Here is a 57,671-nt window from a genome sequence, read left to right on the forward strand (position 1 = left end):
GGGATCGGCACCCGGCACCCGTCACGGCCCTTCTCGGCGCCCTTGGAGCGGAAGTACGCCGGGTCCTGCAGGTTCGCGGCCGGCAGCTCGCCGACCTCCTGCAGACCGAGCTCCTCACCTTGATAGAGGTACGCCGATCCCGGCAAGGCCAGCATGAGCAGTACGGCGGCGCGGGCCCGGCGCAACCCGAGGGCGACGTCGTTCGTCGGCTCGGTGCCGTTGCTCAGCAGCCAGTCCTTGCCGTCCTGCCAGCCGCCCTTCGGGTTCTTCGGCAGGCCGTAGCGGGTCGCGTGCCGGACTACGTCGTGGTTGGAGAAGACCCAGGTCGACGACGACCCGTTCTGCTCGGCCAGCGCGAGGTTCTCGTCGATCACCTGACGGAACCGGTCGTACTCCCAGTCGGCCTGCAACAGGTCGAAGTTGAACGCTTGCCCGAGCCCGTCCGCACTCGCATACCGGGCGCGCCGAGCAGCCGGTACGAACGCCTCCGCCACGGCCGACCGGGGTGGGTCGTACTCGTTCAGGACCTTGCGCCAGTCACGGTAGATCTCGTGAACGCCGTCCTGGTCCCAGAGCGGGTGCTTGCCGTTGGACTCCGACTGCCGAGGCAGCGCGGTCTTCGACGGGAACGGCTCGGCGAGGTCCTTCACCAGCGCGTGCGCGACATCGACACGGAACCCGTCGACCCCGCGGTCCGACCAGAACCGCAGTGTCTGAACGAAGTCCGCGCGTACCTCTGGATGCGCCCAGTTCAGGTCGGGCTGCTCGGCCGCGAACAGGTGCAGGTACCACTGGCCGTCGTCGGTCTGCGCCCAGGCCGAGCCACCGAAGACCGAGTCCCAGTCGGACGGCGGCTGCTCTCCCCCGCCCTCGCCGTCGCGGAAGATGTAGCGGTCCCGGGCCGGCGAACCCTTGGCGGCCGCGAGCGCCTCGGTGAACCACTCGTGCCGGTTGGAGGTGTGGTTCGGGACGATGTCGACGATCAGCTTGATGTTCTCCGCATGCAGCGCCTCGACCAGCTGATCGAAGTCGTCCAGTGTGCCCAGGCGCGGGTCCACGTTGCGGTAGTCGTCCACGTCGTACCCGCCGTCGGCCAGCGCGGACGGGTAGAACGGGCTCAGCCAGACAGCGTCGATGCCCAGCGCCACCAGGTACGGGACTCGGCTGATGATGCCCGGCAGGTCTCCGACGCCGTCGCCGTTGGAGTCGGCGAAGCTGCGCGGGTAGATCTGGTAGACGACAGCCTGCCGCCACCAGTCGGGGTCGGTCGTCTGCGGAGTGGTCACGGTCGCCTCACTCGAAGGTCTCTGCTTGCCCGGATGTTTATATAGGCTCTAAATTTAGAATCTGCAGTATTCTGCGCACGGAACCACGACCAGGTCAAGAGCACTTCTCGAGGAGCAGTCCATGGCGAAACCACCGGCCACACCGCCGACGGCGACGCCGCCGATGTTGCGGCGGGTCAACGCGGGGAAGCTACTCGGCGTGCTCTCGACCACGGGCGTGATGACCGGAACAGGCCTGATCGAGGCGACCGGGATGACGCGCGCGACCGTGCACGCGGTCTGCAACGACCTGATCTCGATGGGCTGGGTGGTCGAGCTCGACGCGGGCCGCAACGACAGCTCGGTCGGTCGACCGTCGCGGCGGTTCGAGTTCAACAGCCGCGCTGGGTATGTGCTCGGCATCGACATCGGTGCGGCGAAGACCACGGTCCTGGTCAGCGATCTGCGCGGGGAGACGATCGCGAAGACGATGCGTTCGGTCTCGGACGTGAAGGGGCCCGCGGAGCGGACCGAGGTCGTGCACCAGACGGTCGTCGAGGCGCTCGCGGCCGCGGGCGTGTCCGATGCGCAGGTGCTCGCGGCCGGCGCCGGGATCGCCGCGCCGGTGGACCGTGAGGGCAACATCCTGGTCGACGACGAGTTCTGGCGACTCTTCGATTCCGGACTCTCCGACCGCCTGACCGAGCTGCACGGCTGGCCGGTGCTCCTCGAGAACGACGCCAACCTCGCCGCCTTGGGCGAGCATTGGCACGGCGAAGGCCGCGGCATCGGTGACCTCGCCGTACTGCTGGCCGGCGAGCGCTTCGGGTCCGGATTGATGGACTCGGGTCGCCTCATCCACGGCAGCCGCGGCGGCGCCGGCGAGATGGTCTACCTGAAGCTGGTCGAAGGCGTCGGCGACACCCACGGCATCGCCCGCATCGCCCGCGAACAAGGCGCCGCGGCCGTCGCCGACCCCTCCGTCGACACCACTCTGCGCAACGCCACCGGCCCGGTCACCGCCGAGCTCGTCTTCACCGCCGCCGCCGAGGGCGATGAAGTTGCCCTAGGCATCCTCCAGCACATCGCCGCCCGCACCGCCCGCGTCATCGCGACCCTGGGAATCCTCTTCAACCCCGAACTGGTGATCCTCGGCGGCGCCGTAGCCGAAGCCGCCGACGCCCTGATCCCCGACATCAACAAACACCTGGCCGGCTACACCACGACCCCACCCCGCGTCACGATCTCCTCCCTGGGCGACACCATCGTCTCCGTAGGCGCAGTCCGCCACGCCCTCAACTACGTAGAACAACACGCCCTCGACCTACAACTAGGCTCCCGCCCCACCTAGATCCCCGCCCCCGCCTTTCCGGAACTTCCCGGTCGCCATCCGCAAATTTCCTTCCGAAGAACCAACCGCGACCGTAGACACACGGCGACCACGCACCTCCAGCAGGCATCCGTCAGGCCTGCCCCTTGGCCGCCATCTCGAGGGTTGTCCCATGAGCTGGCCGGTTCTCCCGTGAAATCCCGGCGGGAGAACGGTCAATCTCATGGGATAACCCCGTGAGTGTTGGGTTCGCCCCTCTAACACCAGCAGAGAACCCACAAGTCGCGGGGATAACCCACCGCCGCGATCCCCCCGGACCCCGACCGTCAGCCTCACCACGGTCCACTGCCGGGATCACACCCGGCCGGCGACCACTCGGGTGAGCGGCTCCGGGATAGGTGCCGTCCACCCCGACCAGCACCATCGAGCAGCCCGGAGACCGCGCCACCACAGTTCTCGCGCACACCAGATGAGCGGCGGGACACCAGTTCGCGCCCCGCCGGAGGCGGCACGACTTCCGACTCGATCACGTTGTGGCCGCACGTGTTCCCGGTGTCCGATCGTGCGGCGCTCTAGGGCTCTCGGGTCAGGGCTTGGGCTACGGCTTCCAGGACTATGACGTTGCGGCCGGAGGTGGTGGCTTTCGGGAGGGTGGGCGGGACGATGGCTTGGTCTTCGGGGATGCCGGTGCAGAGGACGAAGACGTCAGTGCGGCCTTCGGTGAGGTAGGTGAGAGCGTCGCGCATCCAGGGTGTACGTACGGCGTCTTGGATGGCAACCACCAGTGGGCGGCCTGCGGCGGCTTGGGCTGCTTCGGCGATGGTGTTCTCGGACTGGTCGTCTTCGCCCTTCAGATGGTGCCGGCCCCGGATCACCACCCCGTCGGAGCCAGGTGCGACCCGGGCGAAGATCTCGGGAAGCCCACTGAAGTAGGGGTTCCAGGCCGGGTGCAGGCCCTGAGTCAGATCGACGACGTACGGCGAAGCACCCAGCGCCGGGAACGTCTGGCCGGCCACGACCCGGGCGGCGACCTCCCGGATCGGCGCGCCGTCCAGACCCGGCTGCCGAGCGCGCCCAGCAAGCGAGCCCGCGAGCGCACGGACTCGGGCAGCCGCATCCGTGATGCGCTCGGCAGGAAGAGTCCCGTTGGCTACCGCATCGACGACACGCGCCGTCAGCGTGTGCGGGTCGGCAGATCCGACCGCAATCATCGCCAGATCGGCGCCGGCCTTGATCGACGCGACCGTGGCGTCCTCGATCGAGCGGGTGTTGGTGATCGCCTGCATCTCCAGTGCGTCCGTGGTGATGACACCGGTGAAGCCGAGTTCCTCCCGCAGCAGCCCGGTCAGGAGGCGATGCGAGAGCGTGGCCGGCTGATCGTCGTACGCGGAGAAGATGACATGGGCGCTCATCACGACGTCGGCTCCGGCGGCGATCGTCGCCTTGAACGGCGCCAACTCGACCGCCGTCACCTCCTCGACCGAACGGTCGACGCGCGGCAGGTCGAGGTGCGAGTCGACCGCGACGTCGCCGTGCCCGGGGAAGTGCTTCGGGCAGGCGGCGATGCCGGCCTCGTGCACACCCTCGACGAACGCGACGCCGTGCCGCGAGACAACGTCGGCGGTGGTACCGAACGAGCGGGTGGAGATGACCGGGTTCGCCGGGTTGCTGTTCACGTCGACGGACGGCGCGAGCATCAGGTCGATGCCGAGGCTCGCCAGCGTCGCGGCGGCGTCCCGGGCCGAGGCACGGGTCAGGTCGACGTCGTCGAGGTCGCCGAGTACGCGCGGCGACGCGAGCGGCCACTGGTTGGCGGGCGCGAGATGGCTGAACTCACCACCCTCGTGATCGATCGCGATGATCAGGTCCGGCCGCTCGGCCCGCAGCGAGGCGGTCAGCGCGGCGACCTGGTCGGCGCCGGCGACGTTGCGGGTGAACAGGATGACCGCACCGAGACCGCCCGCGACGGCTCGGCGCAGGTCGTCCGGGGCGGTGGTCCCGGTGAAGCCGACGATCAGGGCGCCGGCGGCCTCGCTGTGAAGATCACTCATTCCCCCACCCTCTCGTGCGGCGAGGTCGCGGCGCCACCCCCTCACGCTGAGCTAATGATTAGCAGCCTGCGAGCCGTACCAGGGCGATCGTTGTCAGGACTTAATCCGGCGCCGGACCTGCGGGTTTTCCAGGGATCCTTGGCATTACCCCTGTCTGTTGGGGCCGACTACGGATAACGTTGTCTCTCGACCTTGACCGCCCTGACGGGGGGACGATGAGCGACGAAGCAGCGATGGCGCAGGGAACCGTACTCGGGATCGACATCGGCGGCACGAAGATGGCCGCCGCTTTGGTGTCGGCGGACGGCACGATCCGCACCGGTGACCGGATCCTCACGCCGACCGGTGACGCCGACGACGTGTTCGCCGCGCTCGGCGAGCTGATCGATCGCGTCCGCGGCGACGCCACCCCGCTGGCCGTCGGCATCGGTTCGGCCGGACCGCTGGACCAGCGGCACGGCCTGGTCTCCCCCGTCAACATCATCGGCTGGCGCAACTTCCCCCTGGTCGATCGGGTCCGGGCGTTGACCGGAGACGTGCCGGTGACACTCGGAGTCGACGGGCACTGCTTCGCGCTCGGTGAGTTCTGGACCGGTGCCGGGAGGGATGTCGACACGCTGCTCGGCATCGTCGTGTCGACCGGGGTCGGCGGCGGCCTGGTCGTCGACGGCAAGCCATTGATCGGTCAGTCCGGCAACGCGGCGCACATCGGCCACGTGGTGGTCGATCAGGACGGCGAGGCCTGCGCCTGCGGGTCGTACGGCTGCGTCGAGGCGTACGCGAGCGGCCCGCGGATGGTTGCCCGGGCCAAGCGCCGCGGCTGGCGCACGGACGAGGACGCGGACGCCGCCGTACTGGCGACCGACGCAGCCGCTGGGGACGAGTTGGCGCTCGCGGTCTTCGACGACGGTGCGCAGGCGCTTGCCGCGGGCATCGTCGCGACCGCGGTCACAGTCGACCTCACGACGGTCGTGATCGGCGGCGGCGTGGCGAAGGCGGGTCCAGTTCTGTTCGATCCTGTCCAGGCGTGGGTGAAGCGGCTGGCACAGCTGCCGTTCGTCGCCGACCTCACCGTCGAGCCGGCCCAACTGGACAACGCCGGCCTGCTCGGCGCCGCACACCAGGCCTGGTCCGCGCTCGCCTGACGCCGTCCCCTTGCCCTTTCGGGCATTCGCACAAGACGGCCCGTTCGGAAAGGGTTCTCTCGCGCACCTTTGCGCAATTTTTACCCAATCCACGAATCTGTGTAACGAACACCCCACTCCACCCGATTCACTGGATGGATGGGGTGGGGGCACGTCATCCACGGTTGGTCAAGGGGGGTCTTGGACCGGCCGGAAGCGGTGGATCGAGGGGGGCCTTGGATCCACCGGAACGCGTGAGCGGCGGGTGAGGAGACTTACCCGCCGCCCCGCGACCGAAAGACAGGAGTACGACCAGACGTAGTGAAGCACCACAGTCCACCAGCGTTGTCCGGGGCAACGCTCGACCAGAGAGACAACGGTCCAGATGGCTGTCGCGGTGCTCCTACTCCCCCGTGGGAACTCAAAGGATCCGGCTGGCGTCACAGACGCTTGCGGACGTATTGGCTGCTCCCTGTTCGCCGACCATGCGCACGGTGCCTCAATCACCGGTGCGCGGACGGCGGGCGCGGAGTGCGATCGATCCTCAGGAGGGTGAGGATCGAACGCGGGTTCTGCACCGTGGACGGAGGACGGTGGCTGCGGGGAGGGCAGCTTCCGAACCTGACCCCCCGTCCACGATGCAGAACCACTACTGCACGACGCAGCTCCACGACACCGTCGTGGATCAGGGCCTGAGCCACTCCGGTTCGGGCAGGCGGCCGCGGTCGAGGCGGCCGTTGTCGTCCAGCGGGAGCTCCTCGATCGGGATCAGGTCCGCCGGGACGAGGTACAGCGGGAGTTCCTTGCCCAGGTCAAGCATCAGCCGGGCCAGGACCGCGGGATCGCTGTCCTCGAGAACGACGTACCCGATCAGGCAGGTTTCGCCGGCAGGATCCGCGCACGCGACGACCACGGCGTCGACGACGCCGGGCTGGTCGGCCAGGACGTGTTCGGTCTCGCCCGGCTCGACCCGGTGGCCGCGGATCTTGACCTGGTCGTCGGCGCGGCCGAGGTACTCCAACGTCGCGTCCACACGCCAGCGACCGAGATCGCGGCTGCGGTACAGCCTGCCGCCCGGGTGGCCCGGGTCCGGCACGAACGCGCGCTCGGTCTCCTCCGGCCGCCCGATGTAGCCCTGCGCGACCGCTGCGCCACCGAGGTGGATCTCCCCGACCGCACCGACCGGCACAGGCCGCAACGCTTCGTCCAGCAGCCGTACGACGACGCCCTCGACCGGACGCCCGATCGACGGCCGGTCCTCGGTCGGATCGACGGCGTGGATCGTGGTCACGATCGACGCCTCGGCCGGTCCGTACTCGTTGAAGAGCCGGCACTCCGGATGAGCATCGAGGAAGTCACGCACCTTGTGCGTCAGCACCATCGCCTCACCGCCGGCGACGATCTCGCGCAACGCGGGCAGCTCAGGCAGCCGGCGCATCGTGGCCAGCAACGCGGTCAACGGACTGAACGCCATGAAGAGCCGCTCGACCTGGTGATCCCGCAACGCCGCAATCACGGCGTCGGGGTCGTACCGGTCGTCCTCGCCGATCAGTGCGAGCGCCGCACCGGAGGCGAGTGTCGTGAACATCTCCTGCACGTGTACGTCGAACCCGAACGACGTCCACTGCAACGTCCGCAGCGATCGCCGGGTCCGCAGGTAGTGCCGGATCAGGTTGACCGGACCGCGATGAGTGACGACGACGCCCTTCGGACTGCCGTTCGAGCCGGACGTATAGATGCAGTAGGCAACATCATCGGCGGCTGCCCGCACCGGCGGCGCCTGCCGTGCCCGCGGATCCGCATCGCTCGTGCCGATCGGGATGAGCCGCAACCCCAGCCGATCGGCCAGGGCCGCGTCGTCGCCGACCAGCGCGACCGCCGACGCGTCCTGAATCATGAAGGCCCAGCGCGATTCCGGTACGCCGGGATCCAGCGGAAGGTACGCCGCACCGGACTTGAGTACGGCGAGAACCGCGACGACCAACTCGGTGCCTCGGGCAACCCGGACCGCAACCAGCTGTCCGGACCGGACGCCCAGATCCGTTAGCTGCCAGGCGATCGCGTTCGATCGGCGGTCGAGCTCGGCATAGGTGAGTTGACGATCGCCTTGGATCAGTGCGATCGCGTCCGGCGTCCGGGCGACCTGCTGCTCGAACAGAGTGTGGAGGCCGCTGAGTTCACCGGCGACCAGGGCGTCGCGTCGTACCCGACCGAGGAGGCCGGTCGGCTCGATCTCGCCTTCGAGGCCGCGCAGTACCTCCAGGTCGGACTCGATCGGGAGCATCAGCTCGGGCAGTCGCAGGCGCGGTTGGGTCGTTGCCCTGCGCAACACTGCTTCCAGGTACGCGAGCAGGCGGTCGATCGTGCTCTGGTCGAAGAGTCCCGAGCGGTAGTCCGCCGTACACGTGATGCCGGCGCCGTGATGGGTCAGCCGGAGCCGGAGGTCGATGTTCTCGGGGAGGTCGTCGTCGCCGTCCTCGAACTCGACAAGGATCTGGTAGAGCGGATCGCGTTCCAGAATGGCGAGGTCGATGCCGGCGTGGTCGAACGCACCGGTCGTCACGTCGCGGACGCGTTGCGCGAGCTCACCGAGATCGGGTTCGCCGGACAGATCGATCCGGAGCGGCAGCGCACGACGCGTCGCGGTTGACGTGTCGCCTTGCGGGCGGATCAGCGCGGACCCGATCGTCACGTCGTCCTGCGCCGCGAACCGGCCGAGCACGGTGCCGACCGCCGCGAGCATCGTCATCAGCGGGCCGATCTTCCGTTCCCGGCTGAACATGAACACCGCGTCGCCGAGCTCTTCGTCCAGCTCCTGCTTGACGGAAGCCACTCCGGGCTCGGCCGTCGGCCGGACGTGATCGGATGGCAGGACCAACGGTTCCGCGCCGGTCAGAGCGAGATCCCAGTACGACAGGTCCCGTCGTCGCGCGGCTTCGGCCTCGGCGGCCTGTACGGCGGTGTCCTCGCCGTCCGGTCCGTCGGAGGTCGCGTCTTCTTCGGCGGTGGTGTCGTTCAGAAGCGCGAGTTGCTCGCGCATCAGCTGGGTGACACCGTCGACCAGCTGACCGGCGACGCGGAGCTGCTGCGACATCAGCGCAGCCATGCCGTTGCCGGGGAGCTCTGCTGCGCTGGTGGCGGCCGCTGCCTCGTCCACCTTTGCCGCGAGCTCGGCCAGGCCGGAGCCTAGTACGGCGAGAGCCGCCCGCGGGTCGCGGGTTTCCTCTTGTATTACTGGGGTTTCGGCTACGGCGACGGACTCTTCCTCGACCACCGGCTCGATAGCCAGGGGCTCGATGCTCTCGGCAACATCTTCGGTGCGGATGGCAACGGCCGTGGCGAGCTTGTGCGGCGTCGTGTACGGGCCGAACAGTTCGTCCGGGGTGAGCTCGACCGCGAAGCGAGTGTTGATCTCGTCGATCACCGGCGCCATCGAGGCTGGGGTTGCGCCGAGTTCGGCGAAGGTGTGGTCGACGGTCAGGTCGTACGGGTCGAGGTTGAGCTCGGCGCAGGTCAGGTCGAGGACCGCGTCGAGCGACTCGCGATACCGTTCGGCCGACACCTCGTCGCCGGACAATGCACCAGCCTGGGCCAGGTAGTCCGCATCAATCTGATGCGTCTCGGCCGGTAGGGCGAACGGCGAGCGCTCGGCGACCTCCAGCTCCTCCGCTGCGGCCTCGGCTTCGGCCAGCGCAGCCTCATCCGGCGCCGACTCGTCCGGCGGATCCAGCGGGATCCGCTTCACCGCGGCGCTCGACGGCTCGAAGACCACGGCCTGCGCCCGCGCCGCACGCTCGAAGGCATTCGGTTGCACGCGGATCGCCGCGGGCTCACCGGCCGCCACGTTTCCAACCGTCACGGACGGGTCGACCGGGTGGTGGACGCGACGGAACGGGTACGTCTGCAGCGGTACGCGCCCGCCGTCCGGGTAGACCTTCGCCCAGGCAATCTCCGTGCCCTGCTCGTAGAGCTCGACGAGACCGTTCATCGTCGCGAGGACGGGATCCTGCCCCAACCGCTGGGCCGGGATCCACGTGCTGTTCGGCGCGATCCGACGACCGGCCGGGCTCAGCACGGCGTCCGGCCCGAGCTCCAGGAACCGTCGGCAACCGGCCGCGGTCACGGCCTCGACCGCGTCGCCGAACAACACCGGCTGCCGCAGCTGCCCGACCAGGTAGTCGCCGTCCAGCACGGTCCCGGACTCGAGCAGATCACCCGACCAGCTCGACACCATCGGCGTACGCAAGGGCTTGAGCGTGATACCGCGGACGATCTCCGCGAAATCCGCCAGGATGGGGTCGACCAACGAACTGTGGAAGGCCCGATCCACGTCCAGACGCTGCCAGGCTACCTCGAGCTGATCCAGCTTCTCGGCGAGCTGACCGACGATCACCTCGGATCCGGTCAGCACGAACGACTGCGGACCGTTGCCGGCAGCAACTTCCACGCCGGTCGCCCGGGCGAGTTCGCGGACGCGGTCGGCATCCGCGCGTACCGCGACCATCGCGCCCGGCACCGTCCCGCGCTGCATGAGTTGGCCGCGTTTCGCGGTCAGCCGTACGGCATCGGCCGTCGACAACGCGCCCGCGACACAGAGGGCGGCGTACTCCCCCACGCTGTGACCGACCACCAGCGCCGGCTGAACACCGAACGACTGCCACAACCGCGCCAGGGCAAGCTCGAACGCGAACAGCGCAGGCTGTGCGGTCTCGGTCGGCCAGACCCCTTCTTTGCCGGCGGCGGGTGTCAGCAAGAGCTCGAGCAGGCTGCCGCCGGTCTCCTCGGCGTACACGCGGTCGCACTCGTCGAGCGCCGATCGGAACGCCGGGAACCTCGCCGCCAACCCCGCGGCCATACCGCGACGCGCGGCGCCTTGCCCGGTGAACGCATAGCCGAGCGGACCGGGTCCGCCGCGCGGCACTTCGGCGGCCTGGGCGGTGCCGAGCGCGTCGACCAGCTCGGCCTCGGATGCGCCCGCGACCGCGATCCGGTGGCGGTGGGCCGGCCGACCGAGTGCCGCCGTACCAGCGAGGTCGATGAGGCGGTGACCGGTGCCGTGGCCGAGGTCCGTGCGGTACAGCTCGACCAGGTCGGCCAGTGCATCCGGGTCCGGAGCGGAGAGCGCCAGTACGACGGGACCGTCGTCGCCGCGGCGGATCTGCCGTGGGGCCTCCTCGAGGATCACGTGGGCGTTGGTGCCGCCGACGTCGAGGGCGCTGACGCCCGCACGCAACGTGGTGTCGGCCTGCCAGTCGTGCACCTCGGTGCCGATGACGAACGGGCTGCCGTCGAGGGCGAGGTCCGGGTTCGGAGGGGTCGAGTTGATCGTCGGGACCAGCGTGCGGTGCTGCAGCATCAGGATGGTCTTGATCAGGCCGGCCATGCCCGCGGCGCTGTCGAGATGACCGATGTTCGGCTTGACCGAGCCGATCGTGCAGAAGCCGACCTTGTCGGTGTGGCGGCGCAGGGCGGTCGTGAGGGCGTTGATCTCGGCGGAGTCCGTGGTGGCGCTGCCGATCGCGTTCGCCTCGATGTAGCTGAGGGAGTCGGCCGCGAATCCGGCGCGCTCCAGGGCTCGCTCGATCGGGTCGGACTGCGTGTCCGAGTTGCTGACCGCGGTGCCGCGGATGACGGCGTACACCGTGTCTCCATCGGCGACGGCTTGGTCGAGACGCTTCAGGAGTACGGCGGCGACGCCGTTGCCACCGACCGTGCCGTCGGCATCTGCCGCGAACGCGTGCAGGTGACCGGTCGGCGAGAGGATCGACTCCGGGGACGGGTGGTAACTCGTTGCCTGCGGCACCTGTACGGCGGCGGCACCGGCGAGGGCGAGGTCCGCATCGCCCGATCGCAAGGCCTGGCAGGCGAGATGTACGGCGACCAGCGACGACGACCACGCGGATTGGACCCCGATCGCGGGGCCGGTGAGGCCGAGGCGGTAGGCGACGCGGGTGGCGATGGAGTCGCGGGACTGGTGCTGGCGGGTGTACAGGTTCATGCCGGAGCCGGCGAAGACGCCGACGCGGCTGGAGGTTCCGGCGTACCCGCCGTGTTCGAGCGCCTGGTGACACACCTCGAGGAACAACCGCTGCGCCGGGTCCATCAACTCGGCCTCACGATCGCTCAACCCGAAGAACCTCGCGTCGAACGACTCCACATGATCGAGCACCCCACTGGCCGCAACCAGCCCGTCCTCCTCCGCCGAGAACTGGTGGATGCTAGACACCCCACCCACCAGATTGTCCCAGAACTGCTCCAACGTCTCAGCCCCCGGAAACCGCCCAGCCACCCCCACCACAGCCACCGGCTCCACTGTCGCCTTAAGCCCGGCCCCCTCACCCGGCTCCGCCGCGACCGTCGCCTTAAGCCCCGGCTTCACGGTCGCCTTCGGCCCCGACCCCTCACCCGGCTCCGGCGCCCCCTCAACCTTCACCACCGCTTCAGGCCCAAACCCAGCCAAAGCCGCCGCCTGACCCCCCGCAGCCACCCCACCCCGGCCCCCAGCAACCTGCAACTCCGCATCCACCGCACCGGCATCAGCCGCTACCGGCTCCGACTCACCCTCCACCCCCGCGCCATCAGACCCCGCCTCCACCTGCACGCCACCAGCCGCCACGGCCCCCGGCTGTGTCGGCACACCGTCCGCTACAAGAACCTCCGGCGCAGACTCCGCCACCACAGCAGACGCCACCGCCGGCTCCGACTCAACCCCCACCACAACCGGTACGACGTCCTGCACCGCGGACTCCGCCCGCACACCGCCAGACGCCGCCTCCCCCTGCACGCCACCAGCCGCCACGGCCCCCGGCTCTGTCGACACACCGTCCGCTACAAGAACCTCCGGCGCAGACTCCGCCACCACAGCAGACGCCACCGTCGACTCCGACTCAACCTCCACCACAACCGGTACGACGTCTTCAGGCACACGCACACCGCCGGCTGCAGCCTCCACCTGCACAACATCCGCTACAACGGACTCCGGCTCAGCATCTACCTGCACGCCACCGACCGCCGCGCCCCCAGGCTCTGTCGGCACACCGTCCGCTACACCAGCCCCCGGCGCAGACTCCGCCACCACAGCAGACGCCGCCGGCTCCGACGCTTCCTGCGCCACGACCGGCACGACGTCTTCAGGCGCACGCACACCGCCGGCTGCAGCCTCCACCTGCACGCCACCGACCGCCGCGCCCCCAGGCTCTGTCGGCACACCGTCCGCTACACCAGCCTCCGGCGCAGACTCCGCCACCGCCGGCTCCGACTCTGCCTCCACCACGACCGGTAGGACGTCTTGCGACCCGGACTCCGCCTGCACGCCACCGGAAGCGCCCTCGACCTGACCACCGCCAGCCGCCGCACCCTCCGCCTCCGTCGGCACAACATCCGCTAAACCAACCTCCGACGCAGACTCCGCCACCACAGCAGACGCCGCCGGCTCCGACGCTTCCTGCGTCACGACCGGTACGACGTCCTGCCGCGCGGACTCCGCCCGCACGGCAGGTTGCGGCGGGGGCGTCGTCTCCGCGGTAGGTGATGCAGTCGGCTCCGGATCTGGTAGCGCGGCGGTCGTTGCAGTGGCCTGTGGCTCGGTCGGTGCCAGCTCGTCGGTGGAGTCTTCGGAGTCGACGTCGGCAAGTTGCTCGCTCGGGTCGGCGAGTGTGGGGTCGTTTGGCGGTGCGGTGGTCTGCGGGGTTGTGTCTTGGGCAGGAGCCGATTCGTCGGCGGCTGGTTGTGTATCCGGCCCGGGATTGGCGGCTGTCGACTCGGCTCGCGACTGCTCGGGCTCGGCTCGCGACTGCTCGGGCTCGGCTTGCGACTGCTCAGGCGCGGCTTGTGACTGCTCAGGCTCGACGTCTGCCGGGATGCGCGTGAGGAGCTGAGTCTCCTCCCCGGGCGCCTGCTCAAACTCCGGAGCGGCCGGCTCCTGCTCAAACTCCTGAGCCGCCGGCTCCTGCTCAACCGACTCAGGCACCGCAAGCTCAGACGCGCCCTCCGACGCCTCAACCGCCGCAGAATCGGGCTGCTCCCCCGCCCCCTCCTGCCCAGCAGACCCGTCCGGCTGCCCGGCGGACTCCTCGGACACCGCGAGCTCCGCTGACTGCTCCGACGTCTCGGACTCGGCCGAGTGCTCGGACGGTCCGGGCTCCCCAGGCTGCTCCGGCCCCGCGAACTCTGCGGACTGCCCCGAGGACTCGAGCTCCGCGAGTTCGACCACCTGGTCGGCCGGCTCAGGCTCCGCGAGCTCGGCCGCGTCCTCCGTCGCCTCAACCGCCGCAGAGTCCGCGCGCTCCTCCGCCCCCTCCTGCCCAGCAGACCCGTCCGGCTGCCCGGCGGACTCCTCGGACACCGCGAGCTCCGCTGACTGCTCCGACGTCTCGGACTCAGCCGAGTGCTCGGTCTGCTCAGGCTCCGCACGCTGCCCCGGCTTCGCAAGCTCCGCGGACTCGGGCTCCGCGAGTTCGACCACCTGGTCGGCCGCCTCAGGCTCCGCGAGTTCGCCGGGCTCGGGCTTCGCGAGCTCGGCCGCCCCTTCGGACGACTCGGGCTCCGACCGCCGAGTCTTCGCGAGATCCGCAGACTGCTCCAACGGCTCGCGCGCTACGAGACCCGCGGACGACTCCGACGGCTCGGGCTTCGCGGACTGCTCGGCTTTCGCCAGATCCGCGCCCTGCCCCGACGGCTCGCGCGCCACGAGACCCGCGGACGACTCCGACGGCTCGGGCTTCGCGGACTGCTCGGGTTTTGCGGACTGCTCGGGCTTTGCCAGTTGCTTGGTGGGGTCGGTGGCGCTGGGGAAGGTGGTGCTGTTGAGGTGGGCCTCGGGCTCTTCGACGGCTTCCGGGTTCTGGGGCTCGGGCTCGGGGGTGGGGCGGGCGCCGAGGGTGGGGCGTTGGGGTGGGGTGGGGATGGATTGCTGGAGGGAGCGTTGCCAGGCGAGGCGGACGATCGGGAGCTCGGTGGTGCGCTCCATCGGATCCTCGTCCCCGGCACCACCAGCAAACACCTCGTCGCCGGGGCGTCCCGCGAATGCCTGGTCGTCGGCAAGTCCGCCGGGCTCCTGGTTGCCGGGGCGGCCGACGGGGTCCTGGTGGCCGGGGCGGTCGGTGGGGTTCTGGGCTGTGGTGGGTGTGGCGGGGTGCTCGGCTCCGGCTTGGGCGGCGGGGTGCTCGGTGGGGGTGGGGGGTTCGGCGGTGGTGGGGGTTGCGGCGGTGTCGGCGTACGGGCCTTCGCCGGCGGGGCCGGAGTAGGAGCTGGCGCCGGCGGGCTCTACGTGCGGACCCGGTGGGGTCTCGAGGGTGCCGTCCATCCAGCGCTGCTTGAGCAGCGGCCGAAGGATCTTGCCGCCGGGCGTGGTCGGGAAGTCCCGGCGCGGTACGCCGACAACCTCCGCCGCCAACCCGAGTCGTCCCTGGATCAAACTCCGGATCGCCTGGTCCATCCCCGGAATCGACTCCGGCGTGAGGGCGTAGAACACGACCAACCGGTCGGTCCCGGCCTCCACGTCCGCCACCCCACACGCGGCGACCAGTCCGTGCTCGGCGCCGACGACCGTCGCGGCGACGGCTTCGATGTCGTGGGCGTAGTACAGCTTCCCGGCCATGATGATGCGTTCGCTGTCCCGCCCCGTGACAACGACCTGCCCACCAGTGATGAACCCTTGGTCACCCGTCGCCAACCACTTGCGCGCCGGCCAGTTGCCGACCGGGAACGCCTCCCGGTCCGCCTCCAGATTCCCCAGGTATCCAGGCGTGACCCGCGCGGACGCGACCTGCAGCTGACCGATCCGGCCCTCCGGCAGAACAGCGCCGTTCGGGGCGACGATCCGTACGGTCGTCCCCGGCGCGGGCGCACCCACCGACACCAGGCTGAGCACCCCGGGCGCCTCGGCCCGCGGCTTGCCGGGCCGCGCAACGGCGACCTTCCCGCTCGCCGGCCGCTGATCGACCCACTCGACCGCACCGGTCGGAGGAATCCGCACGCGATGCACATTCGGCGTCAGCCCCGGCCGTGCGAACGTGATCCCGGTGACCGTCTCGGTCATCCCCCACGCCGCCACGAACGTCTCCGGTACGACGCCGAACCGGTTCGTCAGCCGCAGGAACTCCGACATCACCGGCACAGTGATCTGCTCGCCACCACTGACCAGGCTGCGCAGGGCGGACAGATCCCAATGCCGATCCGGCTCCCCCGCGATCGCCTGCGTGGCGAGGCGGTATCCGAAGTTGGGCGACCACGAGTGGTTCACGCGGTGCTGGTCCATCAGGTCGAGCCAGCGCAAGGGGTTCGACAGGACCCACTGCGTGTTCACGTGGATGTTCGTGCAGCCGGTGAAGACGGGCAGCAGGTGGTACAGCAGGAACGCGCCGCTCTGGTCCAGCGGCAGCCAGTTCAGCGTGGTCTGACCGGGCCGCACCGGCAGCATCGCCGGAGTACCCGCGGCGAACTCGACCAGACCGCGATGCGTCAGTTGCACGAGCTTCGGCGTACCGGTTGTGCCCGAAGACATCATGAGTACGGCGACGTCGTCGGCGGCCGGTCGGTGGAAGTCGGAGGTCGGCTCGTGGCCGGCCATCGCGTCCGGGTCGAGGACCGGGAGGCCGAGATCGTTCGGCAGGTCGGATGGACGGCCGATCAGGACGGTCCAGCCGAGCAGGTCGGTGACCTTGCGCAGCCGCTCGCGCCCGACCTCGGTCCGATCGCCATCAGGACTCGGCGCCATCAGCAACGGCCGGATGCCACCGAGCGTGCACGCCCAGAACGACGCGAAGAAGCCGACGGGCTCGGTGCAGTGGACGACAGCAGGATCGCCGGCGCGTACGCCGTTCGCCCGCAGGCCGGCCAGGATCCGGGCGGCCAACTCGAGCAGGGTCGGGAAGTCGAGCTTGGTCTCGCGGCCGTCCGGGCCGATCTCGACCACGCCGGCGCCGCCGAAGTCACGCGCCGCCCGCAGCAGAGCACTGGGCAGGTCGCGCGGGTATCCGGCCGGAATCATCAGGGCCGGTCCGGTGGAGATCGCCGGCCGGTCCACGCCGCTCCTCACCACTGCGGTCCCACCACCAACGACCGAACGCCGAACAACGGAACGCGAGAGAGCTGAGCACCAGACAACTGAGCACCCGACAGCTGAACGCGGGACAGCTGAACGCGAGGCAGCGGAGCGCCGAAAAGCGGGGGCGCGAGCAGCCGAAGGACGGGCGTGGGGAGGGCAGGCCCGACGGCCTGCGGGACAGCAGTGGCGCCAGCCAGTTGGCGACCCACGGACACGTGCCTCCCCAACTGGACGGAGCCGGGCTCAGGGCACACCCGTCTCGCTCTCACCGACGACAACGCCCCGTTTTCGCCTGCCGAAACGATCCGGTGACCGGGCATAGTCGTGCACACCCGGTGCGTCATCACGCCGACCGACAGCCGTGAACCCTACCAGCCACAACCGGCCCTGGTGGAGTCCGTTCTCACCAGCCGATGGTTAAGAATTCGCCGACCACCAACCAAGCACCAACACGGTTTCAACGAGTCACCACGCCATCAGATACGCCCACAAGAACAACGAACCCCACAACCGACCCGCAGACGCCCAAGTACAGGCCAGGGAAGGCGGTGGGTGGGCTGGGTGTGGGGCGTGCTGGGCTAGTGGGGGGTTTCTAGGGCTGCGGTTCTGAGGGCGGTGGCTAGGTGGGTTACTGGGGCTGGGATTGGCTGGGGGGTGTGGGCCAGGAGGATTCGGCGTTCTTCGGTGGGGCCGCCTCGGACGGGGAGGGTGCGGACTCCGGGTGGGGCCAGGGAGGCCAGGGCGGCGGGCATGGTGGTGATGCCGGCGCCGGCGGCGACCAGGTGGAGTTTGGCCAGCCAGTCGCGGGCGGTGTGTGCGATGCGGGGGCGCTCGTCGAGGCCCATCCAGACGCCCATCACGCGTTCGTCGCCGAGGCCGGCGATCCACGGCTGGCCGCGGAGGTCCGCGATGTCGATGAACTCACCCCGCGCCAGCGGATGATCCGCGGGCACCGCGATCTGCAGACTGCGCTGCACGAGGACGTCCGCCTCCAGCGCCGGCGTCTCCGCGTCCAATGGCCGGTACGGCGGTGACGACGCCACCAACGCCAGATCCAGCGTCCCGGCCCGCAACGCCCGCACCAGCGCGGGGGTACTGCCCTCCCGGCTCACCACCGTGATCGACGGATGCGTACGACGAAGCGCAGCCAACGCCTGCGGAACCAACCAGGCCCCCGCAGTAGCGAACCACCCCAGCCGAACCGTGGCGGCCTCCTCAGGCAGCCCAGCCAACTCACGAGCAGTCGCGTCGACCTGATCGATCACCGTCGCAGCCCGGCGGAGTACGACGCGACCAGCCGACGTCAACCGGACCCCGTCGTGTCGGCGCTCGAGCAACGTGGTACCGGCGGAACGCTCCAAGGATGCGATCTGCCGGGAGACGGCCGACTGGGTGTACCCGAGGGCCGCGGCAGCGGCGGTGAGCGTGCCGCGCTCGGCCACCTCCCGGAACACCCGCAGGGCAGTCAGCGAGACATCAGCGAAGGCCATGACAGCTACGCATACCACGGTTGACATTCTTTCGCTGGTCGCATAGCCACCAGCGACCTAGCGTGAAGGCATGACCGATACAACCGCGAACGCCCCGAAGGTCGCGCTCGTCACCGGCGCCACCCAGGGGCTCGGCCTGGCGCTCGTCGAGGAGCTCGCCCAGCGCCTGAACCCCGAGGACACCGTCTACCTGACCGGCCGCAGCCTCGACCGGGTCAACGAAGCTGTCGACGCCATGCCCGGCGGAGGAGCCCGGGTCCGCGGCGAGATCCTCGACGTCTCCAGCCCGGACGGTCCCGAGCGCCTCGCCGCCGAGCTGGCCGAGCGGCACGGCGGCATCGACATCGTCGTCAACAACGCCGTGATGCGGGTCGGGCCCGACGACGACCCGCGCGAGATCGTCGACGCGTACGCCGACGTGAACAACTTCGGCACCACTCGGGTACTGCGAGCCTTCGCACCCCGGCTGCCCGACAACGGCCGGCTCATCGTCGTGGCCAGCTCACTGGGGACCCTGCACTACCTGGCTCCGGTCCTGCACTATCACTTCGACGACCTGCCCTCACTCGATGCCGTCGACAACGAAGTCGCCGCCTGGCGTGACGCCGTCCGCGAAGGCACCGCGCGCGGCACCGCCTGGCCAGGCTTCGTCAACATCCCGTCGAAGATCGCCCAGGTCGCGGCCGTCCGAACCCTCGCCTACCAACGCCACGACGAGGACACCGCCCGCGGCATCCTGCTCGCGGCCGTCTGCCCCGGGATGATGAACACCCCGACGTCCGCACTCTGGTGGGACGTCAGCGACGCCCCGAGCCCGGCCCAGGCCGCCGTACCGCTCGTCGACCTGGCTCTGAAGCCGGTGAACCCCGACCACTACGGACAACTGGTCCGCAACGGTGAGGTCCTGTCCTGGCGACCCTGGTGACGCCCTCCCGAAATCCCGTGGCGCTGCCGGCTCGCACCTCACACACTGAGAGACGTCCAGTTCGAGGCGAGGGGTCTGTTGATGACCGGGAGCACTGCGCCAGAGGTTCGTACGACGACTGGAGTGGTTCGGGGCGGGGTTGAGAACGGGGTCGCGGTGTTTCGCGGGATCCCGTTCGCCGCGCCGCTCCCTGGCGACCTGCGGTTCGCGGCGCCGCAGCCCGTCGAACCGTGGGACGGCGTTCGGCCGGCGATCTCTTGGGGACCGCCGCCACCGCAGTCGCAGGTCTTCGGACCGCCGTCGAACCCGGTAACCGGGGACGAGTGGTTGACGGTCAACGTGTGGTCGCCGCACGCCGAGCCCGGCGCCGGGTTGCCGGTGATGGTGTGGATCTACGGCGGCGCGTACGCGTTCGGCCATGCGAGTGATCCGGCGACCGACGGCGCGCGGCTGGCTCGCGAGGGGGACGTCGTACTGGTGACGTTCAACTACCGGGTCGGCGTCGAAGGGTTCGGTTCGTTGCAGGGTGCGCCCGCCAACCGGGGTCTGCTCGATCAGGTCGCGGCACTGGAGTGGGTGCGCGAGAACGTCGCCGCGTTCGGCGGCGATCCGGCGCGCGTGACAGTGTTCGGGGAGTCCGCCGGGGCCGGCTCGATCGCCTCCCTGCTGGCGATGCCGCGAGCCGCTGGATTGTTCAGCCGGGCGATCGCGCAGAGCGTGCCCGGGACGTTCTTCTCGGTGCCGCTGGCCGACGACATCATGGCGACGATCGCCGGGCGACTGGGACGCAAACCGAGCGTCGACGACCTCAGCGGGGTCTCCGCGGCCGAACTCGTTGGGGCCAGCGACGCGTTGGGCGCCGCGATGCTCCCCCACGCAGCGCGGTGGGGTGCCGTTGCCCACACCACGGTCCCGTTCTCACCGGTTGTCGATGGTGACGTCCTGCCGAGAACGCCGTACGACGCTCTCGCCGACGGCACCGGCCGCGAGGTCGAGCTGATCGCCGGTCACAACCGCGACGAGTACCGGCTGATGCTCGCGATCACCGGCCGCCTCGGCAACGTCACGGACGCCGACGCCACCACCGCACTGGAGGTGCTCGGCCCGAGCGGCTTCCGCACGGCCCACCCCGATGCGAACGCCGAGCGCCTGTTCGAGCTCGTCAACTCCGACTGGCTGTTCCGGATGCCGAGCCACCGGCTGGCCGAGACACAGGTCGCCGGTTGCGGCCGTGCGTACTCCTATGAGCTGGTCTGGCCGGACAGCGGACTCGGTGCCTGCCACGGCGTCGACGTACCGCTGGTCTTCGGAAACCTCCAGCAGCAGCACACCGGATTCCTCCTCGGCGCAGAGTCACCCACGGACATCGAGCGGATCTCCCAACGCTTCCGCACCGCCTGGACATCCTTCGCCCACTCCGGTGACCCGGGCTGGCCGCCGTACGACGAGACCGACCGACAGGTCGCACTCATCGGCACCGAGCTGACGGTCGCGCCGTACCCCGAAGAGGTCTCGCGCCGGCTCTGGACCGACTACGCCTTCGGCCCACTGCCACTGCTGAATCCCTAGCGCCGGGAGTTTATGGTCACGAGTCCGGTTTCGTAGGCGATAACCACGAGTCGGGCCCGGTCTCGAGCTGCGAGCTTGGTCATGATGCGGCTCACGTGCGTCTTCACCGTCAGCGGGCTCAGGAACAGGCTGTTGGCGATCTCGTCGTTCGACTGGCCGCGGCCAACCATCGTGAGCACTTCACGTTTGCGGTCGGTTAGGCGGTCGATCGGGTATTCCCTCACCGCACGAACCGCCAGGGTGAGGTGATATCGTCAACCCGCCTGCTCTCAGGAGCGCGACCCCCGGCCCTTCGTTGGCCGGGCTTCGTTTGCTGCGGGCATGGGCTGTTAGCTCAGTTGGTTAGAGCACCTCGTTTACACCGAGGGGGTCGGGGGTTCGAGTCCCTCACAGCCCACATACTTCTGACAACCCTGTCCCAGGCGTTTCTCCCTCGCCTGCGTGACGATGCCCTCGACCGACGTCGAAAGGGTTGCTGCGGGGGTGGGCGGTGCGTACGACTGTTGCTGTTCGCATCCGCCTCCAAAGGAGCAACCTTGTCCAAAAGATTGCGTTCACTCCTGGTCGTTCTCCTGGTTCTGCCGGGACTCGTCCTGCCGGCAGCTCAGGCGTCGGCGGCAGCCGCCGGTGTCGTGTTCGTGTGCTACCAGGGCTACTACCAGAACGTCGGCTGGGATCCGACGATCGCGTGCAACGATCCCAATCACGGCGGCGGTACTTGGCTCGAGCGCGCGGACCATGCGCACCTGGAAGCGATCAACATCAGCATGATCGGCGCCGGTTCGTACGTCGTCCAAGGGCACTCGCAGGACATCGGCTGGGGGCCGCTGGTCAACGGGGACGACAACCACACCGTCACCGTCGGCACGATGGGCCAGAACAAGCGCCTCGAGAAGATCTACATCGAGTCGTCGTCCTACCTGTGCATCCAAACCTCGTGGGAAGGCGGCGGCGACTACACACCGAGCTGCGGCTACTACATCTCCAGCGGCACCACCGGGCAGGGCCGCGGCCTGACGGGCATCGAGATCTTCCAGAGGTAAGCGACGTTCTAGAGGTCCGCGAGTGCCGCCGCGTAGTCGTCGGGGTTGCGGGCCGCCGGGACGGGATTGACGACGGACCAGCGGATGATGCCGGTGCGGTCGACGACGAAGGTGCCGCGGAGGGCGCAGCCGCGGTCACCGTCGAAGACGCCGTACGACGACGCGATGGATCCGTGCGGCCAGAAGTCGCTGAGCAGGCCGAACTCGAGTCGCTGCGCGTCGGCGTAGGCCCGCAGGGTGAACATCGGGTCGCACGAGATCGCCAGGAACTCGGCCGCCGTCAGCAGGTCGGGCCGATCGCGCAGGGCCGCCAGCTCGCTCGTGCAGACCTGGCTGAAGGCATACGGATAGAACACCAGTACGACGTCCCGCCGACCGGTGAAGTCGCTCAGCCGGACAGTCTCGCCGTGCTGGTTGCGGGCGGTGAAATCGGGTGCCCGGCTGCCGACGGCAGCGGTCACCTCACGCTCATCCCCGGCGGCCCGACTTCGGCACCACCAGTTTGGTCGCCGACCAGTCGTCGGTGACGCTCAGCGTGCTCGTGGTGGCCAGGCCCGCGACCGGCGCGGCCTCGGCGATGTCGCTGGTCTCCACGTAGCCCTCGCGACCGACCTTGGGCGTCAGCAGCCACACGACACCGCCGGCCTTCAGGTCGGTGAGGATGTCGAAGAAGGCGTCGACCAGGTCTCCGTCGTCGTCGCGGAACCAGAGCAGTACGACGTCGACCACCTCGTCGGTGTCGTCGCCGACGAATTCCTCGCCGGTGATCGCCTTGATGGCGTCCCGGAAGTTGTCGTCACCGTCGTCGTCGTACCCTATTTCCTGAACGACCCAGCCGGCCTCCAGGCCGAGCCGGGACGCCATGTTCGGCAACCCGCTCTTGCCGTCCGCGTGGTCCGCGGTCGCGCTCACGTGTCCTCCTCCGTGGTCCCCGCTTGCCCGGGGGTAGGTTTCAGTAGCGATAGTCCATCGTGACGTATCGCGTCGCGCAAGTATGCACCAGGGTTCCGTGACGTGTCCGGTATCCGCGTGGCGGGTACTGTCCGTGTCCGCTCAGATCACGCGAGGACGACCGGAATCGGGCCGCCGCGGAAGGCGAAGTAGAACGCATTCCGAACAGGTGACAGGATTGCGGTGAAGACAACCCTGAAAGAGCGGCAGAGAGAACGGCAGGACACCGTGGCTTCCGGACACGAACCACCAGCCATCATCACCGAGGGGATGCCCACCCAGCTCCCCGACATCGACCCCGACGAGACACGCGAGTGGGTCGAATCGCTCGACGCCGTCCTGGACGAACGGGGCAAGGCGCGAGCGCGCTACCTGATGCTCAAGCTGATCGAGCGGGCCCGGGAGCGACAGGTCGGGGTGCCCGCCCTGCGGAGCACCGACTACATCAACTCGATCCCGCCCGAGAAGGAGCCCTGGTTCCCCGGCGACGAGCACATCGAACGCCGGATCCGCGCCTTCATCCGCTGGAACGCCGCGGTGATGGTGAGCAAGGCCAACCGCAAGGGTCTCGAGGTCGGCGGTCACATCGCCACCTACCAGTCCGCGGCCAGCCTGTACGAGGTCGGCTTCAACCACTTCTTCCGCGGCAAGGACCACCCCGGCGGCGGCGACCAGATCTTCATCCAGGGTCACGCCTCCCCCGGGATGTATGCGCGGGCCTTCCTCGAGGGCCGGCTGTCGACCGACCAGCTGGACGGCTTCCGCCAGGAGGTCTCCCGCGGTCCGCACAACGGCCTGTCGTCGTACCCGCACCCTCGGTTGATGCCGGACTTCTGGGAGTTCCCGACCGTCTCGATGGGTCTGGCCGCGCTGAACTCGATCTACCAGGCGCGCTTCAACCGGTACCTGCACCACCGCGAGATCAAGGACACCAGCCAGCAGCACGTCTGGGCCTTCCTCGGCGACGGCGAGATGGGTGAGCCGGAGTCGCTCGGCGCGATCGGCCTGGCCGCCCGCGAGGAGCTCGACAACCTCACCTTCGTGATCAACTGCAACCTGCAGCAGCTGGACGGCCCGGTCCGTGGCAACGGCAAGGTGATCCAGGAGCTGGAGGCGTTCTTCCGCGGAGCCGGCTGGAACGTGATCAAGGTGATCTGGGGCCGCGAGTGGGACAACCTGCTCGCACAGGACCACGACGGCGCGCTGGTGAACAAGATGAACACCACGCCCGACGGCCAGTTCCAGACCTACTCGGTCGAGTCCGGTGAGTACATCCGGAACAACTTCTTCGGCGGCGACCAGCGGCTGCAGCAGATGGTCAGCAACCTGTCCGACGAGGACCTACGCAAGCTGCCCCGCGGCGGTCACGACTACCGCAAGGTGTACGCGGCGTTCAAGAGCGCGACCGAGCACGTCGGTCAGCCGACGGTGATCCTGGCCCAGACCATCAAGGGCTGGACGATCGAGGCGCTGGAGGGCCGCAACGCGACCCACCAGATGAAGAAGCTCACCTCCGACGACCTGAAGGCCTTCCGCGACCGGCTCTACCTGCCGATCGACGACAAGGACCTCGAGGACGCCTACAACCCGCCGTACTTCCACCCGGGCAAGGACTCGCCGGAGTACCAGTACATGATGGACCGGCGCAGCCAGCTCGGCGGTTCGCTGCCGCAGCGGCGGGTGGCGCCGAAGACGTCGCTGAAGCTCCCGGGCGACGACGTCTACAAGCCGCTGTCCAAGGGCAACAACCAGCCGGTCGCCACCACGATGGCGCTGGTCCGGCTGTTCCGCGACCTGATGAAGGACCCGGAGATCGGCCACCGGATCGTCCCGATCGCTCCCGACGAGTACCGCACGTTCGGGATGGACTCGATGTTCCCGACGGCGAAGATCTACAACCCGCACGGCCAGGCCTACGAAGCGGTCGACCGCAACCTGCTGCTGTCGTACAAGGAGTCCGAGAAGGGCCAGCTGCTGCACGAGGGCATCAGCGAGGCCGGCGCGATGGGCTCGATGATCGCGGCTGGTACGGCGTACGCGACGCACGGCGAGCCGATGATCCCGTTCTACATCTTCTACTCGATGTTCGGGTTCCAGCGGACCGGTGACTCGCTCTGGGCCTTCGGCGACCAGCTCGGCCGGGGCTTCCTGGTCGGTGCGACCGCCGGGCGTACGACGCTGACCGGTGAGGGACTGCAGCACGCGGACGGTCACTCGCCGCTGCTCGCCTCGACCAACCCGGCCGCGGTGCACTACGACCCCGGGTTCGCCTACGAGGTCGCGCACATCGTCAAGGACGGTCTGCGCCGGATGTACGGCTACGGGCTGGACGAGAAGAAGCCGTTCGGTGAGGACATCTTCTTCTACCTGACCGTGTACAACGAGCCGGTGCACCAGCCGGCCGAGCCGGAGAACCTCGATGTCGCGGCACTGCTGAAGGGCATGTACCGCTTCAACGAGTACGAGACTGCCGAGGGTGACGACGTACCGCGGGTGCAGCTGCTCGGGTCCGGGGTCGCGCTGCCGTGGGTCCTGAAGGCCCAGCAGATCCTCGCCGAGGAGTACTCGGTCGCCGCCGACATCTGGTCGGTGACCTCGTGGAACGAGCTGCGCCGGGACGCGATCGCGGCCGAGCAGCACAACCTGCTGCACCCGGAGGAGCCGGAGCAGGTCCCGTTCGTCACCGAGCAACTGAGGAATACGGTCGGCCCGGTCGTTGCCGTCAGCGACTACATGCGCGCGGTGCAGGACCAGATCTCCCGCTGGGTGCCGAACGACTACAGCTCGCTCGGGACCGACGGCTGGGGCCTGGCCGACACCCGCGCGGCGGCGCGGCGCCACTTCCACGTCGACGCCGAGTCGATCGTCGTGGCGACCTTGGAGATCCTGGCCAAGCGCGGCGACATCAAGCCGGAGGTCGCCGTCGAGGCGGCCCGCAAGTTCGCCATCGACGACCCGACCGCGGTCGCCGGCGTGAAGCAAGAGGGCGCCGGCGCCTGACGCTGTTCGGCTGAAGGGCCGTCCACTCAGGCGAGTGGGCGGCCCTTTGACTTGCCGGGCGCGAAAAACTCGGTAGGAGTGTTGTCGGCGTCGGCTCTACCCTCGTGGCATGCCTGAACTGATCGAGCCGACGGTGGAGCTGCGGGATTCCTGGCTGGAGTCTGCGCGGGAATGGGGTACCGACTCCCAAGACGGCGCCGGGTTGTGGGAGGCGACCGACCTGACGACGGTCGAGGGATTCGTCGCGTGGTTGGAACGGCTGCGCGCGCAGGGCTCCGTTGCGACCACGCCCGATCGGGTCCCCGCGACGTTCTGGTGGATCGTTGACGACGGCAACTATCAAGGGGCCATCACCCTGCGGCACGCGCTGAATGCCAAGCTGCTCGAGGGCGGCGGGAACATCGGGTACGGCGTTCGCCCGTCGGCTCGCGGCCGTGGGCTCGCAACGTGGGCACTCGGCCAAGTGGTCGACGTGGCGCGCAAGCGCGGGATGGACCGCGTGCTCATCACCTGCGACGACGACAACGTCGCGTCGGCGAAGACGATCGAGCGCAACGGCGGCGTCCTCGAAGACGTCCGCGAGACCTGGCTCGGCACGACCCGGCGCTACTGGATCACCCTCTGAACCACTCTCCGGAGCGAGCCACGCAGACTCCGAGGAGGGAGGCGTTTGACTCATCCAGTTCTCCACCCCCACCGGGAAAACCCTCATGCTCACCGCCTACCTCCCCCTGAACCTCTGGGGCCCCTCCCTCCTAGCCCTCACCTGGTCCTACCACCACCGCCGCGCCACCCCTCAATCACGCCTCATCGCCACCAACTGAGCTCGTGCAGTCGAAGCCGGCCTGCGGTACATCGCCGGCGGCGCCGGGCCACCCGCCAACCCACCGCCACCCGGCAGCAGGCTCGCGGACCGCGCTCGACTCAGTTCGGCGATGTCGCGAAAGCTGGCACCCGCCTGCCCTTGCGCTGCAGCGTCCAGAGGCGTGCCTGCTGTGGCGAGTGGGCGAGCCAGTTCCGCGATCAGGCGGAGCTCAGCGTGCCAGTCAGGGCCGGCCTGCTGGGCGATGCTGTTGAGGTTGGCGCAGAACTTCAGTGACTCGTCGATGGTCCATGGGCGTCGCCGTTCCGCCGCAACAGACTCGGTGAGTAGGTCGGTGCCGTTCCAGACGCCACGGTCGTCGCGATGCGCCGCGGCGACCACGCCTGCTCCTCGCCGGAAGACGACGATGTTGCCGGCGAGACCTTGCGCGTGAATCGCAGCAACCGTCTCCGGCACCCCTCGGTAGCAGGCGTCGTGATTCGACTGAGCGACGAAACGACCATGTCCGTGGAACTCCACCTGCCGTAGGTAGCGCGCGACGATGCCGAGTCGGCTCAGCGCCTCAGGCACCGCAAGAACAGCAACCTCCACTCTGAAACCTGCGGCGTGGAACCGCGCTGCCGACTCGGCGAACTCTCCCGCATCCGCCAACGCGGTCTCGACGACGGTGTGACAGCGCCGGGCGCGGGCCCAGTCCTCCGCGTCCGCATGCCAGAGCCGGGTGTCGAGTCTCGTGTACGCACCGGCGGTCCGGTCGTCGGTGGCCATCAGCCGGTTGTAGTCCGGATGGTAAGGCTTGTAGAAGTCTCCACAGACATGAGCAGCCGGTCCGAGCAAACCCATGGTGTGCTTGATCATGTCTGTCGCCGCCGTCTTTCCCGCGCCCGGTTGGCCGCCGACGAACACCACCACCGGGTACCGCTGCGACACGGCGCTATCCAGTTCGCGCGGAACAATTCGACCGCGGAAGATCTCCTCGTGGAGGGGCGCCGGGAGCTTGAAGCGTTCAAGATCGATTGCCTCAGCCATCGGTGGGTCCGTTGAGCTTGCGGAGGCGGGCGCTGTAGGTCTGCAGGGTGTCGCGGATGGCGGCAGGATCGTCGGAGCGTAAGGCGTGCCGGGCCTTTGATGCGAGCCGGCTCTGCTCGTCCCAGTAGTCCATGACTGACTGGTCTGGGGATTCGCTACGGCGTTCGGTCCAGTATTTGTCGGTGCAGTGGGCGATGAAGAGACTGATCGTGTCTTGGGCGACCTCGAAATCTATGGCTTGGTCATTGTTCCATTCGTACGGCGTGACGTTGCTCAGCGTGGGCGATTCGTCGTTGTCCGTCATGCCCTCCACTGTCGCCGTTGTCGACCCGCGGCGGCAACCGGGTGTCTGGCGGCCTGTGGATAACTGGTCAGCGGGTGCGGGGGCGGGGTTTGAGGGTGGTGGCGGGCAGCGGTGGGGCGGGGAGGGGGGCGCCGTCGTAGCCGGGGACCATGGGGAAGCGGGGGTTGCCGGTGGGGGTGATGGCGGCTTGCCAGGCGTCGCGGGCGGCGACGATCTCTTCGTGGCTGCGGCCGATGAAGTTCCACCACATCACGAGTTGTTCCTCGAACGGTTCGCCACCGAGCAGGAGGAAGCGGACACCGTTGCTGGCGGCAACCAGCTCGACCGCGTCGCGACCGCCGCCGAGGTAGGTCATCTCGCCGAAGCCGGGGGTCAGGTCACCGACCGACAACGAGCCGTCGACGATCAGTACGGCGTACTCGTTGGAAGGTGTCAGCGGCAACGACAGCGTCCGCCCGGCCTCGATGGTGACGTCCGCGCCGACCAGTGGGGTGTACGCCGGAGCAGGTGAGGTGACTCCGGCGACGGTCCCGATCATCACGGTCGCCCGCGCGCCATCGAAGTCGACGGTCGGGAGATCGGCATACGCGTTGAAGGCCGGCGGAACCGTCGTACGCACGGAATCCGGCAGCGCGACCCACAGTTGTGCGCCGTGCAGCATCGGCGGCGCTGTCGGCGTCGAGACCTCGGAGTGCGCGATCCCGTTCCCCGCGGTCATGATGTTGAGCTCGCCCGGCCGCACGAACGCATGCGATCCGACGCTGTCGCGATGCTCGATCTCCCCCTCGAACAACCAGGACACCGTCTGCAGACTCGTATGCGGATGCGGCGGGACCTGCATCCCCCGCTCCCCCGGTACGTCGTAGGAATCGACCCGGGTGGTCAGATCGTCCGGACCGTAGTGGTCCACGAAGCACCACGCTCCGACCATCCGGCGATTCTTGTTCGGCAGCAGGCGCCGTACCTTCGTCGTCCGCCCGAGCAGGACCTCCCGCGGCTCGAGCAGTTCGTACGTCGGACCCTCGCCGTCGGAGCCGTCGCACACGACCTCGACCGGGTCCTTCTCCAGATCGCTCATGACGCTGTCCATTCCCGGAGTTGCTGCTGATCCCACGTGTTGATGACGCGATCCGGCGTGACGCCGCAGTCCTCGGCGCGCTCGCAGCCGTAGACCTGCCAGTCGAGTTGCCCGGGCGCGTGCGCGTCGGTGTCGATGGAGAACATGCAGTCCATCTCGACCGCCATCGACAGCAGGCGTTTGGGTGGGTCGAGCCGTTCGGGCCGGGAGTTGATCTCGACCGCGGTGCCGAACTGGCGGCACGCCTCGAAGACCACCTCGGCGTCGAACTCGGACTCCGGCCGGGTACCGCGACCGCCGGTGATCAGGCGGCCGGTGCAGTGGCCGAGGATGTCGACGTGCGGGTTCGCGATCGCGCGCACCATCCGCTCGGTCATCGGCTCGGCGGCCATCCGCAGTTTGGAGTGCACGCTGGCGACGACCACGTCCAGCCTGGCCAGGATCTCGGTGTCGCAGTCGAGTGCGCCGTCCTCGAGGATGTCGACCTCGATCCCGTTGAGGATCGCGAAGCCGTCCAGCTCGTCGGCCAGCTTTTTGTTGAGCTCGGCAACGACCTCGAGCTGCTGGAGCCGCCGTTCGCGGGACAGGCCGTTCGCGACGGTCAGCCGGGGTGAGTGATCGGTCAGCGCCATGTACTGGTGTCCCAGGCGATGCGCCGTACGGGCCATCTCCTCGATCGGACTGCCGCCGTCGGACCACTCCGAGTGCAGATGCAGGTCGGACGTGAGCTCCGCGCGCATCGCCACACCGGCCGTGGTCAGGGCGCCGGCAGCTTCCTCCAGCTTGACCAGGTACGACGGGGTCGCGCCGTCCATCGCTTCGAGGATGACGGCCTCGGTCTTCGGTCCGATCCCCGGGAGTTCGGTCAGCGTCCCGGCCCGGCGGCGGGCGCGCACCTCGGCGGCCGGCAGACCGGCGATGGTGTCGGCCGCGCGCCGGTACGCCTTCACCCGGTGCGTCGGCTGCCGGTCGCGCTCCAGGTAGTACCCGATCGCTCGCAGCGCCGCGACCGCGGCCTCGACACCCGCCTTGTCACTCATGCGTCCCATGATGGCAGCCCATGATTGAAGCACGGCTAAGGTCGGTCCGTGGGACAGCAGGCAGGCGCGCATCTGGCGCGGGCAGAGCGGTTGCAGAACGCGACCGGCGCGCTCGCCACCGCGGCGATGGCGGCCATGGAGGCGAACCTGCCGTGGTTCGGCAAGCTCTCCGCGCAGGACCGGTCCTGGATCGGGCTGGTCGCGCAGTCCGGCATCTCGGCGTTCGTCGACTGGTTCCGCGACCCCGACGCGCATTCGACGATGCCGACCCGGATCTTCGGCTCGGCACCCCGCGAGTTCACCCGGGTGATCTCGCTGCACCAGACCGTCGATCTGGTCCGCACCACCATCGAGACGATCGAGAACACGATTGGCGACCTGCTCCCGCCCGACGACCTGCCGATGGTCTACGAAGCCATGCAGCGCTACGCCCGTGAGGTCGCGTTCGCCGCCGCCACCGTGTACGCGCAGGCCGCCGAGATGCGCGGCGCCTGGGACGCCCGGCTGGAAGCCCTCGTCGTCGACTCGGTGATCCGCGGCGAGGCGGACGAGTCGGTCCGCTCCCGCGCCTCCGCCCTCGGCTGGACCGGTTCAGCCGGTACGTCGGGTTCCGCTCAGGTCGCCGTCGTGGTCGGGCGGGCACCGGAAGGGACCGCCAACGTGGCGGACGCGGTCCGGTACGCCGCCCGCGAGACCGGCGCGGACGCGTTGTGCGCGGTCCAGGGCGACCGGCTGGTGGTCGTACTCGGCGGTACGAGCAAACCTGTGGAGATCGTACAAAAGCTGGCGAACTACTTCGGACCTGGTCCGATCGTGGTCGGCCCGGTCGTGAAAGACCTGATGGCGGCCGTGACGTCGGCCCGCGCGGCCGTCGCCGGACTCCGCGCCGCACCCGCCTGGCCGGGCGCGCCGCGGCCGGTCCAGGCCGACGAACTGCTGCCCGAACGATCGCTGTCCGGCGATGGTCATGCCCGCCGCCAACTGGCCACGGACGTCTACGGCCCGCTCACGATGGGGGATGGCGTCCTCCGCGACACGGTGTCGGCGTACCTGGACTCCGGTGGGTCGATCGAGGCGACCGCGCGGGCCATGTTCATCCACGCCAACACCGTGCGGTACCGGTTGAAGCGTGTGGCCGATCTCACCGGCTACAACCCCCTGGACCCCCGCGACGCTTTCACACTTCGTGTCGCACTGACCTTGGGTCGCCTGCTCAATCCCGAGCCGGGAAGCTCCGTTTTGTAGGATCCCTACAAACGCGGCCCGGTAGAATTCGTGCTGCTTTCCGGCTCGGAACCGGCCCACCTGAGGGAGAGTTGTCCCGTGCTCGTCATCGTCGCGCCCGGTCAGGGCGCCCAGACTCCAGGATTCCTCGAGCCGTGGCTGGAGGATCCCGCGTTCGCGAGCCGGCTGAACTGGTTGTCCGCGGTCGCCGGTCTCGACCTCGCCCACTACGGCACCCAGGCCGACGCCGACACGATCCGGGACACTGCGATCGCGCAGCCGCTGCTGGTCGCGTCCAGCATGCTCGCCGCGCTGGCGGTGTTCCCGCATCCGGCCGACGCGTTCACCAAGGTCGGCGCCGTCGCCGGGCACAGCGTCGGTGAGATCGCGGCCGCCGCGGGCACCGGCGTACTGACCGCCGAGCAAGCGATGGTCCTGGTCCGCGAGCGCGGCAAGGCGATGGCCTCGGCCGCCGCGCTGACCGCGACCTCGATGACCGCCGTCCTCGGCGGCGACCGGGACGAGATTCTGGCCAAGCTGGCCGAGCACGGCCTGACTGCCGCGAACGACAACGGCCCCGGCCAGATCGTCGCGGCCGGCACGGTCGAGGAGCTGGCCGCACTGGCCGCCGACCCGCCGGCCAAGGTCCGGCTGATCCCGCTGTCGGTCGCCGGAGCCTTCCACACCAGGCACATGGAGCCCGCGGTCCAGACGCTGGCGAAGTATGCGACCGCGATCAGCACCCACGACCCCCGCACCCGCCTGATCTCGAACCGGGACGGCCAGGTCGTCCACGACGGCCGCGACGTGCTGGACCGCCTGGTCCGGCAGGTCAACGCGCCGGTCCGCTGGGATCTGTGCATGCAGACGATGTCCGACCTCCAGGTGACCGGCATCCTCGAGCTGCCGCCGGCCGGGACGCTGACGGGAATCGCACGCCGGGCGCTGAAGGGCGTCGAGACGTTCGCGCTGAAGACACCGGACCAGCTGGACGACGCCCGCGCGTTCGTGGACAAGCACGGCAGCCCGTCCGAGCTCGACGCGTCGCCGACCTGGCGGCTGCTGGTCGCGCCGATGAAGGGCACGTTCACCCGGGCCGAGCAGGTCAACCGCGAGTCCGGTGACACGGTCGAGGCCGGTGAGGTCGTGGCGAAGGTGCAGAGCCTGCGCGACGAGCTCGAGGTGAAGGCACCGCACGGCGGCATCGTCGTCGAGTGGCTGGTCGAAGAGGGCGATCCGGTCGCCCCGGGTCAGCCGCTGGTTCGTCTGCACCCCAACGGAGGCAACTGAGATGACCACGATCACCGCCACGACAGGTTCGGCGTACGCCGGAATCCTCGGCATCGGGTCGTACCGGCCGCGTCGCGTCGTACCGAACGCCGAGATCCTGGAGCAGATCGACTCCAGCGACGAGTGGATCCAGACCCGTTCCGGGATCAAGGAGCGGCGCTGGGCCAGCGACGACGAGACCGTGCTGATGATGTCGGTGAACGCCGCCAAGGACGCGCTGGCCGAGTCCGGGATCGACCCGGCGCAAATCGGCTGCGTCATCGTCTCCACCGTCACGCACCTCTACCAGACCCCCGCGATCGCGACCCGGGTCGCCGTCGAGGTGGGGGCGCCGACCGCGGCCGCGTTCGACATCTCGGCCGCGTGCGCGGGCTTCTGCTACGGCATCGCCATGGCCAACGACCTGGTCCGTGGCGGTAGCGCGAAGTACGTGCTGGCGATCGGGGTCGAGCGGCTCAGCGACATCACCGACCGGACCGACCGCAGTACGGCGTTCATCTTCGCCGACGGTGCCGGTGCGGCAGTGGTCGGGCCGGCCGACGAGCCCGGCATCGGTCCGGTGGTGTGGGGCTCCGACGGGAGCCAGCACGAGCTGATCAGCCAGACCGAGTCGTGGCAGGAAGCGGTCGCCGCCACCAACTGGCCGCACCTGGCGATGGACGGCAACCCAGTGTTCCGGTGGGCGTCGTTCGAGATGGCGAAGGCCGCGCAGCAGGCGCTCGACGTGGCCGGGGTGAAGGCGGAGGACCTCGATCTCTTCGTGCCGCACCAGGCGAACATGCGGATCACTGACGCGATGCGCCGCGCCCTCAAGCTGCCGGACCACATCAAGGTCGCCCGGGACATCGAGCGGCAGGGCAACTCCTCGGCCGCGTCGATCCCGCTCGCGATCACCGCGATGCGGGAGTCCGGCGAGGCCCGCAGCGGCGACCTCGCCCTCATCATCGGCTTCGGCGCCGGCCTCGTGTACGCCGCCCAGGTGATCAGGCTCCCGTAACACCGTTGGTCCATAGTTGTCCGGGGCGGCCGACGTGGCCGGCCCGGCTGAAGTAGCCCAGTAACTCCGAAAGGGAAACCGAGAAGATGGCCAGCACCGAAGAGATCCGTTCCAACCTCGCCGAGATCGTGAACGAGATCGCCGGCATCCCGGTCGAGGACGTCCAGCTGGACAAGTCCTTCACCGACGACCTCGACGTCGACTCGCTCTCCATGGTGGAGGTCGTGGTCGCCGCCGAGGAGAAGTTCGACGTGAAGATCCCCGACGACGAGGTCAAGAACCTGAAGACCGTCGGCGACGCGGTTGCGTTCATCGAGCGCGCCCAAAACGGCTGATCACGCCGTACCCGTGCTGGCCGGGGTGCTCACCCGAAACCCTTGGGTGAGCACCACATCGGCCCCCTTACTCCCCAGCTCTCTCGTGAAGGATGAGGTACAAGATGTCGAAGACCCGAGTCGTGATCACCGGACTCGGAGCGACGACGCCACTGGGCGGCGACGTGTCGAGCACCTGGGACGGACTGCTGGCGGGACGCTCCGGCGCCAAGCGGCTGACCGATGACTGGGTGCAGAACCTGGCCTGCCAGATCGCCGCTCCGGCCGCCGTCGAGCCCACCGAGGTGATCGAGCGGGTCAAGGCCCGCCGCCTCGACCGGACCGCACAGTTCGCTGTGGTCGCCGCCCGCGAGGCCTGGGCCGACTCCGGCCTGGAGGACTCCGGGCTCGACAAGGAGCGGCTCGGGGTGGCTGTTGCCTCCGGCATCGGTGGCCTGCACACCACCCTGGCGAACTACGACCTCCTGAAGACCAACCCGCGCCGGGTCTCGCCGCTGGCGATCCCGATGCTGATGCCGAACTCGTCCGCCGCGTACGTGAGCCTGGAGTTCGGCGCGAAGGCCGGCGTCCACACCCCGGTCTCGGCCTGTGCCTCCGGCAACGAGGCGATCGCCCTCGGCCTCGACCAGATCCGGCTCGGCCGCGCGGACGTGGTCATCGCCGGCGGGACCGAAGGCTCGATCATGGCGCTGCCGCTGGCGGCGTTCGGGCAGATGATGGCGCTGAGCAAGCGGAACGACGAGCCCGAGAAGGCGTCGCGGCCGTGGGACGTCGATCGGGACGGGTTCCTGCTCGGTGAAGGCGCCGGCATCCTGATCCTGGAGGAGTACGAGCACGCCAAGGCGCGCGGCGCGACGATCTACGCCGAGCTCGCCGGCGCCGGCATCTCCGCCGACGGCCACGACATCGCACAGCCCGACCCGACCGGTTCCGGTGCGCGCCGGGCGATGCAGCGGGCGCTGGTCGAGGGCGACCTCACGCCGGCCGACATCTTCCACATCAACGCGCACGCCACCTCGACCCCGCAAGGCGACGTCGCGGAGTCGCTGGCGATCCGGCAGGCCCTCGGCAACGACGCCGACCACGCGGTCGCGACGGCGCCGAAGTCGATGATCGGTCACCTGCTCGGCGCTGCCGGCGCGGTCGAGTCGATCGCGACCGTGCTCGCGCTGCACCACCGGGTCTCGCCGCCGACCATCAACGTGGACAAGCTCGACGACGAGATCGAGTTGGACGTCGCCACCGAACAGCGCAAGCTCCCGGACGGGGACATCGCGGCGCTGAACAACTCGTTCGGCTTCGGCGGCCACAACGCCGCCATCGCCTTCAAGACGGTTTAACAACCGCCTGCTGCCCGGGGGACTCTCCCGGGCAGCACCCGTAGTTTCCTTCACACCCCGGAGGATCCATGACCACCGCCCCCGTCGCACCCAAGCCCGTCAAGATCCCGCGTGAGCAGGACCCGCGGAACCCGGTCGCCCGGCTTTCGCAGTTGCTGGATCCAGGCAGCCTGTCGCTGATCACGCCGGACAATCTGTCCGGGATGGTCGCGGCCCGGGGCACGATCTCGGGTGCGCGGGTGGTCGCGTTCTGCTCGGACGCGACCGTCATGGGTGGCGCGATGGGTGACGAGGGTTGCGAGGTCGTCGTCACGGCGTACGAGATCGCGCGGGCCGAGCAGGTGCCGATCATCGGGCTGTGGCACTCCGGTGGCGCACGGCTGGCCGAGGGGGTGCTGAGCCTGCACGCGGTCGGGAAGATCTTCTTCGCGATGACACAGGCGTCGGGGAAGATCCCGCAAATCTCTGTCGTCCTTGGACCGGCCGCAGGTGGTGCGGCGTACGGTCCGGCGTTGACCGACATCGTCGTCCTCGGACCGGAAGGCCGGATCTTCGTGACCGGGCCGGACGTGGTGCGATCGGTCACCGGTGAGGACGTCGACATGCTGCGGCTCGGCGGGCCGGAGCCGCACGGCCGACGGTCCGGGGTTGTCCACATCACGACGGACTCCGAGGCCGCCGCGCTGGCCCAGGCTCGCCGGCTGGCGGACCTGCTCGCCAATCAAGGCACGGTGTCGACCGAGGTCGAGGACACGGACCTGTCCGGGTTCCTGCCGGAGTCGGCCAAACGTGCGTACGACGTCCACCCGCTGGTCGGAGGGGTGCTCGACGAGGATTCCTCCGTCGAACTGCACCAGCGGTGGGCGCCGAACATCGTCACCACGCTCGGCCGGCTCGGCGGGCGGACGGTGGGGGTGATCGCCAACAACCCGCTCCGGCTGGGTGGTTGTCTCGACGCGTTGTCGGCGGAGAAGGCGTCGCGGTTCGTGCGGATGTGCGACGCGTTCGGTGTCCCGTTGGTGGTGCTGGTCGACGTCCCCGGGTATCTGCCGGGTGTCGGTCAGGAATGGGACGGCGTCGTACGGCGTGGCGCGAAGCTGCTGCATGCCTTCGCGGAGGCCGTCGTACCGCGGGTGACCTTGGTGACCCGGAAGACGTACGGCGGGGCGTATATCGCGATGAACGCACGATCGCTGGGTGCGACGCGGGTGTTTGCCTGGCCGCGGGCCGAGGTCGCTGTGATGGGTGCGATCGCGGCGGTTCGGATTCTGCATCGGCGCAAGCTGGCGTCGGTCGATCCGGAGCTGCGTCCGCAGGTCGAGGCCGAGCTCGCCGCCGAACACGAGAAAATCGCGGGCGGCCTGGACCGGGCCCGCGAGATCGGGGTCGTGGACGAGGTCGTCGCACCGTCGCGGACGCGGTCGGCGCTCGCCACGGCGTTGGCGAAGGCCGAATCGACGGGTCAGGTCCGCGGCCACCACGGGAACATCCCGCTGTAGGCCTAGATGCCGCCGCCGAGTCCGCCGCCCATGCCGATGTCGCCAACGTTCTTGAGGCTGGCCCGGATGGTCACTTCGGCGACGTACTGCGCTCCGCCGCCCTGGGCGAAATACCCTGAGCTGTAAGGCTGAACGGCCTTACCGGCCTCCCAGTACGGCACCCGACGGTTGCCGATGACAACCATCCGGACCTCGGGGTCGTCACCGGATTCCAGCCGGGCGGCGTCCTGTGCGCACACCGCGATCCTCCGCGTCCCGTGCCTCGGCTGGGTCCAGACCACGTCCTTGACCGAAGGACCGTGCTGCGGGTTGAAGAAGCAGGGCACCCGTCGTTCCGGTACGGGCCTTCCTTGACTCCGCGCGATCACGCACAGGACCGCATACCGTCCGGTGGCGAGCGTGTCGGTGATCGTGCTGACGTCGTCCGCCCGCTTGAGCTTCGCGATGGCCTGCTGCGCCGCCTCGTACGCGCCGAGCGCCTGCTGATAGTCGAGCCGGCCGTCGGCATCCAGCTCGTCGGCCCGGACCCGCTCCCCCAGTCTGGCCAACTCCTCGCCGAACTCGGTCACATCCTCGCCGGCCAGCTTCTCGATCTGCGCCAACTCCTCCGCGCCGACCTTCCGGGCCGCCCACCGAGTCCGCAGGTATCGGCCGGCCCCTACCAGCCCGCCGCCCGCCACGACCACCAGGATCCACTCCATCAACACACCATAACCGCGCACCCCGGCCACATCAGGCGCACTTGGACCCGCCGATCCTGCTAAAGTGTTTTCGTGGCGAAACGAAATGACCGTGAGACGTTGGCCCTCGCGGTGATGGATTTGATCGGCACCGGGCATCGGCGGATCTCGCGGCGGCTCGACCTCGTGCGCCTCAAGGTGCTGGGGACGGTCGTGGATCGCGGCTCGGTCCGGCCCGGCGAGCTGGCCGGTGAGCTCGCGATGACCGCGTCCGCCGTCAGTCGGCACCTGGCCGCTCTGGAGGATGCCGGACAGGTTGAGCTCACCGTCGATCCCGCCGACGCCCGCACCTTTCTCGTCACCCCGACGGCCGCCGGTCGGGCCGCCCGGCAAGGTGCGCTCACCGCCGGTACGGCGGCTTTCACCGGCGTCATCGACCAGTGGACCGACAAGCAGGTCGAGGCCGCGCTGGCGTCGGTCCTGCTGCTGAACGACACCTGGGCCGCTCATCATGCTGACGAGGCTGCGCCTGCCGGCTCCCGGCGTACATCGAGAACCGCGACCCGAAGGAGGACCGAATGATTCCGCGCTCCATCCAGACCGCCCGCGTGCTGCTCGCCGTCACCGCGGCCGCCCACCTGGTGATCCCCGTGGTGATGTGGGCCCGGCAGGACTCGCTCCGCGCGGAGATCGCCGGTCAACACCCTGACTTCAGTACGACGACGTTGGACAACTCGGTCCACGCTGCACTGCTCGCGGCCACGATCTTCCACGGGCTGTTACTGCTGCTGAACGCGTTCCTGATCTGGAAGCTCGCCACCGGCCAACCGTGGACCCGGCGCCTGACCACGATCTCGCAAGCTCTGTCGGTCATCTTCAGCCTGGTGTCGTGGTCCACGTCGACCATGTTCCACGCCGTGATCCCGGTGATCGACCTGCTGCAGGTGATCACGATAGTGCTGCTGTGGACGACCGCGTCCCGAGCCTTCTTCCACCCATCGGTCTCCACCAAGGTCTGATCACAGCACGAAGGGCGCGGACCCTGAGGTCCGCGCCCTTCACGTGGTGCGGCCGCTGTGTGCGACAACCGGGGGTGTCCCGACACCCGGTGGCCCAGCGGCCACGACCCCTCCCACCCTGGTGAGATGTCTGATGCTCAGTCTCGTCGAAAAGTTCGGGGAAAGCCCTGCCCTTCATGGCTTTCTTCTCAAGTTCTCAGTTTCGTCCTCCGTGGGAGCGTGCTCACGTCAGACCACCTGGTGCAGCCATCGCACCGGCGCACCATCACCGGCGTACCGGAACGGTTCGAGCTCGTCGTCCCACGGCCGGCCGAGCAGCCGCTCGACCTCCTCGGTCAGATCGGCCTCACCACTGGCCGCCTTCAGCATTGCTGCCTTCAGCCGCTCCTCCGGCACCATGATGTCGCCGTGGATCCCGGTGGTCGCGTGGAAGACGCCGAGGGTGGGCGTGAACGAGTAGCGGTCGCCCTCGACGCCGTTGCTCGGCTCCTCGGTGACCTCGAACCGGAGCTTCTGCCATCCGCGCAGGGCGGACGCCAGCTTCGCGGCAGTGCCGACCTCGGCCTGCCAGGACAGCTCGGCCCGGTACGTGCCCTGAGCCGCGGGCTGCGGCGTCCAGTCCAGTTTGACGGGCACACCGAGTATGCCGCCCGCGGCCCACTCGACATGCGGGCACAACGCTGACGGCACCGTGTGGACGTAAAGAACGCCACGAGTCGTCGCCACCGGGACCTCCTGTGCTCGAGGGGCGCCTTCCCCAGCGTTCTCGAGTCCTTGTCGATCCCAGTGCTCAGTGAGCTCAGTGCTAACAGCATCCCACGGGGCACAAACGTCTCCCCATAGAACACTGCCTACATCCTGCACCACCGCTATCACAAACACCAGCAACCTCGCCGTGTCAACTACCTCACGGTCGTGTCGCGCCGGTCCATCTCATGGGTTCTCCCATGAGATGGACCGTTCTCCCCCCGAAACACCGTGGGAGAAGGGACAACCTCATGGGGTAACCCACGAGGTTGTCCGTGTCGATGCTCGCTGGACCAGGCGGGTGGGGAGGATCAACGGAGTGGGGGTTTCGCCGGCGAGGAGGGCGAGGAGCATGCGGGCCATCTCGCGGCCCAAGGATTGGATCGGTTGGCTGATCGTGGTCAGGGGCGGAGTGGTGTGGCGTGCGGTCGTGATGTCGTTGAAGCCGACCAGGGCTACGTCGGCCGGGACGGACCTGCCGGCGTTGGCGAGGACCTCGAGGGCGCCGATCGCCATCTGGTCGGACGCGATGAAGACCGCATCGAGATCGGGGTGCTTGGTCAGTAGCTCACGCATCGCGCGGCTGCCGCCGGTCTCGGAGAAGTCGCCGTGCGCCACCCGGGTCGCATCGAGGCCGGCGACCGCCATCGCCTCGCGGAATCCTTGGTAGCGAGCGGTCCCGGCGCCCTCGTCCATCCGGCCGGTGATGGTGGCGATCCGGGTCCGGCCGGACGCGACCAGGTGTTCGGTCGCCAGCCGGGCTCCACCTCGGTTGTCCGCGTCGACGTAGTACCGCGGCTCGAAGGTGACCGGGCATCCCCCGAACACCACCGGTACGTCGGCCTTCTCGGCCAATGTGGCGAGCGGATCGTCACCGTGCATCGACATCAGCATGACGCCGTCGGCCTGGCGGGTCCGCAGCAACTGCTCGAGTCGGGTCTGTCCGCGCGTCGACGTCGCGAGCATCAGGACGAGTTCGAGCTCGGTCTGCTCGAGCACCGAGGTGATACCGACCACCACCTCGGCGAAGAACGGGTCGGCGAACACCTGCGGGTTGTCACTGGAGATCGCGAGTACGACGGCGCCCACCTGCTGGGTCGCGAGCGCTCGAGCCGTTGCGTTCGGCACGTAGCCGAGGTCGGCGACGGCCCGCTCGACCGCCTCCCGCTTCGACTTGCTGACGTGCGGAGCGTTGTTGATCGCCCTCGACGCCGCCGACCTGGACACACCGGCCCGCTCGGCGACTTCGTCGAGCGTCACTTGCCGCCTGGAGAGGTCAGCCCGTTTGGAGAGGTCGGTCACCGGCAGCCCTTCGCGATCGCGTGGGTAGAGGGTAGCGCTCCCGTCCCGGCGGGCCGGAAGGTCAGGGTGACGCCGCTGGACCAACACCCGATTGACGGCGGAACTGGGAGCGCTACCAAACCAACTCTAAGGCATTGACGCCCGCTCCGCCCGCGGGCAGCATGACGAACAACTGAAAGCGCTCCCAGCCTGCTGGAGGCATCGAATGCGCCGCTCCGCCCTACTCGCGCTACTCCTTCCCCTCGGCTTGCTGACCACGCCGGCGCAGGCTGCCGATCCGACGTACGAACGGGTTCTGAACGGGACCTTCGACGGCGGGAAGGAGCCGTGGTGGACCAGCGCCAACACAGCGGCTGCCGTCACGGACGGCAAGCTGTGCGCCCAGATCCCGGCCGGCACGGTGAATCCGTGGGACTCGATGATCGGGCAGGACGACCTGCCGCTGGAGCAGGGACAGCCGTACACGCTGAGGTTCGACGCGTCGACCAGCCGGCCGGTCCAGTTCCACGCGGTGCTGCAGCAGGCGGCGGCACCCCACGCGACCGTCCTGAACAAGACCGTCAGCGCCACCACCACACCGCAGACCTTCGAGTTCACCGGTACGTCTCCGGTCTCCGACACGCACGGCCAAATCTCGTTCCAGGCCGGCGGCGCGACCGAGCCGTACACGCTGTGCCTGGACAACATCGCGGTCGTCGGCGGGATCGTGCCGCCCGGCGGGATACCCGACTACGGCTCGCCGGTGCGCGTCAACCAGCTCGGGTACGTCGCCAGCGGCCCGAAGCGCGCCACCTACGTGACCACGGCAACCATCGCCCAACCCTGGCGACTCCTTGACAGCGGCAACCACATCGTTGCCACCGGCAAGACCACTCCGTACGGCGCGGACGCGGCATCCGGTGATGACGTCCAGCTGATCGACTTCGGCTCCTACCGCCGGACGAACACCGGCCTCCGCCTCGCCGTCGGCGACGACGTCAGCGAGCCGTTCGACATCGGTCCGCACGTGTACGCCGGTCTCCGGCAGGACGCACTCGAGTACTTCTACAACAACCGCAGTGGCATCCCGATCGAGTCGCAGTACGTCGGCGACGCCTACGCACGCGCAGCCGGCCACATCGGCGTGGCTCCGAACAAGGGCGACACCGAAATCCCCTGCTTCCCCGGCACCTGCGACTACAGCCTGGACGTTCGCGGCGGCTGGTACGACGCCGGCGACCACGGCAAGTACGTCGTCAACGGCGCCCTCGCCGCCTGGCAACTGCTCGACCTGTACGAGCGTTCCGCAACCCATGGCGACCGGGGAGTCGGCGACCGGACCCTGCGAATCCCCGAAGCGGGCAACCGGCAGCCCGACGTACTCGACGAGGCCAAGTGGGAGCTCGACTTCCTGCTCCGCATGCAGGCGCCGAACGGGATGGTCCATCACAAGATCCACGACGAGAAGTGGACCGGGCTCGGGCTTGCACCGGCCGACGACCCGCAGCAGCGCTACCTCTATCCCCCGTCGACCGCGGCGACGCTCAACCTCGCCGCGGTCGGCGCTCGCTGCGCACGCGTCTACGCCCGGTGGGACCCGCCCTTCGCCGCCCGTTGTCTCCAGGCCGCCCAGAAGGCCTGGAAGGCCGCTCAGCAGAACCCGGCCGTCTATGCGCCGCCCGGCGGTGAAGGCGGCGGCGCGTACGACGACACCAAGGTGACGGACGAGTTCTCCTGGGCGGCCGCGGAGTTGTTCGCGGCCACCGGGCAGGCGTCGTACCGGAAGTTCATCACCACGACGCTCACCACGGACGGCTTCTCCTGGCAGGAGACGGGCGGACTGGCCGACCTCGCGCTGGCTCGGGTGCCGTGGCGCCTGTCGCGCCTCGACCAGCGGAAGCTGACGAAGCGGATCGCAGGCGTCGCGGACACGTACCTCGCCGACCTCAAGTCGCAGGGGTACGCCAACCCGTACAAACCGGCGGACGGTCAATACGTCTGGGGATCCAACAGCGCGACCCTCAACAACGCGATGATCCTCGCGACCGCCTCCGATCTGACCGGGCGCCCGGCGTACCGATCGGCGGCGCTGGAGTCGCTCGACTACATCCTGGGTCGCAATGCGGTCGGTCAGTCGTACGTCACCGGGTACGGCGAGAGATCCAGCCACAACCAGCACCACCGGTTCTGGGCCCACTCGCTGAATCCGGCCCTGCCCTCGCCGTACCCGGGCTCGATGGCGGGCGGCCCGAACTCCGGGCTCCAGGATCCCGTTGCCCAGCGCAACCTTCAGGGGTGTGCGCCGGCGAAGTGCTACCTCGACGAGATCGGCTCGTACTCGACCAACGAGGTGGCGATCAACTGGAACTCGGCGCTGGCATGGATGACGGCGTACGCGGACAGCTGAGGCCCGCCGTACGCCGTCACACCAGCTTTATCCGTAGGGGTTGAAGGGGATGCCGGCCGGCTTGGAGGCGTTCAGCAGGTACTGGAACGAGTCGCCCTGGTCGCGGATCTTGAGGGTCGCCGAGCCGAAGTCGGCGTTGGTCAAGGTGTCCCGCAGCGACGTACTCGGCCAGCCGTTCCAGCCGACCAGCGGCGGGTAGCGCCAGTTGTGGTAATGGTTCTCCGGCGGCTCGTCGTTGCCGTTGGCAAGCCGGAAGAAGTGGGTGCCCACGCCGTCCTTGTGGTAGACGACTTTCGGGTGCGAGCCGTCGAACAGCACCTGTGAGCGGGCGTAGGTGACCTGACTCGAGTGCTGGGTGGTCGTCACGTACTCGACCTGGTTGGTTGCCTGGTTCACCCAGGAGATCACATGCTCCCAGTCGTGCCGGTGGCCACCGAGGCCGCTGCCGTCCACGGCCTGGTCCTTCTCGAAGTAGCTGGCGTAGACGATCGCGCACCAGCCGTTGTTGCACTTGTCGCGGGAGTAAGTCTGGGAGTTGTCGAGATCGGACTGGTCGTGGCAGTTGCCGTTGACGGCACCGGTCGTATTCAGGCCCGGGTTCAGCGTTCCATCAGGGCCGATAGCCGGTACGGCGTAACACCCATCGGTGTCGTAGTCGTACGCCGGCGAGAACGACTGCTCGTACCCGTCGGCGTTCTGGGGCAGGTTGTGCGGCGGATCGGCGTACGCCAACGTGGCGGAGGCGACCAGCAGGACGGTTGAGCCCAGGGCGACGCCGAGCAGGCGGCGGACGCGATGGGAGCGAGGCGGATCGGACGCTGGGGGCGGGGTGAGATCGCGCATACTGCGGACGATCGCACGCAGTAGCTACCCGTGTACATACTTCACACAGGTAAGAATATGGAAACTCTTAGGGGAACCGCGAGGCCAGCGCGATACACGCACCCGCGGCGGCGAGCGTGAAGAGCATCGCGATACCGGCGAACCGGGAGGTGACTTCCTTGTCGACCTTGTCGTAGCCGACCGAGGAGCCGATGTCCTTGTACACGTCCTTCAACTCACCCGCCGACTCCGCCGTGTACGCCTCGCCGCCGGTGATCTCGGCGATGCTGCGCAGCTCGGCGCGGTCCGGTGGGACCCGCTGGCGGATGCCGTCCATCTCGATGAAGCCCGAGTCGGTGCCGAAGCAGATCGTGTAGACCGGCGTGTGCTTGTCCTTGGCCGCCTGCGCACCCTCTTGCGCGGTCCGGCCGACCGTCCGTTTGCCGTCCGACAGCAACACGATGCGGGCCGGGGCCGGGTCGTTCGGGTGTTCGGGGTCCGGCGGGACCTGGGTCAGCGCCTGCAACGAGGTGAAGATGCCCTCACCGGTCGCGGTGGACTCGGCCAGCTCCAGCCCGTCGATCGAGCGCAGCACGGTGGCGCGGTCGGTGGTCGGCGGCACGATGATCGACGCCGTACCCGCGAAGTTGACCAAGGCAACGTTGAACTTGGCCGGCAGCTGGTTGATGAACTCCTTGGCCGAGTCCTTGGCCGCCTCCAGCCGGTTCGGCTCGATGTCGGTGGCCATCATCGACAGCGAGACGTCGATCGCGACCACGATCGTTGCCCGCTCGCGCGGCACCTTGACCTCGTCCTTCGGCTGCGCGAACGCCACGATGCACGCCATCGCGCCCAGCAGCGCCAACCCGACGGCCAGGTGCCGCCGCCACTGCGGCCGCCGCGGAGCGACCCGGTCGAGCAGCGCGATGTTGGTGAAGCGGAGCGCGTACTGCGACCGCTTGAGCTGAAGGTAGATGTAGGCGGCCAGCACCAAGGGGATGAGCAGCAGGAACCACAACCGGCCCGGAGAGATGAACTCCATCAGCGAGCCACTCCCTTCGGCGGTTGGTGCAGGCGGGGCGCGACTCGCCGGTAGGCGAGCACGAACCGCACGGTGTCGGCGACCCAGTCCCGGTCCGTGCGCAGAACGAGGTGTCCCGCACCTACCCTACGCAGGGCGGTCCTGGTTCGTTCCCGCTGCGCGAGCGCGGCCACCTCGAACGCCTGCCGGACCTTACGCCGCCGCGTGTCGATCTCTCGCACCGCACCGGTCTCCGGGTCACCGATCGTGACGACGCCGATGTTCGGCAACTCCAGCTCCCGCGGGTCGACGACCTCGACCGCGAGCACCTGGTGCTGGGCGGTCAGCTTGCGCATCGCCCGCTCCCAGGACGGCTCGAGCCGGCTGTCGACCTCGCCGTCCTCAGGGGTCAGGAAGTCGGACACGACCACGCGCAGGCCGCGCTTGCGTTGCGTCCGCGCCATCGACTCCAGCGCGGCCGCCAGGTCGCTGCGGTGCCCTTCCTGGTCACCGCTGTACTGCTCGGCCAGCAGCGCCCGGAGCAGCCCGTACAGCGCAAGCCGGCCGGACCGCGCCGGCCAGCGCCGCAGCGCCGAGTCACGCAGCATGAGTCCACCGAACCGGTCCCCCAGCCGGTGGGTCAGGAACCCCACAGTGGCCACGGCTGCCACTGCCAACTCGCGCTTCTCGAGTGTCGACGTACCGAAGTCCATCGATCCGGACAGGTCGACGAGCGCCCAGGTCTCGAGCTCACGGTCCGCGATCAGGTCTCGCGTGTGCGGAACGGTGGTACGGGCGGTGACCGCCCAGTCCATCCGTCGTACGTCGTCCCCGACCTGGTACTCGCGGGCCTCGGCCAGCTCGGTGCCGGGCCCGGGCAGCAGCCCGAGGTGTTCACCGTGCAGGTATCCCTCGAGGCGCCGTACGACGGTCAGCTCGAGCCGCCGGAGCGCACGTTCGGGAGCGAGCTGCGAAATCGTCATCGCAACTCGTGGGTCTCGGCGGTCTGCCACTACACGAACTCCGGGCGGCCGCTGCCGTCGGCGCCGTCGCGCCACACCGGCTGCGGCGGCGGGACCGTGGCCAGGATTCGCTCGATCACGGCCCGCGGGTCGATGTTGTCGGCCACTGCGTCGAAGGTCAGGCCGAGCCGGTGTCCCATCACGTCGAGCGCGACCGTCTGCACGTCGCTCGGCAGCAGGTAGTCGCGGCCGTGCAGCAGCGCGAGCGCGCGGCCGGCGGCGATCAGGCCGAGGGTCGCGCGCGGGCTGACGCCGAGCTCGATGATCGGCTCGAGGTCCGGCAGGTGGAAGTCGGACGGTGTCCGCGTCGCCATCACCAGGCGTACGGCGTACTCCGCGACCAGATTGTGGACGAAGACCTGCTCGGCCGACCGCTGCAGCTCCATGATCGTCTCCGGCTGCAGCACCTGCCGCGCCTCGGGCGGGTCGACGCTCATCCGGCGCAGGATCTCGAACTCCTCGTGCCCGCGCGGGTGCGGCACGTCGATCTTGACCAGGAACCGGTCGCGCTGCGCCTCGGGCAGCGGGTAGACGCCCTCGGACTCGATCGGGTTCTGGGTGGCGATCACGATGAACGGCTTCGGCATCGGGAAGGTCTGGCCGCCGATCGACACCTGCCGCTCGGCCATCAGCTCGAGCATCGCCGACTGCACCTTGGCCGGGGCCCGGTTCACCTCGTCGGCCAGGACGAAGTTCACGAACGTCGGACCGAGCTCGATGTCGAACGTCTCCCGGGTCTGCCGGTAGATCCGGGTGCCGACGATGTCGGAGGGGACCAGGTCGGGGGTGAACTGGATCCGGGCGAAGCTGCCGCCGACGACCGACGCGAACGTGCGGACCGCCAGCGTCTTCGCGACGCCGGGGACACCCTCGAGCAGGCAGTGACCTTTGGCGAGCAGCGAGACCATCAAGGTCTCGACCATGTGCTCCTGGCCGACGATCACCCGCTTGACCTCGCTGACGGCTTCGCCGATCAGACGGGACTGCTGGGCCACCGATCCAGCCGGCACAGTGGTTTCGGTCATGCCTGTCCTTCCGGGGTCCGAGCTCGGACCTTGTCAACTCCGCGGTGCGTCACAACAGCCGCCATTCCATCAGATCCCCGGGTCCCTCCGGCGCACGGCCCGCCAGGCCCGTCCCCCATCGTCCCGCCTGAGGCAAATCCCCGCATCTCCCACCGGGAGCACCGGGGCACGGGTTGGGTGGGTGTGGCGACAGTGCTACCAGGGATGTGGTGGGATTGGGGTGATGACTGCGACGGAATCACACACCGACGAGCGCCCGGCCGAAGCGCCGGACGACGCGCCCGTGCCGGTGATTCCGCAGGCGCTGCCGCTGCAGCCGGAGGATCCGCCGCGGGTCGGCGACTTCTGGCTCCGGGGCCGGCTCGGCGCGAACGCGGCCGGATACCTGTACACGGCCGCCGACGAGACCGGGCGCAATGCGGTCGTCGCGATGATGACCGAGGGCTCGGCCGACGACGCGGCCGCCCGTGAGCGGTTCGTGAACGCGGTCGACGAACTCCCGGACGACGCCGTACTGGCGCACAACGACGCCGATGACGACGATCTGGCCCTGTGGGTCGCCGTGGGGCCGATCCGCGCGGACGACGGGTCGTCGAGTGCCGCGGACGAGCGGTTGATCGCGGAACGGCGGGGCGAGGAAGTGCTGTCCGCCGTCCTGATGGACCGGGTTCCGCAGGTCGGCCGGCTGCGCGGGCCTGACTTCCGGCACTACTGGGAGAGCCGGCGCCGCCCTGGCCTGTTCCGGATCTGGCCGCTGCCGTGGCCGACTGCGCTTCGCCCCGCGTCGCGCTGGGCGCTCGTGCTGGCCTTGGCGACGATGGCGCTCATCATGGTGCTGGCAGTGTTCCTGGCCTGGCTGCTGTTCCGGCATGCCGCGCCGCTGGAGCCGGAGCCGGTGATCCCGACTCCGACCAACACCGTCACGGTGACGATCACGCCCACCACCCCGCCGCCCGGCACCTCGGGGACGCCGAACCCGACCGTCACCCCGTCGTCGCCGCTCCCGCCCACCGGGATCCCGACCACCACGCTCTCCGGTGGTACGCCGACCGACCCGGCCGACAAGTACTAGCTGCTGGTTTCACGACAGCAAACGCGACAGCTCGGGATCCCGCCACAGCTCGACTGGCACCGGCTGGCGGACCAGCGCCGCGTCGGCTCGGATCTCGGCCGGGGTCGACGCCGCGATCAGCACCGACGTGACCGCGGAATGCCTACTGGGAAAGGCGAGCGCGGCCTGGGGCAGGGAGACGCCGTACCGCTCGCAGACCGCGGAGATGCGGCGCGCCTTGATCGCTGACGGGTCGCTCGACTTCTCCGCCTGCAGGACTTGTGGCGTCAGCACACCCGACACGATCACGGCCACTCCGTGCGCGAGGCAACGATCCAGAAGCGGCGCCGCGGACTGGTCGAGCAATGAGTACTGCCCGGCCAGCAGTACGCAGTCCAGCTCGAGGTCGCGGACCATGCGATCGAGCTGCTGCCACTCGGTCGAGGTGGCGCCGATCGCCTTGATCACGTCGCCGCGCCGGAGCTCATCCAGTGCCGGGTACGCCGATTCGTCCTCGGCCAGGACCAGGTCGACGGCTAGTCCGAGCCGCTCGCTGCTGGTCCGAAGGGACTGCCGGATGTCTCCTTGGCCGACCCGGGTGGACACCAGGAACTCGGTTCGGGGGCGCCGCTGCAACGCCGTACCCAGTCGCCGTTCGGAGTCGCCGTACGACGGTGCCGTGTCGAAGAATCGGATCCCCGCCTGGTAGGCCGCGTCCACGGTGGCGACCGCGGTCGCGTCGCCGTCCGGGCCGGGTGGTTCGCCGAGATGCGAACCACCGAGCCCGAACCGGGGTGGCCGGAAGCCATTGACCGAATGAGGCGCGAGCGCATGCCTGGGAGCGGCCATCACACCTCCCTGGTCGGCTGTACCTACCAGGATCCGTGACCTGCGACAAGTTCGCATCCCTAGGCGGGTCTCACCTGCCGGAGCTGTAGAGGGCGAGCACCTCCGCATCGGTGAGGGCGCGGTCGTAGACGTGGACCTGGTCGGCCGTGCCGTCGAGGAAATCCACCTGGTTGCCGCCGAACTTCGCCCGCCCGACCACGGTGTTGCCGGTCGACGTCGAGTCCAGGCTGCAGGCGCTCTTGGTGGCGACGCGCTGCCCGTCCACATAGAGCCTGAGCTCACCCTTGACCGCGTCGCGGACACCGGTGAGGTGGTACCACTGGTTCGCGTTCGGCTTCGTCGGCGACAGCGCGCGCAGACCCGGGAAGCTCATCGCGAACCGCTGGTCCTGACCCGAGTACTGCAGGAAGAACGCGCTGTCGCGATCGCCGTCCTGGCTCACCACGGTCTGGAACGAACCGTCCGCCTTGTTCAGCTTCACCCACGCACTGGCGGAGTAGTTGCCGCTGGTGTCGAGCAGTTGTGCTCCGGTGTCGACATATTGCCCAGATCCGTTCAGGGCAACGCCTTGGCCGTTCTTGCCTTCGGCAAAGGTTGCCCCGCCCACCAACGTCGCGTCGTTGTTGCCTACGGCATCTTCTGTCGTCCCGTCGAGCGGATAGAAATGGATGCCGTCGGCACCTGGTGTGCCCGGGCCAGGGCTCTGTCCACCAGCGGTCCCGGTGCCGTCCGCGCCGGCGATGATCTGCTGATTGATGGTCCGGACCTGGGCGAAGTCCATCTTCGGGACCCTGCGGTCGTAGGTGAAGAAGCCGTTCAGCTCCCCCTCGACGTCGGTGATCTGGGTGTAGACCGAGCCGCTGATCCCGCACTGGTTGGCGGATTTGAGGACGTCGCGCTGGTTCTCGACGTACCGGCGGGTGAGGGTGGCCGAGTCGGGCGTCATCTCGTACGCGAACCCGTCGCCGAACCACATGTGGTCGGGTGTCTTCAGGCCGAAGCCGCCGTGTTCACCGTCCACCGCGGCGCGGTCGCCGACCGGTGCTGTCGTCGCCGGGCCGAGGTACGCATGGTTGTCGATCAGGTCACCGCGACCCGAGTCGCCCTTGGAGTTGCAGCAGTTCACACCGCTGTGTGCGTTGACCAAACGGGACGGATCCTGGGCCTTGACCGAGTCGGCGATCCGGCCGGTCTCGGCCTGGTCCCACTCACCCCAGCCTTCGTTGAACGGAACCCAGACGGTGATCGAGGTGAAGCTCTTGTGCTCCTCGACCATCTCGTGCAGCTCCGCCTTGAACTGGGTCCGCCACGGCTCGGGCATCGCGTCGGTCTTCGACGCGGGCATGTCCTGCCAGACCATCAGCCCGAGCTTGTCGGCCCAGTAGTACCAGCGATCCGGCTCGACCTTGATGTGCTTGCGGACGGTATTGAAACCCAGGTGCTTGTGCTGCTCGAGATCGAACCTGAGCGCCGCGTCGGTCGGTGCGGTGTTGAGGCCGTCCGGCCAGAAACCCTGGTCGAGGGTAGAGAGGTTGAACAGGATCTTCCCGTTCAGCGCCATCCGGAGTTTGCCGTCGGCGCCCTTCATCAGGCCGACCGATCGCATCCCGGCGTACGAACCGACCTGGTCGACGGTCTTGCCACGGTCGATCAGCCGGACCTTGAGGTCGTAGAGGAAGGGGTTGTCCGGGGACCAGGTCTTCGGATTCGGGATCGGCAGGCTGAGTTGGGTGTCCGCCTTGCCGCGGACCTGGCCGGCCACGCGGCGTCCGTCGTACGCCGTGACTTCGACGTCGAGGCCCGTGGGTCCGTCGGTGTCGGCGGTGACCTTGAAGCTCTTGGCCGGGAGGTCGGGGGTGAGTTGGAGGCGGTTGATCGAGGCCGTGTTGACCGGCTCCATCCAGACGGTCCGCCAGATGCCGGAACTGCCCTGGTAGAAGATGCCGTGATCGGCGACCTCGCGCTGCTTGCCGATCGGTTGGTAGGTCTCGTCGGTGAGGTCCTCGGCCCAGACGATCAGCTCCTGCGGGCCCTTCTGGTGCAGGACATTCGTGACGTCGGCGTCGAATCCGTCGTACCCGCCGCGATGGGTCGCGACCTGGCGGCCGTTGACCCAGACCTTGGCGTCGTAGTCGACCGCGCCGAAGTGGAGGACGAGGCGCTTGCCCTTCCAGTTGTCGGGGACGGTGAAGGTACGGCGGTACCACATGCGGTCCTCGTGCTTTTGCAGACCGGACAGAGCGGACTCGATCGGGTACGGGACGAGCACCTTCTCGCCGAGCGTCCGGCCGAACGGCGGCTGCTCGCCGACTGCGGCGGGTGCCCACTCCCACAGGCCGTTGAGGTTGCGCCAGTCGGGGCGGGTGAGTTGGGGACGCGGGTACTCCGGCAGGGCGTTGGTGGGCGAGACGTCGTCGGTCCACGGAGTGGTGAGCGGCGGGGTGCCGACGTGCCAGTCAGGAGTTGCGTGGGCTGTCGGCACGAGGATCGCCGACAGGAGGACGAAGGCGGCCGCGAGCGGCTTGAGCATGCGAGCTCTCCTTCCGGGGCGGGGAAAGGAGTTCTCATGACAACGCTCTCACCACAAAAGTGCAAGAGCTCGCGCACGATCAAACATTCACGCAGACCGGCGTCGGCGTACTGAAGCTGCTCGTCTGCGTCAGACCGCCGGTCGTGTGGTCGACCGCGAAGGTGGTGACGTTGTTCGACTTCTGGTTGGCGACGAACATCAGGGTGCCGGTCGGGTCGAGGGCGCAATGGCGTGGCCAGTCGCCGCCGCAGCTCGGCGTTCCGATCGGCTCGAGACCCGAGCCTGCGGTCTTGAAGATCGCGACGCTGTTGTGACCGCGGTTGGTCAGGTACACGAAGTTGCCGTCGGCGGAGACGATCACCTCGCCGGGGAAGTTCTGCGGGCCGCCGGGTGGGGCGGTCGGGAGGGTTGTCAGCGGGGTGATCACGCCGTTGTCGTAGCTGCAGATCGTGATCGTGCTGTCGAGCTCGTCGGCGACGTACGCGTAGTGGCCGGAGGGATGGAAGGCGAGATGGCGTGGGCCGGCGCCGGCTTTCAGCTTCGCTTGGTGCTGGAGGGTGAGTTTCCCGTTGGCGAGGGTGTAGGTGTAGATCGAGTCGGTGCCGAGGTCGACACCGAGGACGTAGTCGCCGACCTGCACGATCTGATGGGCGTGCGGCTGGGCACCCTCATGCTTCACCAGGTCGGTTTGTTGCCCGAGGCTCCCGTCGGCGGCGATCGGGTGGACTGCGATGTCGCCGGAGCCGTAGTTTGCGCTGAGCAAGTAGTTTCCGACCTTGGCGAGATGGCAGGGTCCGGATCCCTTATTGGGTTGACGATTCAGGATCCTGAGGTTGCTCGAGGCATCTATCGCGGTGACGGCTCCGGTGTCCTGCTCGTTGACGGCATAGAGGAAGGTGCCGGATCTGATCAGGAAGGACGGATCCGGCACGCCCGTCAGCTTGCCGGTGGCGGTGATCTTGCCGGTGGCGTCGTACGAGGCGATGCCGATGCCGTCGCCGTACGTGCCTAGGTAGAGGGTGTTGAGCTCCGTTCGTGGTCTGATCAGCGCGGCGGCGGTGAGGCCGAGGAAGCCTCGGCGGCTGAGGATCATGCAGCTACCGGGATGCTGAGCCAGGACGGGTCTCCGGCGGGCGAGCTGAAGGTGACCGTCGTTCCGATCGCGCTGCGGCCGAGATACCGCGGATCGACGGTGTCGATGGCGAGGACGAGATGGTGTCCCGCTGGGACCTCCCAGCTGGTTGCCTCGAGCCCCAGGTCGATCGCCTTGGTGCCTGTACCGCTGATGGTGAACGGCTTGTGCGAGATGAGTGAGCCGACACCGAGCGCGTCGACGTCGTACAGGTAGGCGAACAGCGAGGTGCGCGGACCTGACGGCTTCACGGTCAGGTGCAGCTTCGGCGCACCGTTGACGACCGCGCCGCTGGGGTAGACCGGACCGGACCAGACCCCTGCAAACGACCGATCCACCAACGGCGTCACCACCCCGGTCGGGATCGACAGGAGCCCTTGCAGCGCGCCGGAGACGAGCGCCACGCCGCTGTCCGCGACCGTCGGAACGCCTGCGCCGATCGCATTGGTCCAACCGGTCTGGGGTTGCACCTGAAGACCGCCGGTCCGGGTCAGCCCGGTCGGCTTGGTCAGGTACGACGTCTGCGGCTGGCCGACCGCAGCCCAGCTCGGGTAGCCACGCCAGACGCCGCGTTGTGACTTCAGTTGGACCGGGGCTTCCGTGTCGGCGCCGTTGTCCGCGCCAGTGAGGTAGTGCCGCAGCCAATCCACGAGCTCGGTCCACGTCTCGTTGGGCAGCCCCACCGCGCCGGTCGCCTCGGGCGTGGCGTGGTCGCCATGAGCGAACAGCAGCCGCTTCGGCCCGGTCAATTGGGTAAAGAAGTCTGTGTATTGGGTCGGCGGGAAGATCGAGTCCTCGAAGGCGTTCGCGAGGAATACGGCAGGCTTGTTCGCATTGAGCTGACCGACCATGGTCGCCACCGACCGCTGCGGTGAGAGCACCTTCGCCGCCGCGATCGCGCCGTCGAAGTCACCGGTCGCGAACTTCGTCTGCAGCGACACCATCTCCGGCCCCGGCCGGCCCGTGATGTTGCCGAGGGCAAGCAGACCGGCAACGGTCTGCAGGGCGACGGTCTCGTTCGGATCGAGCGACCTGATCAGATCGGCCCATCCGCTGAGCGCGCCGACCGCCTTGATCCGCGGGTCCTGCGCGCTCGCGAGCAGCGAGGTGCCGGCGCCGTACGAAATCCCGACCGCGGCGACCCGGCTCGTGTCGGCCGGCGTGTGCAGGGCGGCCCAATCGATCACCTTGCTGACGTCGGCGACGGTCGGTGGGCCGGCGATGTCGATGCCGCCGTCGGAATCCCAGAAACCGCGGCTGGAGTAGGAGATGACCTGGAATCCGGAGTCGGCCAGCTTCGCACCCTGACCGACGTACTCGACGTTCGGCACTCCCCAGCTCGACGGCATCACCACGAGCGGGAACGGGCCGTCACCTTGCCCGGTCGGCGTGAGCACGACGGCGCCTAGCGCGACCCCGTCGGCGCCGGGGATGCGCTCGTACGACGTACTGAAGCCCGGGGCGAGCTGGTCTGCTGCGGCACTCGGGCCAACGGTGACCAGCGTGAGTGCTGCGGTCAGGGCAACAGTTACGGCGACAGCTAGGGCGGCTGCGATTCTGCGCACGGGACGACCTCCGGCTGGGAAATTACCGGATGGTAACCACAAAGCTGCCGCTGTGTCACTACTTCAGCACGGTGAGTGCGGGATCCACTCCGGTCGCCTCGACGGACGACTCCCAGAGTCGCTTGGCCAGCTCCGGGTCCTGCGCCGCGCGGCCGGGGTGCACGAGCTTCGGCGTACCGCGGTATTCGAAGAAGCTGGGACCGACGAACGAGCCGGGCGCGAGATCGGGCTGGGTCGCGGCGTACAGGCTCGGCCAGGCACCGGCCGCGGCGGACTGACCGACGAGCCGACTGGCCGCGTCCCACACCTTCGCTTGCAGAGATCGCCCGGCCAGCTCGGGTCCGGCCGCCTGCAGATTGGTGGCGGCATAGCCGGGGTGCGCGCCGACGCTGAGGAGATCGGTGCCGGCGGCGCGGATGCGGCGATCGAGCTCGAGCATGAAGAGGAGGTTGGCGAGCTTGGATTTCTCATAGGCAACCCATTTGGCATAGCCCGGCGCGGGCTGCCGGAAATCTTGGGCAGTGACGCTCTGAACCGCCTTGTGCATAAAGGAACTGACCGTGACCACGCGACTGGAAGGTGCCCTGAGCAACAACGGCAGGAGCCGTCCGGTCAACGCGAAATGGCCGAGATGATTCGTGCCGAGCTGCAGCTCGAACCCGTCCACCGTCTGCCGGTACGGCGTCGCCATCACGCCGGCGTTGTTGATCAGCAGATCGAGCTGGTCATAGCTCTTGATGAGCTTGTCGGCGGCCAACTCGACGCTGGCCAGATCGGCCAGGTCCAGATCCACCACCGTCGGCTCACGCCCGGAGGATTCGGCCAGCCTCTGGGCCGATTGCGCCGCCTTCTGCGGATTGCGCCCGGCGACGAGCACCTCCGCGCCATGTCTCAGCAACTCGAGCGCGGTCTCGTACCCCAGTCCGCTGGTCGCACCCGTCACGAGCGCCCGCACTCCGGTCAGCTCAGGAATATCCGCCGTACGCCAGGTCATGCGCCCACAGTAGTCGTGGGCGCACAACCTGGTGATCGGGCTAGAGGATCTTGCGGGCCTTGAAGGCGTCGGTCACGGTCTGGGCCGCGGCCTTGCCGTACAGCAGCCGGGCCGCCTGGACGGTGTCCTGGGCCGCACCGGCGAACGAGGTGTCCGGGTCGTAGAAGAACGTCGCCTCGAGGATCAGCTTGTCCGCCTTGGTCCGGCCGAGCCCCTTCTGGATGTCCCAGAGTGCGTTCGACCAGATCTCTCCGTCGTCGTGCACCTCACCGTCGACGTCGTCGGTGGTCTTCCCGGTGTCGGTACGACGCAGGCAGTGCGGCTCGTCGCTCGTGTACGAGGTCGCGTCCCAGTCCATCACGCACGGCAGGTTGAAGCCCTTGCTGACCGGGACCGAGTTCGTCACGGCCCAGTAGTCGCCGAAGCCCTCACCGATCGCGCCGGCCTGCTCGGACTCGCCGAAGCCCGGAACCACGTCGTCCTGGATCGCGTGACCGTACTCGTGCCAGATCACCTCGGCGTCCTCGGCGTCGTCCACGCCACCCTCGCCCATGGTGATCATGTCGGTCGACGGGTCGTAGAACGAGTTGTCGCCGGAGAAGGTGTTGATCGAGAAGTCCTGCGACTCGCTGTTCACGTCGGTGAACCCGAGCTTGTGGATGTACTCCTGGGTCTGGTTGACCTGGTAGTACGTCTCCACCTGCTCGAACTTGTCGTTCGCGCGCTGGTAGACGAACGAGTTGTTCTTGTTCTGGGCAACCCCGCCCTTGGCCTCCGTGATGTTGACGTAGGTGCCGTTGAGCTTCCCGGAGCCGTCCAGGTTGCGCAGGATCACGTTCTTCTGCGCCAGGAACAGCGCGTCCTGGTTCTTGTCGTTCATATCGGTCAGCTTTTCGTTCTTCGTGCTGACCACCGGGTTCGGGTCGAACACCGAACCACGCCCGTCGATGTTGTCGCTGATCACCTTCGACTCGACGACGCTGCCGCTCTTCGCGTCGACCAGCGACCGGCTCACGCCCTCGGTGGACCGGCTCGTCACGTTCCAGACCAGGCGAGCGTTCGGTCCGCCCATCACCGCGAGCTGGGCCGCGCCTTGGGTCGCGGTCGGCGGCGCGACGAGGCTCTTGTTCGGTGCGGCGACCCGGGCCTGCTGGGCCTTGGCCGTGACCGCAGCATTCGCGTTCTGGGTCGCGGCGGCCGACTGCACCTTGGCACTCACGTCCAGGGTGGCCGGTACGGACTCTCGTCCGTCGGCGATCTCGACCGCGCCGTTCGTCGACACGTGCTTCGCGTAGTACCCGTCGATCACCGGTAGACCCTTGAACGTCTGCTGGTACCAATAGTGCTTGCCGAGCAGAGAGGTCTTGGTCTTGATCAACTTCAGCCCACTCGGGTTGGCTGCTGCCGCCTGTGGCGCTGCCCCCGCGGCGCTGGTGAAGCACAGGCCGAGCGAGATGGTGGCCAGTCCGGCGGTGACGGCCACGACCGCCTTGCGGCGTTTCGTCATACGTTCCCTCCCACGGGTCGAGTTGCGTAACGCAACCACTACGATCCGTTGGACCCTAGTTCGCCCAGGCACCCGCTGGGAAGGAAAACTCCCCGCCGTTCCACCCCCGCAAGGGAAAACCTCCCTCGCCTCGGTACGGCGACAGGACAGCGTGGTCGCTCGTCGTACGGCCAGATGGAGGACAGGAACTGACCGCTTCTTCTCCTAGCGTCGAACCCGACGCACAGGAGAGGATCCCGCCATGACGAAGCTCAGTCCGCAGGCACTGAACCGCGCCACGCTCCACCGCCAATGGCTCCTCGAGCGCCAGGACGCGACCGCACTCGAGGCGATCGAACATCTCGTCGGCATGCAGGCCCAGTCCCCACTCGCGCCGTACGTCGGTCTCTGGACCCGGTTGAATAGGTTCGAGCCGTCGGACCTGGCGTCCCTGCTGGAGGACCGGACGGCTGTCCGCGGGTCGATGATGCGGGCAACGATCCATCTGATGTCGAGTCGCGACTTCCTCGCCTTCCGCCCACTGATCCAGCCGCGGCTCGAACGCGAGGTCTTCCAGAACATGACGTACGGACGCCACCGCCTCGAGGGCCTGGACATGCCCGCAGTCCTCCAGGCCGGCATCGATCGCATGACGGAGGGCCCGGCGACCGCCGTACAACTTCGAGAACACCTGGCCCCCCTCTGGCCCGATCGCGAACCCGCCGCGCTGGCCCACGCCGTACGCTGCCTGCTCCCCACGATCCAAACCCCACCCAGAGGCATCTGGGGCAAAGGCGGCAACCCCGCCATGTCCACCGCCGACCTCTGGCTGAACACCCCCGTCGACCCCACCCCCGACGTCGACGCCCTGGTCCTCCGCTACCTGGCCGCCTACGGCCCCGCCTCAGTAGCCGACGCCCAGTCCTGGTCCGGCCTGACCCACCTGTCCGAAGTCTTCGACCGCCTGGACCTACACCCCTACACCGACGCCCTCACCAACCGCCCCCTCTACGACCTCCCCCACCTAACCCTCCCCGACGAATCCCTCGAGGTCCCCACCCGCTTCCTCCCCGAATACGACAACCTCCTCCTATCCCACGCAGACCGCTCCCGCTGGCAACCCACCCCCAACACTCCCCCCTTCCAACAACCCCAACCCCAAGGCGCCATCCTCCACAACGGCCACCCCAAAGCCCTCTGGAAACAAACCACCACCAAAACCCAAACCACCATCGAAATAGCCCCCTTCACCCCCCTCCCCTCCGCCACCTGGCACGCAATAGAAG

General features: G+C 68.6%; 40 protein-coding genes, 1 tRNA gene and 2 pseudogenes (2 of these 43 running past the window's edge). 19 read left to right on the top strand and 24 right to left on the bottom strand.

All coding sequences use genetic code 11. From position 1 onward, the window contains the following. Positions 1 to 1,286 carry the 5' portion of a glycoside hydrolase family 13 protein gene (locus tag ACWF4Z_RS09710; RefSeq protein ID WP_452242554.1) on the bottom strand. The gene continues 349 nt to the left of window position 1, outside the view, so the window shows 1,286 of its 1,635 coding nt (coding positions 1–1,286); it begins with the start codon at positions 1,284 to 1,286; its stop codon lies off the left edge, out of view. Between the two features lie 121 nt (positions 1,287 to 1,407). Here ACWF4Z_RS09710 and ACWF4Z_RS09715 point away from each other — a divergent pair, with 121 nt between their 5' ends. Then, entirely contained in the window at positions 1,408 to 2,616 is a 1,209-nt protein-coding gene (locus ACWF4Z_RS09715) for an ROK family protein (RefSeq protein ID WP_452242555.1), read from the top strand. A gap of 551 nt (positions 2,617 to 3,167) precedes the next feature. Here ACWF4Z_RS09715 and nagZ read toward each other — a convergent pair. Then, positions 3,168 to 4,646 carry a beta-N-acetylhexosaminidase gene (nagZ, locus tag ACWF4Z_RS09720; protein ID WP_452242556.1) on the bottom strand — a complete coding sequence of 493 codons (1,479 nt, stop codon included), beginning with the start codon at positions 4,644 to 4,646 and terminating at the stop codon, positions 3,168 to 3,170. Between the two features lie 215 nt (positions 4,647 to 4,861). Between nagZ and ACWF4Z_RS09725 the strand changes: the two genes are divergently transcribed. After that, a complete protein-coding gene (locus tag ACWF4Z_RS09725; RefSeq protein WP_452242557.1) occupies positions 4,862 to 5,791 on the top strand; it encodes an ROK family protein in 930 nt (309 codons plus the stop codon). Between the two features lie 664 nt (positions 5,792 to 6,455). Here ACWF4Z_RS09725 and ACWF4Z_RS09730 read toward each other — a convergent pair. Together ACWF4Z_RS09730 and ACWF4Z_RS09735 are read right to left on the bottom strand one after the other, a co-directional pair. Next, positions 6,456 to 16,796, bottom strand: coding sequence for an amino acid adenylation domain-containing protein (locus ACWF4Z_RS09730; RefSeq protein ID WP_452242558.1), 10,341 nt, complete (start codon positions 16,794 to 16,796; stop codon positions 6,456 to 6,458). A 599-nt stretch (positions 16,797 to 17,395) separates the two neighbouring features. Then, positions 17,396 to 18,307, bottom strand: a complete 912-nt coding sequence (locus ACWF4Z_RS09735) for a LysR substrate-binding domain-containing protein (protein ID WP_452242559.1) — start codon at positions 18,305 to 18,307, stop codon at positions 17,396 to 17,398. 70 nt (positions 18,308 to 18,377) lie between these two features. Between ACWF4Z_RS09735 and ACWF4Z_RS09740 the strand changes: the two genes are divergently transcribed. Both ACWF4Z_RS09740 and ACWF4Z_RS09745 read left to right on the top strand, forming a co-directional pair. Then, a complete protein-coding gene (locus ACWF4Z_RS09740) occupies positions 18,378 to 19,232 on the top strand; it encodes an SDR family NAD(P)-dependent oxidoreductase (RefSeq protein ID WP_452242560.1) in 855 nt (284 codons plus the stop codon). 81 nt (positions 19,233 to 19,313) lie between these two features. Beyond that, positions 19,314 to 20,801 (top strand): carboxylesterase/lipase family protein, encoded by a 1,488-nt coding sequence (locus ACWF4Z_RS09745; protein WP_452242561.1) that lies wholly within the window; start codon positions 19,314 to 19,316, stop codon positions 20,799 to 20,801. Here ACWF4Z_RS09745 and ACWF4Z_RS09750 read toward each other — a convergent pair. After that, positions 20,798 to 21,010 (bottom strand): annotated as a pseudogene (locus ACWF4Z_RS09750) (response regulator transcription factor); the annotation flags it as partial. The gene ACWF4Z_RS09745 and the pseudogene ACWF4Z_RS09750 overlap by 4 nt on opposite strands. A 114-nt stretch (positions 21,011 to 21,124) precedes the next feature. Here ACWF4Z_RS09750 and ACWF4Z_RS09755 point away from each other — a divergent pair. Together ACWF4Z_RS09755 and ACWF4Z_RS09760 are read left to right on the top strand one after the other, a co-directional pair. Beyond that, positions 21,125 to 21,198, top strand: a tRNA-Val gene (locus ACWF4Z_RS09755). A 139-nt stretch (positions 21,199 to 21,337) separates the two neighbouring features. Next, a complete protein-coding gene (locus ACWF4Z_RS09760) occupies positions 21,338 to 21,844 on the top strand; it encodes a hypothetical protein (protein ID WP_452242562.1) in 507 nt (168 codons plus the stop codon). Positions 21,845 to 21,852: 8 nt separating this feature from the next. Here ACWF4Z_RS09760 and ACWF4Z_RS09765 read toward each other — a convergent pair whose 3' ends face one another. Together ACWF4Z_RS09765 and ACWF4Z_RS09770 are read right to left on the bottom strand one after the other, a co-directional pair. After that, positions 21,853 to 22,305, bottom strand: coding sequence for a peroxiredoxin (locus tag ACWF4Z_RS09765; protein ID WP_452242563.1), 453 nt, complete (start codon positions 22,303 to 22,305; stop codon positions 21,853 to 21,855). 7 nt (positions 22,306 to 22,312) lie between these two features. Beyond that, positions 22,313 to 22,756 carry a DUF3052 domain-containing protein gene (locus ACWF4Z_RS09770; protein ID WP_452242564.1) on the bottom strand — a complete coding sequence of 148 codons (444 nt, stop codon included), beginning with the start codon at positions 22,754 to 22,756 and terminating at the stop codon, positions 22,313 to 22,315. Between the two features lie 267 nt (positions 22,757 to 23,023). Here ACWF4Z_RS09770 and aceE point away from each other — a divergent pair, with 267 nt between their 5' ends. Further along, complete coding sequence (gene aceE / locus ACWF4Z_RS09775; protein WP_452242565.1) at positions 23,024 to 25,795, top strand: pyruvate dehydrogenase (acetyl-transferring), homodimeric type; 2,772 nt, start codon at positions 23,024 to 23,026, stop codon at positions 25,793 to 25,795. Between the two features lie 109 nt (positions 25,796 to 25,904). Then, positions 25,905 to 26,420, top strand: coding sequence for a GNAT family N-acetyltransferase (locus ACWF4Z_RS09780; RefSeq protein ID WP_452242566.1), 516 nt, complete (start codon positions 25,905 to 25,907; stop codon positions 26,418 to 26,420). A gap of 171 nt (positions 26,421 to 26,591) precedes the next feature. Here ACWF4Z_RS09780 and ACWF4Z_RS09785 read toward each other — a convergent pair whose 3' ends face one another. The 4 genes from ACWF4Z_RS09785 to ACWF4Z_RS09800 all read right to left on the bottom strand — a co-directional run bounded on the left by ACWF4Z_RS09785 (position 26,592) and on the right by ACWF4Z_RS09800 (position 30,069). After that, the gene (locus tag ACWF4Z_RS09785) at positions 26,592 to 27,647 is read right to left on the bottom strand and encodes a zeta toxin family protein (protein ID WP_452242567.1); all 1,056 of its coding nucleotides are present in this window, start codon (positions 27,645 to 27,647) and stop codon (positions 26,592 to 26,594) included. Next, positions 27,640 to 27,951 carry a hypothetical protein gene (locus tag ACWF4Z_RS09790; RefSeq protein ID WP_452242568.1) on the bottom strand — a complete coding sequence of 104 codons (312 nt, stop codon included), beginning with the start codon at positions 27,949 to 27,951 and terminating at the stop codon, positions 27,640 to 27,642. The genes ACWF4Z_RS09785 and ACWF4Z_RS09790 overlap by 8 nt, the downstream gene beginning before the upstream one ends. Before the next feature lie 67 nt (positions 27,952 to 28,018). After that, positions 28,019 to 29,029 (bottom strand): pirin family protein, encoded by a 1,011-nt coding sequence (locus ACWF4Z_RS09795; protein WP_452242569.1) that lies wholly within the window; start codon positions 29,027 to 29,029, stop codon positions 28,019 to 28,021. After that, a complete protein-coding gene (locus ACWF4Z_RS09800) occupies positions 29,026 to 30,069 on the bottom strand; it encodes a PHP domain-containing protein (protein WP_452242570.1) in 1,044 nt (347 codons plus the stop codon). The genes ACWF4Z_RS09795 and ACWF4Z_RS09800 overlap by 4 nt, the downstream gene beginning before the upstream one ends. Before the next feature lie 48 nt (positions 30,070 to 30,117). On the opposite strand from ACWF4Z_RS09800, the gene ACWF4Z_RS09805 reads away from it, so the two are divergent. The 6 genes from ACWF4Z_RS09805 (at position 30,118) to ACWF4Z_RS09830 (ending at position 36,754) form a co-directional block, all read left to right on the top strand. Continuing rightward, positions 30,118 to 31,314: a PucR family transcriptional regulator gene (locus tag ACWF4Z_RS09805; RefSeq protein ID WP_452242571.1), complete on the top strand. Its 1,197-nt coding sequence runs from the start codon at positions 30,118 to 30,120 to the stop codon at positions 31,312 to 31,314. A 78-nt stretch (positions 31,315 to 31,392) separates the two neighbouring features. Beyond that, positions 31,393 to 32,583, top strand: coding sequence for an acyltransferase domain-containing protein (locus tag ACWF4Z_RS09810; protein WP_452242572.1), 1,191 nt, complete (start codon positions 31,393 to 31,395; stop codon positions 32,581 to 32,583). Position 32,584: 1 nt separating this feature from the next. Next, a complete protein-coding gene (locus tag ACWF4Z_RS09815) occupies positions 32,585 to 33,580 on the top strand; it encodes a beta-ketoacyl-ACP synthase III (protein ID WP_452242573.1) in 996 nt (331 codons plus the stop codon). Between the two features lie 86 nt (positions 33,581 to 33,666). Next, on the top strand, positions 33,667 to 33,915 hold the full coding sequence (locus ACWF4Z_RS09820) for an acyl carrier protein (protein WP_130446978.1): 249 nt from the start codon (positions 33,667 to 33,669) through the stop codon (positions 33,913 to 33,915). 104 nt (positions 33,916 to 34,019) lie between these two features. Then, on the top strand, positions 34,020 to 35,255 hold the full coding sequence (gene fabF / locus ACWF4Z_RS09825) for a beta-ketoacyl-ACP synthase II (RefSeq protein WP_452242574.1): 1,236 nt from the start codon (positions 34,020 to 34,022) through the stop codon (positions 35,253 to 35,255). A 68-nt stretch (positions 35,256 to 35,323) separates the two neighbouring features. Further along, positions 35,324 to 36,754, top strand: coding sequence for an acyl-CoA carboxylase subunit beta (locus tag ACWF4Z_RS09830; RefSeq protein ID WP_452242575.1), 1,431 nt, complete (start codon positions 35,324 to 35,326; stop codon positions 36,752 to 36,754). A gap of 2 nt (positions 36,755 to 36,756) precedes the next feature. On the opposite strand, the gene ACWF4Z_RS09835 is transcribed toward ACWF4Z_RS09830, so the two are convergent. Further along, positions 36,757 to 37,455, bottom strand: coding sequence for a hypothetical protein (locus ACWF4Z_RS09835; protein ID WP_452242576.1), 699 nt, complete (start codon positions 37,453 to 37,455; stop codon positions 36,757 to 36,759). A gap of 72 nt (positions 37,456 to 37,527) precedes the next feature. On the opposite strand from ACWF4Z_RS09835, the gene ACWF4Z_RS09840 reads away from it, so the two are divergent. Beyond that, positions 37,528 to 38,016: a MarR family winged helix-turn-helix transcriptional regulator gene (locus tag ACWF4Z_RS09840; protein ID WP_452242577.1), complete on the top strand. Its 489-nt coding sequence runs from the start codon at positions 37,528 to 37,530 to the stop codon at positions 38,014 to 38,016. Beyond that, positions 38,013 to 38,453, top strand: a complete 441-nt coding sequence (locus tag ACWF4Z_RS09845) for a hypothetical protein (RefSeq protein WP_452242578.1) — start codon at positions 38,013 to 38,015, stop codon at positions 38,451 to 38,453. Before ACWF4Z_RS09840 ends, ACWF4Z_RS09845 begins: the two co-directional genes overlap by 4 nt. A 228-nt stretch (positions 38,454 to 38,681) precedes the next feature. Here the strand turns inward: ACWF4Z_RS09845 and ACWF4Z_RS09850 are convergent, their stop codons facing one another. Further along, positions 38,682 to 39,179 (bottom strand): DUF3145 domain-containing protein, encoded by a 498-nt coding sequence (locus ACWF4Z_RS09850; protein ID WP_452242579.1) that lies wholly within the window; start codon positions 39,177 to 39,179, stop codon positions 38,682 to 38,684. A gap of 270 nt (positions 39,180 to 39,449) precedes the next feature. After that, positions 39,450 to 40,502 (bottom strand): LacI family DNA-binding transcriptional regulator, encoded by a 1,053-nt coding sequence (locus ACWF4Z_RS09855; protein WP_452242580.1) that lies wholly within the window; start codon positions 40,500 to 40,502, stop codon positions 39,450 to 39,452. A gap of 205 nt (positions 40,503 to 40,707) precedes the next feature. Here ACWF4Z_RS09855 and ACWF4Z_RS09860 point away from each other — a divergent pair, with 205 nt between their 5' ends. Next, entirely contained in the window at positions 40,708 to 42,888 is a 2,181-nt protein-coding gene (locus tag ACWF4Z_RS09860) for a glycoside hydrolase family 9 protein (RefSeq protein WP_452242581.1), read from the top strand. A 27-nt stretch (positions 42,889 to 42,915) separates the two neighbouring features. Here ACWF4Z_RS09860 and ACWF4Z_RS09865 read toward each other — a convergent pair whose 3' ends face one another. The 4 genes and pseudogenes from ACWF4Z_RS09865 to ACWF4Z_RS09880 form a co-directional block, all read right to left on the bottom strand. Beyond that, a complete protein-coding gene (locus ACWF4Z_RS09865; RefSeq protein ID WP_452242582.1) occupies positions 42,916 to 43,731 on the bottom strand; it encodes an NPP1 family protein in 816 nt (271 codons plus the stop codon). Positions 43,732 to 43,798: 67 nt separating this feature from the next. Continuing rightward, entirely contained in the window at positions 43,799 to 44,752 is a 954-nt protein-coding gene (locus ACWF4Z_RS09870) for a VWA domain-containing protein (protein ID WP_452242583.1), read from the bottom strand. After that, a complete protein-coding gene (locus ACWF4Z_RS09875) occupies positions 44,752 to 45,714 on the bottom strand; it encodes a DUF58 domain-containing protein (RefSeq protein WP_452242584.1) in 963 nt (320 codons plus the stop codon). Before ACWF4Z_RS09875 ends, ACWF4Z_RS09870 begins: the two co-directional genes overlap by 1 nt. A gap of 29 nt (positions 45,715 to 45,743) precedes the next feature. Beyond that, positions 45,744 to 46,742 (bottom strand): annotated as a pseudogene (locus ACWF4Z_RS09880) (AAA family ATPase); the annotation flags it as partial. 259 nt (positions 46,743 to 47,001) lie between these two features. Here ACWF4Z_RS09880 and ACWF4Z_RS09885 point away from each other — a divergent pair. Then, positions 47,002 to 47,850, top strand: coding sequence for a hypothetical protein (locus tag ACWF4Z_RS09885; protein WP_452242585.1), 849 nt, complete (start codon positions 47,002 to 47,004; stop codon positions 47,848 to 47,850). 9 nt (positions 47,851 to 47,859) lie between these two features. Here ACWF4Z_RS09885 and ACWF4Z_RS09890 read toward each other — a convergent pair whose 3' ends face one another. The 6 genes from ACWF4Z_RS09890 to ACWF4Z_RS09915 all read right to left on the bottom strand — a co-directional run bounded on the left by ACWF4Z_RS09890 (position 47,860) and on the right by ACWF4Z_RS09915 (position 56,406). After that, on the bottom strand, positions 47,860 to 48,678 hold the full coding sequence (locus ACWF4Z_RS09890) for an aldo/keto reductase (RefSeq protein WP_452242586.1): 819 nt from the start codon (positions 48,676 to 48,678) through the stop codon (positions 47,860 to 47,862). A gap of 70 nt (positions 48,679 to 48,748) precedes the next feature. After that, entirely contained in the window at positions 48,749 to 51,208 is a 2,460-nt protein-coding gene (locus ACWF4Z_RS09895) for a LamG-like jellyroll fold domain-containing protein (RefSeq protein ID WP_452242587.1), read from the bottom strand. Between the two features lie 79 nt (positions 51,209 to 51,287). After that, the gene (locus ACWF4Z_RS09900; RefSeq protein WP_452242588.1) at positions 51,288 to 52,301 is read right to left on the bottom strand and encodes a lactonase family protein; all 1,014 of its coding nucleotides are present in this window, start codon (positions 52,299 to 52,301) and stop codon (positions 51,288 to 51,290) included. Then, entirely contained in the window at positions 52,298 to 53,905 is a 1,608-nt protein-coding gene (locus ACWF4Z_RS09905; RefSeq protein ID WP_452242589.1) for an alpha/beta fold hydrolase, read from the bottom strand. Before ACWF4Z_RS09905 ends, ACWF4Z_RS09900 begins: the two co-directional genes overlap by 4 nt. Positions 53,906 to 53,963: 58 nt before the next feature. Further along, a complete protein-coding gene (locus ACWF4Z_RS09910; protein WP_452242590.1) occupies positions 53,964 to 54,899 on the bottom strand; it encodes an oxidoreductase in 936 nt (311 codons plus the stop codon). Between the two features lie 40 nt (positions 54,900 to 54,939). Then, positions 54,940 to 56,406: a M4 family metallopeptidase gene (locus ACWF4Z_RS09915; RefSeq protein ID WP_452242591.1), complete on the bottom strand. Its 1,467-nt coding sequence runs from the start codon at positions 56,404 to 56,406 to the stop codon at positions 54,940 to 54,942. Positions 56,407 to 56,647: 241 nt separating this feature from the next. On the opposite strand from ACWF4Z_RS09915, the gene ACWF4Z_RS09920 reads away from it, so the two are divergent. Then, a protein-coding gene (locus ACWF4Z_RS09920) for a winged helix DNA-binding domain-containing protein (protein ID WP_452242592.1) crosses the window boundary here: on the top strand, positions 56,648 to 57,671 show its 5' portion. 71 nt of this gene lie beyond the right edge of the window; only the first 1,024 of its 1,095 coding nucleotides appear in the window; it begins with the start codon at positions 56,648 to 56,650; the stop codon falls past the right edge of the window.

The organism is Kribbella sp. NPDC055071 (genome assembly GCF_053608045.1).

Coding starts and splice junctions, on each gene's coding strand:
- ACWF4Z_RS09845 (WP_452242578.1), top strand. CDS start 38,013: ATGATTCCGCGCTCCATCCAGACCGCCCGCGTGCTGCTCGCCGTCACC.
- fabF (WP_452242574.1), top strand. CDS start 34,020: ATGTCGAAGACCCGAGTCGTGATCACCGGACTCGGAGCGACGACGCCA.
- ACWF4Z_RS09815 (WP_452242573.1), top strand. CDS start 32,585: ATGACCACGATCACCGCCACGACAGGTTCGGCGTACGCCGGAATCCTC.
- ACWF4Z_RS09795 (WP_452242569.1), bottom strand. CDS start 29,029: ATGAGCGATCTGGAGAAGGACCCGGTCGAGGTCGTGTGCGACGGCTCC.
- ACWF4Z_RS09715 (WP_452242555.1), top strand. CDS start 1,408: ATGGCGAAACCACCGGCCACACCGCCGACGGCGACGCCGCCGATGTTG.
- ACWF4Z_RS09745 (WP_452242561.1), top strand. CDS start 19,314: ATGACCGGGAGCACTGCGCCAGAGGTTCGTACGACGACTGGAGTGGTT.
- ACWF4Z_RS09890 (WP_452242586.1), bottom strand. CDS start 48,678: ATGGCCGCTCCCAGGCATGCGCTCGCGCCTCATTCGGTCAATGGCTTC.
- ACWF4Z_RS09740 (WP_452242560.1), top strand. CDS start 18,378: ATGACCGATACAACCGCGAACGCCCCGAAGGTCGCGCTCGTCACCGGC.
- ACWF4Z_RS09835 (WP_452242576.1), bottom strand. CDS start 37,455: ATGGAGTGGATCCTGGTGGTCGTGGCGGGCGGCGGGCTGGTAGGGGCC.
- ACWF4Z_RS09830 (WP_452242575.1), top strand. CDS start 35,324: ATGACCACCGCCCCCGTCGCACCCAAGCCCGTCAAGATCCCGCGTGAG.
- ACWF4Z_RS09800 (WP_452242570.1), bottom strand. CDS start 30,069: ATGAGTGACAAGGCGGGTGTCGAGGCCGCGGTCGCGGCGCTGCGAGCG.
- ACWF4Z_RS09875 (WP_452242584.1), bottom strand. CDS start 45,714: ATGACGATTTCGCAGCTCGCTCCCGAACGTGCGCTCCGGCGGCTCGAG.
- ACWF4Z_RS09900 (WP_452242588.1), bottom strand. CDS start 52,301: ATGATCCTCAGCCGCCGAGGCTTCCTCGGCCTCACCGCCGCCGCGCTG.
- ACWF4Z_RS09860 (WP_452242581.1), top strand. CDS start 40,708: ATGCGCCGCTCCGCCCTACTCGCGCTACTCCTTCCCCTCGGCTTGCTG.
- nagZ (WP_452242556.1), bottom strand. CDS start 4,646: ATGAGTGATCTTCACAGCGAGGCCGCCGGCGCCCTGATCGTCGGCTTC.
- ACWF4Z_RS09870 (WP_452242583.1), bottom strand. CDS start 44,752: ATGGAGTTCATCTCTCCGGGCCGGTTGTGGTTCCTGCTGCTCATCCCC.
- ACWF4Z_RS09865 (WP_452242582.1), bottom strand. CDS start 43,731: ATGCGCGATCTCACCCCGCCCCCAGCGTCCGATCCGCCTCGCTCCCAT.
- ACWF4Z_RS09885 (WP_452242585.1), top strand. CDS start 47,002: ATGACTGCGACGGAATCACACACCGACGAGCGCCCGGCCGAAGCGCCG.
- ACWF4Z_RS09735 (WP_452242559.1), bottom strand. CDS start 18,307: ATGGCCTTCGCTGATGTCTCGCTGACTGCCCTGCGGGTGTTCCGGGAG.
- ACWF4Z_RS09780 (WP_452242566.1), top strand. CDS start 25,905: ATGCCTGAACTGATCGAGCCGACGGTGGAGCTGCGGGATTCCTGGCTG.
- ACWF4Z_RS09725 (WP_452242557.1), top strand. CDS start 4,862: ATGAGCGACGAAGCAGCGATGGCGCAGGGAACCGTACTCGGGATCGAC.
- ACWF4Z_RS09895 (WP_452242587.1), bottom strand. CDS start 51,208: ATGCTCAAGCCGCTCGCGGCCGCCTTCGTCCTCCTGTCGGCGATCCTC.
- ACWF4Z_RS09820 (WP_130446978.1), top strand. CDS start 33,667: ATGGCCAGCACCGAAGAGATCCGTTCCAACCTCGCCGAGATCGTGAAC.
- ACWF4Z_RS09785 (WP_452242567.1), bottom strand. CDS start 27,647: ATGGCTGAGGCAATCGATCTTGAACGCTTCAAGCTCCCGGCGCCCCTC.
- ACWF4Z_RS09910 (WP_452242590.1), bottom strand. CDS start 54,899: ATGACCTGGCGTACGGCGGATATTCCTGAGCTGACCGGAGTGCGGGCG.
- ACWF4Z_RS09915 (WP_452242591.1), bottom strand. CDS start 56,406: ATGACGAAACGCCGCAAGGCGGTCGTGGCCGTCACCGCCGGACTGGCC.
- ACWF4Z_RS09790 (WP_452242568.1), bottom strand. CDS start 27,951: ATGACGGACAACGACGAATCGCCCACGCTGAGCAACGTCACGCCGTAC.